We start from the raw sequence: 57671 nt of genomic DNA on the forward strand, positions 1-57671 counted from the left end.
GCGTTTTGCTTACTTTTGCGCTGTTCAAAAGTGAGCCGCTGTAAGAGCGGAACCCATATAAGCCGTGACCCAAACAATGGATATGTACTCAATACCCAATCAAAGCGTCATCGCCGCCAACCAGCCGAAAGCCAACAGCGGAATGTTGTAGTGCAAAAACGTCGGCACCACCGTATCCCAGATATGGTGATGCTGGCCGTCAATGTTCAAACCGGAGGTCGGGCCCAGAGTGGAGTCCGACGCCGGCGACCCCGCATCGCCCAACGCGCCGGCCGTGCCGACGATGCACACAATGGCCAGCGGGCTGAAACCCAGCTGCACGCAAAGCGGCACAAAAATCGCGGCAAGGATCGGCACCGTGGAAAACGACGACCCAATGCCCATGGTCACCAGCAACCCCACCAGCAACATCAGCAAGGCGCCGACGCCACGGCTGTGGCCGATGAACGCCGCCGAGGTTTCCACCAGCGAGCGCACGTCGCCCGTGGCCTTGAGCACTTCGGCGAAGCCTGAGGAGGCGATCATGATGAAGCCGATCATGGCCATCATCTTCATGCCTTCGGTGAACAGGTCGTCGGTCTCGCGCCAGCGCACGATGCCCGACACCGAGAAGATCAGGAAACCGGCCAGGGCGCCAATGATCATCGAGTCCAGCCACAGCTGAATGATGAACGCCGAGGCAATCGCCAGGCCGGCCACCAGCAGGGTCAGCGGGTTGTACTGCACGGCCACTTGCTCGACCCGCTCGATTTTCTCCAGGTCATACACGCGTTTCTTGCGATAGCTGACGAACACCGCCACCAGCAGGCCGACCACCATGCCCAACGCCGGCAACCCCATGGCATGAGTGACGTTGACCTGGCTGATGTCCACCCCGCTCTTGGCCACGTTGGCCAGCAGGATCTGGTTGAGGAAGATATTGCCGAAGCCCACCGGCAGGAACATGTACGGGGTGATCAGGCCGAAGGTCATCACACAGGCAACGAGGCGGCGGTCCAGTTGCAGCTTGGTCAGCACGTACAGCAGCGGCGGCACCAGCAACGGGATAAACGCGATATGGATCGGCAGGATGTTCTGCGAGGCGATCGCCACCACCCAGAGCAGGCCGATCAACAGCCATTTGACGTGACTGCCACCCGTAGCTTCCTGGCGGTCCACCAGCATCAGCGCCTTGTCGGCCAGGGCGTGGGCCAGGCCGGATTTGGCAATGGCCACGGCGAACGCACCGAGCAAGGCGTAGGACAATGCCACAGTGGCGCCGCCGCCCAACCCGCCGTTGAAGGCCTTGAGCGTGGCCTCGATGCCCAAGCCGCCAGTGAGGCCGCCCACCAGGGCGCCGACGATGATGGCGATGACCACATGCACGCGGGACAAGCTGAGCACCAGCATGGTGCCGACCGCGGCAATGACTGCGTTAATCATGGTTACCTCAAGCAGAAACATAAAAAACAGGCAGGCCCGCGCCCAGGCGGCCATCGGGTGGCTGCCAGCGTGCAGGCTTGAAGGAGGTCTTATTAGAGGGCGCGCACTTTGCAGCAGGCGCGGCCACATGTCAAAAAACGGCGCCGCTTTTGGGTTTCAATTGAACGTTTAAATAATAAAGAACCGAAAAACGCGGCCGATACAGAGGCTCTCTGTGTTTTCAGGTTAAGGATGCGCCTCGATGTCTCTCAGACAGCTTTCCATTCAATGGAAAATCACCCTGCTCGCCGGCCTGTGCCTGCTGGGGATCGTGACCCTGCTGGTGGGTTTGTCGTTGTATCGCATGGAGCAGAGTTCGGAGCAGGTCAAGGCGTCCAGCATGCAGATGCTCGATCAAGCCGCCCAGGCGCGCATCGAAGCCCAGGGTGAAGCCCAGGCACTGGGCATTCGCCGTCAGTTCATGGACGCTTACCAATACGGCCACGGGTTTTCCCGCCAAGTGCTGTTTTTGCGTGAACAGGCCGAAAAACGCTTCCTGGATGCGTTCGACACCCGCGAAGACCTGACCCGCCAGGTCAAGTCGGCCCTGCAGGCCAACCCCGACTTGCTCGGCTTGTCCCTGGTGTTCGAAGCCAACGCCCTGGATGGCAAGGACGAGCTGTTCGCCAACCAGGCAGAGCTGGGCAGTAACGACAAGGGCCGCTTCGCTCTGTACTGGTCGCAGCCCACGCCCGGCAAACTGGAGTCGATGGCGCTGCCGGAAAGCGACATGGCCGACACCCGCGTCGGCCCCAGCGGTGAAAAGGCCAACGCCTGGTTCACCTGCCCGCGCACCACGCTCAAGCCCTGTGTGATCGAGCCGTACTTTTATGTGATCAACGGGCAGAACGTGCTGATGACCAGCATCGTGTTCCCGCTGATGGTCAACGGCAAAGTCATCGCTTCGCTGTCGGTGGACATCAACCTGAACAGCCTGCAGGCCGTGAGCCAACAGGCGAGCCAGAAGCTGTATGACGGCCAGACTCAAGTCAGCATCCTGAGCCCCACTGGCGTGCTCGCCGGCTACAGCCCGGACGCGAGCAAGCTCAGCCAGCGCCTGGACACGGTCGACACCGCCAGCGGTGCGCAATTGATCAGCGCCCTGGCCAGCAGCAACCAGATCCGCAGTCTGCGCACCGACCATCAGCTCAAAGTGCTGGCGCCGTTCGCGCCGATCCCGGACGGCAAGGCATGGGGGGTGTTGCTGGATGTGCCGGAGAAAGTGCTGGTGGCCCCGGCCGAGGCGCTGAAAAACCAACTGGATGCCGACAATGCCAAGGGTACCCTGCTCGAGCTGAGCCTGGGCCTGTTCGCCGCCGTGCTTGGCCTGATCCTGGTGTGGCTGATGGCCCGCAGCGTGACCCGGCCGATCCTCGGCGTGGCCAGCATGCTCGAAGACATCGCCAGCGGCGAAGGCGACCTCACCCGCCGCCTGGCCTACGACAAAAAGGACGAACTGGGGCAGTTGGCCGGCTGGTTCAACCGTTTCCTCGACAAGCTGCAACCGATCATTGCCGAGGTGAAGCGTTCGGTGCAGGACGCCCGTGGCACCGCTGACCAATCGGCGGCCATTGCCACTGAAACCAGTGCTGGCATGGAGCAGCAATATCGCCAGGTCGATCAAGTGGCCACCGCCTCCCACGAAATGAGCGCCACCGCCCAGGACGTCGCCCGCAGCGCCGCCCAGGCAGCTCAGGCCGCGCGCGATGCCGACCAGTCGACCCGTGAAGGCCTGACGGTGATCGACCGCACCACCACCAACATTGGCAACCTGGCCGCCGACATGAGCACGGCCATGGCCCAGGTCGAAGGCCTGGCCGCCAATAGCGAAAAGATCGGTTCGGTGCTGGAAGTGATTCGCGGCATCGCCGAGCAGACCAACTTGCTGGCCCTCAACGCAGCGATCGAAGCGGCCCGTGCCGGTGAAGCCGGACGCGGCTTTGCCGTGGTGGCCGATGAGGTGCGCAACCTGGCGCGCCGCACCCAGGAGTCGGTGGAAGAAACCCGCCTGGTGATCGAGCAACTGCAAAGTGGCACCGAAGACGTGGTGGGCGCCATGGGCAACAGCTATCGCCAGGCCCAGGGCAGCGTCGAGCAGGTCGGCCAGGCCGTGACCGCCCTGCGCCAGATCGGCGATGCGGTGACGGTGATCAGCGACATGAACCTGCAGATCGCCAGCGCCGCTGAAGAGCAGAGCGCGGTGGCCGAGGAGATCAACAGCAACGTGGCGACGATCCGGGATGTGACCGAGTCGTTGTCGGAGCAGGCCAATGAATCGGCGCGGGTGAGCCAGGCGCTGAACAGCCTGGCGAATCAGCAGCAAGGGCTGATGGATCAATTCCGGGTGTAACGGATGGCCCTCGAATGGGGTGGCGATCCAATGTGGGAGCGGGCTTGCCCGCGATGCAGGCAACCCGGTGTGTCAGTCACACCTCTGTGATGCCATCGCAGGCAAGCCAGCTCCCACATTGTTAATCGGTGGCGTGTCAATTTTGTCGTTTGGGGAGTTCGATCAGGGCCTTCAAGCCGCCCAGTTCGCTTTCTTGCAGTTGGAGCACCCCGCCCCACACGTCGACGATATCGCGCACGATCCCCAACCCCAAACCGTGGCCGTCGATCTGCTCGTCCAGTCGCGCACCTCGGCTGAACACCTGGTCGCGCTGGGTTTCGGGAATGCCTGGGCCATCGTCTTCAACGGCCACTAAGTAGTGCTGCGGCGTTTCGCTGATCGTCAGGCGCACGTCCGCATCTGCCCATTTGCAGGCGTTGTCCAGCAGGTTACCCAGCAGTTCCAGCAGATCCTCACGGTCCCAGGGCAGTTGCAGCCCAGGGGGCACGTGGTAGCTCAGGTCCAGGTGCTCGCCGTGGATCATGGTCAACGTGGCCAGCAAACCGGGCAGTTCTTTTTCGCAGTCGAACAACGCGCCTGGCAGGGTTTCACCGGCCAGGCGTGCGCGGTTGAGTTCGCGGTTGAGGCGCTGTTGCACCTGTTCCAGTTGATCGCGCAACAGTTTGCTCAGTTCGGGGTGGTCTTTGAGGGCCTCGCTTGAGGCTGCACTCAACAACACAGCCAATGGGGTTTTCAAGGCGTGGCCCAAGTTGCCCAGGGCATTGCGCGAGCGCTTGAGGCTGTCTTCGGTGTGGGCCAACAGGTGGTTGATCTGTGCCACCAACGGCTCCAGCTCCAGCGGCACCTGGGTGTCGAGTTGCGAGCGCTGGCCTTGTTGCAATTGGGCGATCTGTTCGCGCGCGGTTTCCAGCGGGCGCAACGCACGGCGCACGGTAACCCGCTGCAAGACCAGCACCAGCAACAGCGCGGCCAGGCCGAGGATCAGACCGACCCGACGCATCAGGCGGAAGCTCTCCCGCACGGGCGTGTAGTCCTGCGCCACGCTGATCGAGATCAACTGGCCATAGCGCTTATAGTCCGCGCGCAGCACCAGCAGTTGCTGGCCTTCCGGCCCCAATTGCAGGTTGCCTTTGAGCCCGGTCTCGGGCAGGCGGGGCAGTTCCTGGTCCCATAGCGAACGGGAGCGCCAGTGGGTATCGGAAAAATCAATGCGAAAGTAATGCCCGGAAAACGGCCGTTGGTAGGCCGGCGACAAGCGCTGCTCATCCAACTGCACACCGCCTGCCCCACGTACCAGCGCCACCAGCAGGTTCTCGGCGTCGTTGCGCAACCCCGCTTCCAGGTAGCGCTGCAATCCGGCTTCGAACAACCACAGGCTGGTTTGCGCCAGCACCACGCCGACGACCACCATCACACTGATCAACCCCAGGCTGAGGCGCCGTTGAATCGACCTCATGCGGGGCTGGCGCCAAACAGATAACCCTGGCCACGCCGGGTTTCGATCACGCTACGGCCCAGCTTGCGGCGCAGGTGGTTGACGTGGACTTCCAGCACGTTGGAATCGCGTTCGGTCTCGCCGTCATACAAGTGCTCGGCCAAATGGCTTTTCGACAAGATTTGTTCGGGATGCAGCATGAAATAGCGCAGCAGGCGAAATTCAGCGGCGGTCAGCTGGATCTCCTCGCCATCACGCAACACGCATTGACGACCCTCATCCAGGTGCAACCCGGCCGCCTGCAAGGTGGGCTGGTTGGCCCGGCCATGGGAGCGGCGCAACAGCGCCTGGATACGCAGGTAGAGTTCCTCGGGGTGAAATGGCTTGCTCAGGTAATCGTCAGCGCCGGCCTTGAGCCCTTCGATGCGTTCGGCCCAGGAGTCCCGGGCGGTAAGAATCAACACCGGCGTGGCCAAGGCGGCGGTGCGCCATTGCGCCAGCACCTCAAGCCCTGGCAGGCCGGGCAAGCCGAGGTCGAGGATGATCAGGTCGTAGGGTTCACTGCGGCCTTGATAGACCGCGTCGCGACCATCGGCCAGCCAGTCGACGGCATAGCCCTGGCGCTGCAGGCCGGCCAGCAGTTCATCGGCCAGAGGCACGTTGTCTTCCACCAGGAGCAGGCGCATCAGTCGTCTTCCTTATCTTTGAGCAGCTCGCCGGTGCTGGCATTCAGCTCGATTTCACGCACCACGCCGTCGGCGGTCAACAGTTCGATTTCATAGATATAGCGCACCGGCCGGTCGTCGTGTTCTTCCAGCTCGGCGTCCAGCAACTTGGACCCAGGGTAGCGCTCGAACGCCGGCCCCAACAAATCTTCCAGGGGCGCGATGACCCCCTTTTGGCGCAGGCGCAACGCTTCGTCCTGCCCGAGGTCATGGGCCGCCAGGCCTGAGCTGATCAGCAGTAACACCAGCGCCACTCGACCGCCCGTGCGTCGATATACCTTCATTACCCATCCTGTTGTTCCTTGACGTCGCCACGTTAGCCGTCGCAACTTAACTGAAACTGAATTGCCACCATGGCAATTGCCGATAGTCCATTTCCCCAACTGTTGTGCGAGATTTCTTATACTGATCCGCTCGCTTCAATTGAGACTGGTATGACTGCCATCCACATCAAGTTTCCCGCATTGACCCTCAAGGCCGGCAAACGCGCCTTTACGCGCATTCGTGAGCAAGGCCTCAAACCGGCCGATGTCGGCATCCTACCCGGTGCGGCCGGCGGCCCCAAGGCCTTGGGTATCCAGGGCCTGGACCTGGCGCTGTTCGGCGACTGGCTGCCACGCATGCCGCGCGAGCGCGCGTTGATCGGCGCGTCCATCGGCTCCTGGCGGTTTGCCAGCGCCTGCTTGCCCGACCCGGTGCAAGGCCTGCTCGACCTCGGCCGCCTGTACAACGAACAAAGCTTCGCCAAAGGCGTGACCATGGCCGAAGTCAGCCGCAGTTGCCAGCGCATGCTCGACGACTTGCTCGCCGGCCGTGATGCGCGGGTGCTGGACAACCCCGACTATCGCCTGAACATCATGGTGGTCAAAAGCCACGGGCTGCTCGCCGATGACCACCGTGGCCGCCTCGGGTTGGGCCTGTCGTCGGTGATCGCCGACAACCTGCGGGGCCGCGCGCGGCTGTCACGGCATTTCGAACGGCTGATCATCCACGACCCGCGCCAGGCTCCACCGGTGCATCCGCTGCAGGATTTCCCGTCGCGCTTCCTCGACCTGGAATTGGGTAACCTGCGCCAGGCGCTGCTGGCCTCGGGCTCGATCCCCATGGTGATGCAAGGCGTGCGCGACCTGCCGGGCGCGGGCGCAGGCACCTACCGCGACGGCGGCCTGCTGGACTACCACCTCGACCTGCCCTACCACGGCGACGACATCGTGCTGTACCCGCACTTTACCGACCGGGTCATCCCCGGCTGGTTCGACAAAGGCCTGCCGTGGCGGCGCAGCAATCAACAGGGTTTGCAGGATGTGTTGCTACTCGCTCCGTCCAAGGATTACCTGGCCCGCCTGCCCCACGGCAAACTGCCGGACCGCAGCGACTTCAAGCGTTTCATGGGCGATGACCCGAGCCGTAACAAGTACTGGCAAACCGCGATGAGCGAGAGCCGGCGGCTGGGGGATGAGTTCCTGGAATTGGCGGACAACAACCAATTAGGCGAGCGACTCCAGCCCCTGTAGGAGCCCGGCTTGCCGGCGATGGGCGTTCACGCGGGCCACCAGAATAAACGCGGTGCCCGTTAGATTTTCGCCGGCAAGCCGGCGCCTACGGAGGGACGGTATGCGCGGTGTGGGATCAAGCTGTTAAACTCGCCGCCTGCCAGATACCTGACCGAGCTGAAAATACTGTGGAAATCTTCAAAGAGTTTACCTTCGAGTCCGCCCACCGCCTGCCCCACGTACCGGAAGGCCACAAATGCGGGCGCCTGCATGGGCATTCGTTCAAGGTGGCGATCCACCTGAGCGGCGACCTGGATCCCCATACCGGCTGGATTCGCGACTTCTCGGAGATCAAGGCGATTTTCAAGCCGCTCTACGAACGCCTCGACCACAACTACCTCAACGACATTCCCGGCCTGGAAAACCCGACCAGCGAAGTGCTGGCCAAGTGGATCTGGAATGAGCTCAAGCCCCTGCTGCCGGAACTCAGTGCGATCCGCATCCACGAGACCTGCACCAGTGGTTGCATCTATCGCGGCGAGTAAGCCACCGGCTGCTGAAAAACCACCTGCGGGTGGTTTTTTTATGCCCGGCTCCCGTACAGTCATGGCTTCCTGCCCACTCGGAGCACGCTGTCATGATGCGCCCTGCCAACGCCCATGATGTGGCCGCCATCGAAGCCATCGTTGAGGCCGCCTACTCGCCTTACATCACGCGTATCGGCCGCCAACCCGGTCCGATGCTGGAAAACTATCAGGCGCTTGTCGCGGCGGGTGGCGTACACGTGCTGGACAATGCCGGGCAGATACAGGGCTTCATTATCCTGCTGGATGCTCCCGACGCGCTGTTGCTGGACAACTTGGCCGTCGCCCCGCAAGCCCAGGGCCTGGGGTTGGGGCGCCAACTCATGGACTTTGCCGAACAACAGGCGCGCGACGCGGGCTACACGGCCATCCAGCTCTACACCAACGTGGCAATGACTGAAAACATTGCGCTGTACACCCGTCGAGGTTATGTCGAGACCCATCGGGCCGAAGCACACGGCCTGCACCGGGTGTACATGCGCAAACCCCTTTAGGAGCGTCCATGGAAAACACCTGGCTGGCCCAGGCCAAACGCTTGCAGGCGTTGGCCTCCACGGGGCTGCATTTTTGCACTGACGATTTTGAGCGCGAGCGCCTGGAGGAAATCGCCGAGATTGCCCACAGCATGCTGGCGCAATTGGGCAACGTGCCGCTGGAGCGCATCACCGGGTTGGTGCCGGACTTTGCCAAGCGCTATTCCACGCCGATGATCGACGTGCGGGGCGCGGTGATCGAGGGCGACCGAATCCTGCTGGTGCGCGAATTGACCGATGGCTGCTGGGCACTGCCGGGCGGCTATGCCGATATCGGCCTGTCGGCCGCGGAAAACATCGTCAAGGAGATCCGCGAAGAGGCCGGGCTGACCGTCACGGCGCAGGCGCTGTACAGCGTCACCCACAAGGCCAAGGGCATGTATCGCCCGGATGTGCGGGATTTCTACAAGCTGTACTTTTTGTGTGAACGTGTCGATCAACTGGCCCCCATGGCCGGGTTTGAAACCACCGAAGTGGGCTTTTTCAGCCTGGATGACCTGCCGCCGCTTTCCCGTGGACGCACCATCGAAAGCGACCTGGAAGCCGCGTTCGCCTTTCATCGCGGCGAGACCACCCAGACACTGTTCGACTGACCCAGACTGAACGCCTGATTGCTTTTTGCCCAAGAGGAACTTGCCCATGCACATCATCAACGCCCGCCTGCGCAACCGTGAAGGCCTGCATGATCTGCACCTGGAACATGGCCGGATCGCCAGCATCACCGCGCAAACCACGGCGCCCATGCTGGCGAGTGACGACCTTGACGCCGCCGGCAACCTGGTGATCCCGCCCTTCGTCGAACCCCACATCCACCTCGATGCCACCCTCACGGCCGGCGAGCCGCGCTGGAACATGAGCGGCACGCTGTTCGAAGGCATCGAGTGCTGGGGCGAGCGCAAAGCCACCATCACCGGGGCAGACACCAAGGCCCGCGCCAAGAAGACCATCGAGGCCCTGGCGGCCCACGGTATCCAGCATGTGCGCACCCACGTCGACGTCACCGACCCAGACCTCACCGCGCTCAAGGCGATGCTGGAAGTGCGCGAAGAAAGCACGCACTTGATCGACCTGCAAATCGTCGCGTTCCCCCAGGAGGGCATCGAGTCCTACCGCAATGGCCGCGAACTGATGGAAGAAGCCATTCGCCTGGGCGCCGATGTGGTCGGCGGCATTCCGCATTTCGAATACACCCGCGACCAGGGCGTAAGCTCGGTCAAGTTTCTGATGGACCTGGCCGAACGCACCGGTTGCCTGGTGGACGTGCACTGCGACGAAACCGACGACCCGCACTCGCGCTTTCTCGAAGTGCTCGCCGAAGAGGCCCGCAACCGTGGCATGGGCGCGCGCGTCACCGCCAGCCATACGACCGCCATGGGCTCCTACGACAATGCCTACTGCGCCAAGCTGTTCCGCCTCTTGGGGCATTCAGGCATCAGTTTTGTCTCCTGCCCCACCGAAAGCATCCACCTGCAGGGCCGCTTCGACAGTTTCCCGAAACGCCGGGGTGTCACCCGCGTCAACGAACTGCTGGAAGCGGGCATGAACGTCTGCTTCGGCCAGGACTCCATCGTCGACCCGTGGTACCCGCTGGGCAACGGCAACATCCTGCGCGTGCTTGAAGCCGGTTTGCACATCTGCCACATGCTCGGTTATCGCAACCTGCAAAGCGCGCTGGACCTGGTCACCGACAACAGCGCAAAGGCCATGGCCTTGGGCGACCGCTACGGCCTAGAGCCGGGGCGCCCGGCGAACCTGCTGATCCTCTCGGCAGACAGCGACTACGAGGTGATTCGCAGCCAGGGCCTGGCGCTGTATTCGATCCGCCATGGCAAAGTGCTGATGAAACGGCAGCCGGCGCAGGTGACGTTTTTATAACGCGCCTGGATGCTGTTTCAGGTGTGTGGCCGTGCCGTGCCAAACAGGCTGACGCTCAGCAAGGTGTTGCCCTGTGTCAGCAAGCGCACAGGCGCCGTACCGCCCGGCATCACCACCGCGACTTCGCCACCGGCCACCCAGCCTGCTCGCCATGCCGCGCAGGCCACGGCGCTGGCGCTGGTTCCCGAAGATGCCGTGGGCCCCTCCCCGCGTTCGAATACCCGCGCCAGTACCTGATTGCCCTGCCCGCGGGCGGCCCACTGCAAATTGACACCCGCGACACACGGGACACCACCGCCCACCGGTGGCGCGAATGCAATGGCTTTCAAGGGTTCGAACAGCGCAGGTTGATGCATGCGGGCATTATCCGGCAGCAGCGCAGGGTCTTCGACCAACGTGACGCAATGCGGGTTGCCCACACGCACGAACTGGCTGCACGACCATTGCGGCTCAAGCGCCGTCAGTGAGGCCACCTGGCTGAATTCACGGTTCGCTGCTTTCACGCTGTCCACGTCACGGGCGCCAACCGCCTGCGGCCCGAACTCGGGCAAACCCAGTGCCAGCCAGAACCCCGCCACGTCCTCGTAGAAAGCAGGCTCCACCCGGGTGATGACCGGCGATTGCGCATCAGATTTGTCGTGATGCACCCGCAACTCGCCCCCCTGGCTCAGCAAGCCTTGGTCGGTCAGGGCCTGGGCGAAGATGGTCAGGCCATTGCCGCTGCGCTCGGCGAGTGAGCCATCGGTGTTGACGATCAGCACATCGAACGGTGCCTCGGCCTGGAACGGCCCGATCAATAGCCCGTCGCATCGATGGGCCTTGGCATCCGCAGGGCGTGGCAAGGAGCCCCAGCCACACTCGGCGGCGATGGCTGAAGACGCCCAAGCCTTACGGGTATTCGCAGCCTCGGCGGCGCTGTCAGGAAGATTGATGCCCTGGCGTCGTAATAGGGCCGGGCTGACCACGCCATAGATATTGCCGCGGGCATCGTAGAATTGGGTCATAGCGTGATTCACCCCAGCAGTCGCAGGCTGTCCAAGAAAAAAGAGCCACGCGATTGTGTGGGAAACCACCTGCCGAGTTCAATTCAGAGGTGATCTGGAGGGTAGCAACTCGCGTAAAAGCTCTGGGGTTCATCAGCCCTCACGAGGATTACACACCTTCCAGACCACATCTGACAAAGCCTGTGTGGCCGGCAGGCCGCCTCAGGTTCCATGTTTGTAAAAATAAAATTCAAGACCGCCGCGCCAATCCGCTTTCCCATGGAACCCGGCTCGCTCGATGCGGCCTGATGTGCAAGGATGTCGCGCCGGACATCGTTCTTTGAACGCAAAACCAAGGATTCTTCATGACTGCCATCCCCACCCCAGCGCCCGTGGTTCCCGGGCGGCTGGAACAAATGTCGACCCGCATCGCTTTCTTTATCGCAGGTTTCGGTATCGCCGCGTGGGCGCCGCTGGTGCCTTATGCCAAGGCTCGCGCGCAACTCAATGAGGGCACCCTGGGCCTGTTGTTGCTGTGCCTGGGCGTGGGGTCGATTATCGCCATGCCCGTGGCGGGCGCCCTGGCGTCGCGCTTTGGCTGCCGGCGCGTGTTGACCGCTGGGACGATCCTGATCTGCGTGGCGCTGCCGATGCTGGCGACCGTCAGTTCGATTCCCTTACTGATAGCCGCGCTGTTCCTGTTTGGCGCAGGCCTGGGCACCGTGGATTCCACGGTCAACCTGCAAGCGGTGATCGTTGAACGCGCCAGCGGCAAGACCATGATGTCGGGCTTCCATGGGTTGTTCAGCCTGGGCGGCATCGTCGGTGCAGCCGGCGTGGCCGGGCTGTTGGGTCTGGGCCTTTCGCCGTTGCAGGCAACCCTCGTGGTGATCGCCGTGATGGCCGCAGCCTTGCTCAAGGCCGGGCCGCACCTGCTGCCCTATGGCAGTGAAAGTTCAGGGCCCGCCTTTGCGATCCCCCATGGTGTCGTGCTGTTTATCGGCTGCCTGTGTTTTATCGTGTTTCTGGCTGAAGGTGCGGTGCTTGACTGGAGCGCGGTGTTCCTCAGCGCCGAGCGCGGCCTTGACGAAGCCTACGCCGGCCTGGGCTATGCCGCTTTCGCCTTGACCATGACGGCCGGTCGCCTGACCGGTGACGCCATTGTGCGCAGGTTGGGTGCCACCCGCGTGATCATGATCGGCGGCGCACTCGCCACTGCCGGCATGCTATTGGCCACGCTGTCCCCCGCCTGGCAAACCGCGTTGCTGGGGTATGCACTGGTGGGCGCCGGTTGCTCCAACATCGTGCCGGTGCTGTACACCGCGGTGGGCAAACAAAAGGTCATGCCGGAACATATCGCGGTGCCGGCCATCACCACCCTGGGGTATGCCGGCATTCTGGCCGGCCCCGCCGTGATCGGTTTTATCGCCCATGGCAGCAGCCTGAGCACGGCCTTCGTACTGATCGCCACACTGCTGGCGGCGGTGGCTATCAGTGGCAAGATCCTCAAGGTCTAGCCCCGTCACTTCGTTTTGTGAGCCTCATCCTGCTCCAGCCAGCGATCGAGGCTCTTGTTGCTCAGCCAGCCTTCCTGGTAAGGCGGGCCGAACAGCCGGGCGCCATTGGCGCGCTCCAGCGAACGCAACAGGCCCGGGCGTTCGATGATGTTCTTTGCGGTATAGACACACAGCTCGCTGTATTTCGGCCGGGGCATGCCAGTCGACGGTTCCAGCACGGCCTCGCCTTGTGGATCGACGTCGTAAGGGTCTTGCATCACTGCCTTGAGCGTGACGATTTCGACGAACTGGTGGGGCTCGAAAAAATAGGTGCGATCCTTGGTCTTGTCTCTCAACTGCTCGAACAACCCTTGAAACGCCTGGACCACCTGGGCATTCCCTTGGGCATGGAAGGGATCCTGGCTGTACACGCTTGGAGAGCTGTTACCTTGCAACGCGGTAGCGGCCCGAAGGCTGTCGCGGGTGATATCGCCCTCGCTGCTCAAGATTGCATCGCTCAACCGTGGGCGCTGGAGAATCTCCCTGGCGACCTGGATCACCCGGTCCAACGCATCGTTGTCACCCAGGCTCAGGGCGGCAACCTGCTGCAGCGAAGACCGGGTCAAGCGCCCGTCTTTCAGAAACGGATGCAACATGTCATAGCCTTTTTCCAACGTGGCGGCCAATTGCTTGTCCGTCGAGAGGGCTCCAGGTTGCGAACAGTTCGCCCGCGCGACCGCAGGGTTCTGCAGCGCACGCAGGTGTCGAGTCGACAAGGCTGTGCGCAACAGCGCTGGCTTGCGAGGTGCGCTATCCCCGGCAAGGTCTTGAACCCAGGTGGCCCCGGCTGCGTCGTTCCAACTGCCAACTGGGGCCGTGGGGGGAGGCTCGGCAGGTCTTGGCACCGAACCGCCCAGGACGGCTGGCCAAACGTGAGGCAGTGAACCCTCGATAGTCATGCGGTTTCTCCAACTTTTCTCTTATGCGTACTGACCCGATGAGCGCCATCGAAATGGCTGGGATCAGGAAATCGGTCCCGTGGGTCGAGCTGCAATGTATGTGGTTGGCTAAACCCGACAGTTCCGGATAACGCACGAATAGCAATTTCAATATGTAAAAAATCGGGCCGTGGGGTTAACCCCACCGGTGTCCACGCCACCAGGCCGCCAAGCCACTGATCAGCGTTGCCAACGCAAAACCTGCGGGTTTCGGCGGTTTGCTGCGAGACGTGCAAGGTTGCCCGGTGGGCAGCATGCCCCGGGAGAAGTCATCGGCGACCGGGGCCTGGAATTTGCGCTGCCCGACAAAGGCTTTCATTCGACGGGCCTGGGCAGCATGTTCACTGGGCAGCGCCAGGGGCGCCGGCAGGGTGGCATCTCCCTTGGCCGTGGGCGTGTCGGCTGCACCGACCCCGCACGAAGGCTCACGACAGATCCTCTGCGAGGATTGAAACGAGGTAGCAGTCATCGGTTGGGCCTGACTCTGAGTCTGAAAGACAGCCGGCATGATCAAGCCGGTGGATGTGACCTCTGTGGCATTTCGTCATAAACCGTTCCAAGGCCAAAAGACACGCAAAAAAAATCGCAGCCCCGAGGGCTGCGATTGTTCACGTCGACGGCAGGTCAGAACCCGACGCTGGCCTGCACGAAGAACGTGCGTGGCTGGCCCAGGTACAACCCGGCGTTGTTGTCGCTGGAACGGGTGTAGTGCTGCTGGTCGAAGACGTTTTTCACGCCGACGCCCAGTTTCAGGTTCGACAGTTGCGCACCGAAGTCGTAACCGCTGCGCACGTTGACCGAGACATAACCCGGGATATCGCCGTACTGGCCATCGGCGGTGCCCTGGGTGATGTAGGTGGTGCCGGTGCCTGGCGCACGTTGGGCGGACTGGGCAAACACATCCAGGTTGTGGGTCCAGTGGTTCACGTCATAACGCAGGCCCAGGGTTGCCACTTCACGGGAGTACAACGGCAGGTCGCGGCCCTTGAACGGTACGTCGCCCTCGGAGGTGGCCTTGGTGTAGGTGAAACCGGCGCTGGCGGTCAGGCCGTCCAGGCGCGGGTCCAGGTTCGACAGGTCATAGTGGGCCGAGGTCTCGATCCCCTGGTGCTTGGTGGCGCCCAGGTTGGTCCAACCCACGTCATTGCTGACGTATTGCAACTCATCCGAGAAGTCGATGTAGAACAGCGTCACTTCGCCGCCCCAGACGCTGTCGTTATAGCGCGTGCCGATCTCGTAGGTCTTGGCCTTCTCCGGGTTCAGCCCGTTGGCAGTCTGGTCGCCGTTGCCGCCCTGCCCCAGCTGGAAGTACTGCAGGCTGCCAAACGAGGTTTCATAGTTGGCAAACAGTTTCCAGGCATCGGAGACGTGGTACATCACGCTCAGGGCCGGCAGCGGTTCGTTGTTGTGAACCTCGCGGCGTTTTTCCTGGGTGCGGGTGCCGTTCAGGGCTACCACCGGGCGGTCATGCCATTCGGTGCGGATGTCTTCGAAGCGAATACCCGGGGTGATGGTCCACTTGCCGATATCGACTTTGTTATCGATATAGAACGCGTTGGCTTCGGTGCCACCGGTACGGTCCTGGTAGATGTGGCCATCGCTCTGGCCGCCCGGCGTCGGCACATTGTTGACCAGGTTCAGACTGCTGGCCTGCTCGTGCATGCCCTCCTTGAGGTAGCGATAGCCCAGGCTGACTTCCTGGGTGCTCGGGCCCACGTCGAACACATGGGACACACGCGGCTCGATGCCAAAGGTGTAGTAGGTGCGTGGGTAGGAGCCGATGGTTTTCAGGTCGCGGTTGGCGATGTTGCTGCCACGGAAGCTGTCGGAGTAGTAGGTCAGCACTTCGGCCTGGGTACGGTCGTCGATCTGACGGATGTATTTGAAGGACATGTCTTTGCGGCGGCCACTGAAGTTGTCCCAGTCACGCACCGATTGGTACGGGTTGGCGTCGAACTGCTTCTGGGTCAGGCCGCCGGGCATGTCGGCGCTGGCGTCGTAGTAGTGGAAGTTGAGCGAGAAATCGTCTTGATCGGTCGGCGCCCAGTGGGTCTTGAAGATCACGTCGTCGATGTCGTTGGAGTTGTTGCTGCTGCGATAACCGTTGCCCTTCACACCGGAGTAGAGCAACGCTGCACCAATACCGTTATCGGCCGTGCCGCCAACGAAGGCATTTTCGATGTGCTTCCAGCCGCCGTGGGCCGAAGTTTCCAGGGTGGTGCCGACGTCGCCGGAGAATTTCTCGGGAATCGCACGGGTCACGAAGTTGATCACGCCACCGACGTTTTGCGGCCCATAACGCACGGAGCCGGCGCCACGCACCACGTCGATGCTGTCCAGGTTGCCGGCAGAGATCGGCGCCATCGACAGTTGCGGCTGGCCATAGGGGGCGAACGCGGCCGGCACGCCGTCAATCAGCACGGTGGAACGTGGCGACAGGCGCGACGTCAGGCCACGCACACCGACGTTGAGGGAAATGTCGCTGCCGCCGGTGCCGTTGGACTCTTGCACCTGCACACCCGGTACACGACGCAACACGTCGCCGACGTTCATCGCGCCCTGCTCCACCATCGCCTCGCGACGGATCACGGTACGGGCGCCCGGGTGGTTCTGCACCACTTCGGCGTTGGCATCACCCAGCCAGTCGCCGACCACCTTGATGTCGGTCACGCCCAGCTCCAGGGGCGAGCCGGCTTCACCGGTGCCGCTGCTCAACGGGCGCAGGGTCACGGAGCCCGCATCGATCTGGTAGTCCAGACCGCTGCCTTGCAGCAATTGGCGCAAGGCTTGTTCAGGCGAGAGGTTGCCGTCGACCGCAGGCGCTTGCTTGCCGGCGACCATGTCGGGGCTGAAGAACACTTGCAGGGACGTCTGCTGGCCCAGTTGGCTCAGCGCTGCGCCCAGGGGTTGGGCGCGGATGTGAATCCCGTCATCGGCATAGGCTTCGGGCAACGCGGCACTGACGGCCAATGCAAGGGCCAGGGGCGCCCAGCGGGAGACTTTATTGTTTTTCACGGCGAGTTTTTTCACGTCGAACCTAGTCCTGTGATCCCAAGAGTGTGCGGCTGTTAATGCAAACCAGTTGCAGTTGCAGGAGAAGACGAAGAACTCGGAAAAAACCTGAATGTCAGCGTGAAATAATTTCCTGGCTGCCATCCGGCAAGGTGCGCAAGGCCACCGGCAGGATGTGCGGCAGGGCTTTGAGCAAGGCGTCGGTGTCGCTGGACTTGAACACGCTGGTCAAACGCAGGTTACTCACCGCGGCCGTGCTGACCCGCAATGGCTGCTCGCGATAGCGCGACACTTCCCGTGCCACCTCACCGAGGCTGGCGTTGTTGAACACCAGCTTGCCCGTACGCCAGGCGGTCAGCTCATCGGCATTTACGGCGTACGCTGCGGCGACTTGCCCTTGTGCATCGATATGCGTGCCCCGGCCTGCCGTCAGCGTCACGCTCTGGTCCGCAGAACGCCCCTGTACCTTGACCGTGCCGGCCTCCACCACCACGCGGGTCTGGTCGTCATCCCGGCGCACGTCAAACCGCGTGCCGGTGACCGTCACCTGCCCTGCCCCGGCCGCCACGACGAAGGGGCGGCTGGTGTCATGTTCAACGCTGAACATCGCTTCGCCCTGTTTGAGCTCCACACCGCGCCGGCCTTTTTCATAGTGCACGGCGACCACGCTGCGGCTGTTGAGGTCCATCACTGAGCCGTCGGGCAACGCCACCTGGCGGTGCTCGCCCAGGCGCGTGCTGAATTCGGCGCTGTAGGGTTTGGGATGATCCAGGCCGCTGAACAGGCCCAGCCCCAGGGCGACGGCCACCACGCTCGCGGCCACCGCATAACGCAGGATGGCTCGCCTTTTGGGGCGCTCGACCGGCGCATCGCACAGGGCCTGCAACCGGGCCTTGGGCAGCAAATCGGTGGCGCTCCACAGCCCTTGCAGCACATCGAATTCATATTGATGCGCAGGCTGCTCCGCGCGCCAGGCATCAAACCGTTGGCGCTCTTCACCGCTCAACGGGCCGTCTTGCAGGCGTACAAACCATTGCGCGGCTTCGTCGCGGGCACGGCTATCCATCATGGAAGGTCCTGTTTCAGGGCGAGCTGGGTTCATGGGGCGATCGCGTCCAGGCGGTCACGCAGATGCCGCAGGGTGCGGATCATATACTTTTCCACCATGTTCTTGGACAGGCCCAGGCGCACCGCGATTTCCTGCTGGGTGAGGCCCTCGATTTTCTGCCAGATGAAGATCTTGCGGCAGTTGAGCGGCAACTCGGCCAAGGCCCGCTCGATGGAATCCGCCAACTGGATCGCGTGCATGAAATGCTCCGGGTCGCCGCTGTGGGGCGAACTCTGCTCTAGGGCTTCCAGCGCCAGCGTCTCGCGACGGTCTTCGCGGCGGTAGGCGTCAACGGCGATATTGCGCGCCGTCTGATGCAGATAGGCACGCGGTTGCTCAACCTCGGTCGAACGCGACTCGAGCACCCGCACAAAGGTGTCGTGGGCCAGGTCTTCGGCCTGCTGACGGTTTCTCAGGCGGCGCGTCCAGGTTCCGATCAACTCTTCGTAATGCTCGAAAAAGCCTGTTCTGCGGGGCGGCTGAGGAATCATCGCGGGTGCACTGGGAAGGCGGGGGTGTGAATAGTAATGCTTCCTATTAAGTGGAGCAATTGCTACCCGTCGTGTCCCTTCTTTTATTCAATACTCCGGCACATCCACGCGCCCCTCTGCTACTTCAACCATTTCCGGCGACAGTGGCTTTTCCCTGAGCAGCCAGGCCAACACCAACGCAAGCCCCATTAAAATGATTGCGCCATGAAAAACGCTGTGAAATGCCGCGAGCCTCGCTTCGGCAGTTGCAGCGTGTGCCATGCGGGACGTGAGTACGGCACCCGATATGGCTGCGCCGGTAGCCCCGCCGAGGGTTTTGAAGAAATTCAGCGCACCCGTGGCGACACCCAGATCGCGGTGGGCAACCGCGTTCTGACCCGCTACCACTACAACCTGAATGAAGAACCCAAGGCCGATGCCCAGCACCACGAGAAAAAGCACGATGAGCCATAGCGGCGTATCCACCTGCAATTGCCCCAGCAGATAAAGCCCTGCCCCGCCAAGCAGCGCGCCCAGGATGGGAAACACCCTGTAGCGACCGGTTCGAGAAATAACCGCACCCGTCAGCATCGTTGCGCCGATCAGGCCCAACAAAAGCGCAATGATGCTGCTTCCCGCGCCCAGCGCCGAGAGCCCGAACACGGTTTGCAACATGAGGGGTACGAAGAGCATGCCGACAAACAGTGTTGCCGTAGACAGGAAGAACAACGCCGCTGACACCGAAAAAATATCATTGGCAAACAGCCTCAGCGGCGTGATGGGCTCCGCCGCCGAGCGCTCGACCTGCATGTAGGTCCATAGCGCAATCACACTGACAGCCGCCAACCCCAATGACGGCCATGAACCCCAGCCAAACGCATGCCCCCCTTGCACCATCAGCAGCAGAAATGAACCGGTAAAAAGCGTCGCGAGCAGTGCGCCGCCGACATCCAACTGGTGCGCAATGGGACGAACCGGCAACTGCAAGCGAACGGCGATCCAATAGAAGGCTAACCCGCCCACCGGAACATTGATCAGAAATATCCAGGGCCAACTCCATTGATCCACAATGAGCCCACCCAGCAGCGGCCCGACGATAATCGCCAACGCCGGGACAACCCCGAGCAGGGCCTGATACCGCGCGCGCTCGCGTGCCGGTACCAGATCGCCGACAACCGCCATGACCAAGGAACTGAGCCCCCCGGCTCCGATCCCTTGGAACGCACGAAAGCCGATCAACCACAGCAGGGTGGGGGCAAGCGCGCACAACACCGACCCCAAAACAAATAAGGCGATTGCAACCTGGAGTACTTTTTTACGACCCTTCATATCGCCCAGTTTGCCGAAGATCAGCGTACTGACCGCGCTTGTCAGCAAGAAGGCTGTGGCAACCCATGACACGTTGCTGCTGTCATGCAGGTCCTCCCCCATGCGGGCCAGCGCGGTGGCAATAATAGTTTGGTCGAGTGTCGTAATGAACAAGACCAGCATCAGCGGCCAGAGCATCGCTGAAAGGGCGCCGGCCTGTTCAGGCTGTACAGCGTCGGCGTATCGCAGCTCATTATTGGGCATTGCCGTATTCCCGAAGGTAGGTCATTCAGACTTGCCCCATGCCGCCATCGACGGCCAGGACACTGCCCGTCATGTAGGACGAATCGGAGCAAGCAAGGAACAATGCGGCGCGGGCAATTTCTTCTGCCGCGCCCCAGCGTTTCAACGGCACCGCAGCACAGACATAGGCGTCTACGTCAGGCTGCTCGTACGCCTCTTGCGTCAGCGGCGTCTTGACTGCGCCCGGGCTCAGCACGTTAAACCGCACCTGCCGGTGAGCCAGCGCCTCATCGTTGGCGAAAGTACGCGCCAGGCTGCGTACAGCGGCTTTGGACGCCGCATATAAGGGGTCACCCCAACGCCCCAGATCGGCCGCCGCCGAGCCTGTCAGGATCACCGACGCCCCTACTCCCAGTAACGGCAAGGCTCGCTGGACTGTGAAAAAAGCGCCTTTGAAATTGAGGCCGATCATGGCGTCGAATGCCGCTTCGTCGACCTCTCTCAACGGTGGGCTGTGTGAAGTCCCGGCATTGACCACCAACACGTCGATACGCCCGTGGCGCACAGCCACCACCTTCATCACACGATCAATATCTTCCAGTTTGCTGACGTCGGCCGCGACTCCCGAGGCCTGCGGCCCTATGAGCGTGACCGCCTCGTGCAGCTTTTTGGCGTCACGCCCAACAATCACCACTTCAGCGCCGTGCTCATGCATCAACTGCGCGGCGGCCAAGCCTATTCCGCTGGAGCCTCCCGTTATCAGAACGACCTTGCCCGATAGTTTAAGCACTGTTTCAGCCATGGATTCATCCCTCGCCGCATCTTGTCATCAGGTGATGACTTAAATACTCCGCGATGGATTTGCCTATGTCAACACTTGATGACAAGATATTGCCACGCCAGCCGCCAACGGTCCTTTGCCTCGATATGCCTACCCCAAAATCCGCGATGCCCTCGCGCAATGCTGCGCAAACCCGCCAACGCATTCTCGACGCCGCGCGGCGCTGCTTTTCATCCAAGAGCTATGAAAACGTTGGCATACGTGAGATTGCGGGAGCGTCCGGAGTAGACGCTGCACTGGTGAGCCGCTACTTCGGCGGCAAGGAGCAGTTGTTCGCACACGTCATTGAAGGGGCGTTCAACGTTGAAGACCACCTCCCTGAAAACCTGGAGGACATAGGCGCCTTTCTCGTCGGGCAGGTACTCAATGACGAACCACAGGCAGACGACGACGGTTTCAACCCATTGCGATTGCTGATACTGGCAGCCGCCAGTCCCGAGACGGCGTCAGTCGTATCCGAACGCTTCAAACTCGAATTCGTACACCCGCTGGCGCTGAGGCTGGGCGGAAAAAATGCGGATGCTCGCGCGGCGTTGATCGCGGCCTATGTCATCGGAATCGCCACGATGCGGCATTTGTTGGACTCGCCCGACCTCAAGCTATCGGCACAAGACGAGTCTATGAGTTTGTTGGTCGACGCCATCCAGTCTTGCGTGATTCAACCGGGTTAAGCGACTCAGCACGGCATCTGTGCCGACGCCTGCTCGAACCGTTCACGCAAAAAATCCAACAGTGCTCGCACCCGCGGCGCAAGGTATCGGCTGCGCGGGTAAAGCGCGTGCACCGGCGCTTCAGCTGTTTGCCACTCGGGCATCAGCCATATCAGGCGCCCGGCGGCGAGGTCCGCCGCCACGTCCCAGACCGACTTCAACACAATGCCATGGCCATCCACTGCCCATTGCCGAGCGAGAGCACCGTCGTTGGTTTCCCGGGCTGCCTCCAGCGGTACCTTGAACAGCACCTCCTGCGCGCCACGGTGCAAGCGCCATTCATTCGACCAGCCTGACTGCCCCGCGACGATATGATCGAAATCGGCCAATTGTCGCGGATGGTCCGGCGTGCCCTTGCGCGCCAGGTAACCGGGCGCCGCGCACAGCACGCGGCGATTGTCAGCCAGCGACCGGGCGATGAGCGAGCTGTCCGGGGGCACGCCGAACCGGATCACCAGGTCGACGTCGTCGGCGATCAGGTGCGAGAGCGAATCGGACAACTGCAACGCGGGCACCACCTGCGGGTACCGGGCCGTGAATTCGTCCAGCCATGGGTTGAGGACATGACGGCCAAAGTCCGACGTGGCCGAAATACGGATCTTGCCGCGAATCTCGTTTTTTTCTGCCGACAGCGCCGCACGGGCATCGTCCAGCGCCTGCAGGGCTTGGCGGCAATGCTCCAAGTAGAGCCGCCCCGCATCGGTGAGGCGCAATTGACGCGTGGTGCGCTCGAACAAGCGGGTGGCCAACGAGGACTCAAGCTTGTGCAATCGCGCGCTGGCGGCCGCCGGCGACAGGCCCAATTTGCGGCCTGCCAGCGAGAGACCACCCAATTGCGCCGCTTCGACAAACAAACGAATGTCACCCAAGTTGTCCATGATTATTCCGATTTTTTTGAATATCCATCAAACAGTAGCTCAATTATCAACTGAGATCCCCTGTCGCAGACTGACGCCATGTAATCACCTCACCATCAGGAGATCTTCATCATGACGACACTGTCGACGCTGTTCAGTCCGATCACCTTCGCGGGAATCAACGCGCGTCATCGCGTGGTCATGGCCCCCATGACCCGTGCACGCAGCAGCCAACCCGGCGATATCCCCAATGCCCTGAACGCGCAGTACTACGCGCAACGAGCCTCGGCGGCCTTGATCGTCACCGAAGCCACGCAGATTTCACCTCAAGGCAAGGGCTATTCATTCACCCCCGGTATCCACAGCGAAGCGCAGGTACGAGGCTGGCAGGGCGTGACCGAAGCGGTGCACGCCGAGGGTGGACGCATCTTCCTGCAACTGTGGCATGTGGGGCGGTTGTCCCATCCCGATTTCCACAACGGCGAGATGCCAGTGGCGCCTTCCGCCGAACCTTTTGAAGGGCAAATCTGGAAAGTCGACCCCACCACCGGGCAGGGCGCCATGGTCGATTGCCCGACGCCTCGTGCACTGACCCACGCCGAAATCCAGCACATCGTCGAGGACTTCCGCCAAGCTGCGCGCCGGGCGATGCGTGCGGGCTTCGATGGCGTCGAGATTCACGGGGCCAACGGCTATCTGATCGACCAGTTCCTGCGCACCACCTCCAACACGCGTACCGATGAGTACGGTGGCTCGCGTGCCAACCGCCTGCGTTTTTTGCAGGAAGTGGTCGACGCAGTCAGCGAGGAAATCGGTGCCGAGCGCACCGCGATTCGCCTGGCACCGTTTCTGACCGCGCGCGGCATGGCGTGCCCGGATATTCTACCGACCATTCTTGAGGCGGCTGAGTATCTGCAAGGCAAAGGCATCGGCTACCTGCACCTGGTAGAGGCCGACTGGGATGACGCGCCGGTGTTTACCGAAGTATTCCGCCAGGCTATACGTGCCCGCTTCAGCAACCCGATCATCGTCGCCGGCAACTACGATCTCGCGCGCGCCGAATGGGTCATCAGCCACGGCTATGCCGACCTCGTGGCGTTCGGCCGGCCTTTTGTGGCCAACCCGGACCTGCCACTGCGCCTGGCCCAGGACCTGCCCCTCGCCCCGCTCGACCACGCCACGCTGTTTGGCGGCAGCGCCAAGGGTTACAGCGACTATCCAACACTCACCGCGGGAGAAGCCTGATGCGCACGCTAATGGCCGCCGCAGTGCTGGCCGCTGCTGTCATGAGCCCGCTCGTCACGGCTGCCGAACCGCCACTGCTAAAACCCAAAGTCCTTATTACCGAGCCAGGCGCCAAGCCCGCGCACATCCAGGCGCAGACCCTCGCAGCACGCCGCTACGCAACCTTCTGGTCATCCGGCGACCCGGCACATGCGCGCGAAGCGTTGGCCACCGATTTTATGGACCGGGCCTTGCCGCCAGGCCGCCCTCAAGGCCTCGCAGGCCCACTGGCAGCGTCGAAGGCTTTTCACGGCGCGGTACCTGACTTGCAGTGCGAGGTGCAGCAAATGATTGTCAGCGGTGATCGGGTCGTTTCACACCTGCGCTTTACCGGGCATTTCACCGGCACGTTCAACGGCGTGCAGGGCCAGGGGCAGACGGTGAATTTCATTGCGACCGATATCTATCGCATTGCCAACGGCAAGATCGCCGAGAACTGGCACCTGGAAGATAACCTGACGTTCTTGCAGCAGATCGGGGCAATCAAGCCTTGAAACCCTAGGTAAAAACCGACCGAATGGACAAACACTGTTGCCACAACAAGTATGAATCGGTCTTCATCCAACCCCGGTGAACTTCCACGGCGCCGCACCAGTCAGCTGAAAGGACTCTCATAAAACGGTGGGTGGGCGATGCAGATTTCGTTGCAGCAACAAGTGGCCCTGGTCACCGGCGCCAGTTCCGGCATCGGCGCAGGCGCGGCCAAGGCCCTGGCCGAAGCCGGTGCGGCGGTGGTGCTCAATTACAACTCTCAGGCGGCGCCGGCAGAAGCCCTGGCAGCGCAGATCAACGCCAGCGGCGGGCGTGCAATCGCCATCGGCGGCGACGTGTCCAAAGAGGCCGACGTCGAACGCCTGTTCGCTCAAACCCTCGATGCCTTCGGCCATTTGGATATTCTGGTGGCCAATTCCGGCCTGCAGAAAGACGCCAATCTGGTCGACATGACGCTCGACGACTGGAACACCGTGATCGGCGTCAACCTCACCGGCCAGTTCCTGTGTGCCCGCGCCGCCGTGCGTATCTTCAATCGCCAGGGTGTGCGTGACGGTGTGTCGCGGGCGGCTGGCAAGATCATTCACATGAGTTCGGTGCACCAGGTGATCCCCTGGGCCGGGCATGTGAATTACGCGGCGTCCAAAGGCGGCGTGGAAATGTTGATGCGCACCCTCGCCCAGGAAGTCAGCGAACAACGTATCCGCATCAACGGCATTGCGCCCGGGGCGATCCGTACCCCAATCAACCGTGCCGCCACCGAAGGCGCCGCCGAAAAAGAACTGCTCAAGCTGATCCCCTACGGTCGTGTGGGCGATGTCGAAGACGTCGCCAACGCGGTGGTCTGGCTGGCCAGCGATGCTTCTGATTATGTGGTGGGCAGCACCCTGTTCATCGATGGCGGCATGAGCCTGTATCCGGAGTTCCGTGGCAATGGTTGATTTCAACAACGAACCTCAGAGTGCCATCGATGCCCACGGCATCATCGGCGACATGCGCAGTGCCGCGCTGGTCAACGACAAGGGCAGCATCGATTTTTTCTGCTGGCCGGAGTTCGACAGCCCGTCGATCTTCTGTTCGCTGCTGGACACGCCCCAGGCCGGTGCCTTCCAACTCACCCCCGACCTGCCCAACGCCCGCCGCGAGCAGATCTACCTGCCCGATACCAACGTGCTGCAAACCCGTTGGCTCAGCGATGCAGCCGTGGTGGAAATCACCGACTTGCTGGTGATCAGTGAGGACATCGACGACCTGCCGCTGCTGGTTCGGCGGGTGCGGGTGGTCAGCGGCAAGGCGACGATCCACCTGCGCTGCGCCGTACGCCATAACTATGCGCGCACGTCCACCCGGGCCAGCGCCGTGGACGCCAAGGTGCTGTTCAGCGCCGACGGCCAACCCGGCCTCCTCCTCGCCAGCAGCCAGCCGCTGCAGATCCACGACGGTGCAGCCGTCGCCACCTTCACCTTGGCTCAGGACGAAGGCGCCGAATTTGTGCTCGGCGGTGAAGACGACGAACGCGTCGACAGCCGCTGCACCGACCTCGCCCTGGCGCACACCTTGAAGTTCTGGCGCGGCTGGATCGCCCAATCCAACTACCGTGGGCGTTGGCGTGAAATGGTCAACCGCTCGGCCCTGGCGCTCAAGCTGCTGACCTCGCGCAAGCACGGCGCGATCATCGCCGCCGCCACGTTCGGCCTGCCCGAGACGCCCGGCGGCGAGCGCAATTGGGACTACCGCTACACCTGGATCCGCGACGCCTCATTCACGGTGTATGCGTTCATGCGCCTGGGCTTTGTCGAAGAAGCCAACGCCTATATGCGCTGGCTCAAGGGCCGGGTCAGCGACTGCTGCGGCCAGCCGACCAAAATCAACATCCTCTACGGCATCGACGGTCGCCAGGAGCTACCCGAAGCCACGCTTTCGCACCTGAGTGGCCACGGCGGCGCCCAGCCGGTGCGCATCGGCAATGAGGCGTTCGACCAGATCCAACTCGATATCTACGGCGAGCTGATGGACGCGGTGTACCTGGTCAACAAGTACGGCGAAGCCATCTCCCACCAGGGCTGGAAACACACGGTGGAAGTCGCCGACCAGGTCTGCGAGATCTGGAACACACAGGACGTGGGCATCTGGGAAATGCGCGGCGAACAGCATCACTTCCTGCACTCGCGGCTGATGTGCTGGGTGGCGCTGGACCGTGCGATCCGCCTGGCGTCCAAACGCTCGCTGCCCGCCCCTTTCGCCCGCTGGGATGAAACGCGCCAAGCCATCTATGCCGACATTTGGAGCAATTTCTGGAATGAAGAACGCGGCCACTTCGTGCAGCACATCGGCAGCACGGCGCTCGACGGTTCGATGTTGCTGATGCCGTTGGTGCGCTTTGTCGCAGCCACCGACCCGCGTTGGTTGAGCACACTGGAAGCGATCCAGAAAAGCCTGGTGCGCGACGGCATGGTCTACCGCTACCGCAACGACGACAGCCAGATCGACGGCCTGCAAGGCACCGAAGGCGCGTTTGCCGCCTGCTCGTTCTGGTACGTCGAATGCCTGGCCCGCGCCGGGCAAGTAGAAAAGGCTCACCTGGAGTTCGAGCAGTTGCTGCGCTACGCCAACCCCTTGGGCTTGTACGCCGAAGAGTTCGACAGCCAGGCCCGGCACCTGGGCAACACGCCCCAGGCCTTGAGCCATTTGGCATTGATCAGCGCGGCGACCTTTCTGGACCGCAAACTCAGCGGGGAGAAGACCACCTGGCAACCCTGAGGCGGCCTGTGCACAATGGGCAGCCCCTCGGGCCGCCCTAAGGAGCTGCAATGCGCCAGGTACTGCTGATCATCGACGTGCAACCGTCCTTCAATCCGCCCGCGTGGCTAATCGACGGCATCAACGCCCTGCTCGGCCACTTGCCGTCGGTGGCCACCGTGGAACGTCACGACGAAAGCATCACCCCCTTCGCCCGCCAACTGGGCTGGCAGCCCGCACCGGACGACCACAGCCTGATTGAGGCGGATCGCATCTTCATCAAGCACGGCTATGCACCCACGCCCGAGACGATCGCCTACCTCAAAAGCCTGGCGCCTGAACGTGTGTTGGTGTGTGGCATCCAGACCGACACCTGTGTGCTGGCGGCGGGTTTTGCGTTGTTTGATGCCGGGTTGCAGCCGACGTTGATCAGTGATTTGACGGTGGGGTCGTCGCTGGATCGGTCGGGAAAATTGGGGGTGGATTTGTGGCGGCATCACTTCAAACACGTATTGGAAAGCGCCGACCTCAGCCTAGACAAGTAACCCCCCTGCCTTAAACCGCACCACGCGCCGTCATTGGTTTGGGCTAAAGTCTGTACACCTTCGGCTACTGCGTTCGAGCCCACCATGAGTCCAACTGCTTCGCGGCTTTATGTCCGCACCCCGATGCTCAATGTGGGGTATGAGACCCACGGCCCCGCCAATGGCGAGCCGGTGATCCTGTTGCATGGCTTCCCCTATGACCCGCGCGGGTATGACGAGATCGCGCCGGTGCTGGCCGAGCGTGGCTACCGGGTGCTGGTGCCGTATTTGCGCGGGTATGGCCCGACGCGGTTTGTCAGTGAGCAGGTCATGCGCTCCGGGCAACAGGCGGCGCTGGCCACGGACTTGCTGGATTTCATGGATGCACTGTCGATCCCCCAGGCCACCCTTGTCGGCTTTGACTGGGGTGGGCGTGCGGCGTGCATCGTCGCGGCGCTGTGGCCGCAGCGGGTGCGCGCGCTGGTGACCGGGGATGGCTACAACATTCAGGACATCGCCAAATCACTCAAGCCCAGGGCGCCGGAGACGGAGCATCGGCTGTGGTACCAGTACTACTTTCATACCCAGCGTGGCGTGGACGGCTTGACCGCCAACCGCCGCGAGTTGTGTGAGCTGTTGTGGCGCTTGTGGTCGCCGACCTGGGCCGAGGGCCCGGGGTTGTATGCCAAGACGGCGCCGTCGTTCGATAACCCGGATTTTGTCGAGGTGGTGATTCATTCGTACCGCCACCGTTTCATGTACGCCCCGGGCGACCCGGCCTTGGAGCCCATTGAACAAGCCCTGGCGCTGAAACCGCCGATTACGGTGCCGAGCATTTCCTTGTGCGGCGCCGACGATGGCGTGGGCCCGGCGCCGGTGGAAGATGACGACGTGGACCACTTCACCAGCTTTTATCGCCGCCAGGTGCTGCCGGGCGTTGGCCACAATGTGTTCCAGGAAGCGCCACAGATCACCCTTGAAGCGCTGCAGGCATTACGCGCCTACGACACGGGAGAAAAACGTTCGCGGTAAGCCTGGGGCGTCACCGACAAGGCCCGCAGAAAGCTGCGGCGCAGGGTTTCTTCACAGCCGAAACCGCACTGCACGGCGATGCGTTTGATCGAGGCGCTGCTGTCCGCCAATTGCTGGCGTGCAGTTTCCACGCGGATCAGCTCGACGGCCCGTGCCGGGGTCTGGCCGGTCTCGGCGCGGTAGTGGCGCACAAAGCTGCGCTCACTCATGCCCGCCTGGGCGGCCAGGGTGGCGATGTTGAGGTCGAGGGTGAGGTTTTCCGCCATCCAGGCGTGCAGCTGGGCAAAACGGCTGTCGCCCTTTTGCAGGGACAGCGCCACGCTGAACTGCGATTGGCCCCCCGGACGCTTGAGAAACACCACTAGGTGCCGCGCCACTTCCAGGGCGATGGCGCGTCCCATGTCCTCTTCCACCAGGGCCAGGCACAGGTCGATGCCTGCGGTAACACCGGCTGACGTCCAGATGGCGCCTTGCCGGATAAAGATCGGGTTGGACTCCACCGTCAGCAACGGAAACTTGCGCGCCAGTTCTTCGCAGCGCGTCCAGTGGGTGGCCACGCGGCAGCCGTCGAGCAAACCACTGGCCGCCAGCAGGAACGCACCGGTACACACCGACGCCATGCGCCGGGTATGCCGGGCCTTTTCGCGTACCCAGTCGACCAGCGCCGGGTCTTCGGCAGCGCCGTACACGCCCCAGCCACCGGCGATCACCAGGGTGTCACAAGGCTGGTCGACGGCGGGTAGCGGCTCGGCCACCAGGGCAAGGCCAGCCGAGGTTTTCACCGGTTCCGACTGAGCGGCGATCACCGACACCGCATAGGGCAACGGCAAGCCGCGCTGGCGGGCCAGGTCGTTCGTGGAGGCGAACACTTGCAGGGGCCCGGTTACGTCGAGCACCTGGGCATTGTCGAAAGCGAGTACGTGGATGAGTCGCGGCATGATTGGCGTGATTTGTGGGTTCAATGGCGTATTCGCCAAAGCCTAGGCCTCTACAGTAAAGCCGTCCACCCCTTTATCGGAGCTTCATTCATGACCCTGCAGATCGGCTTTCTGTTGTTTCCCGGTATTCAGCAACTCGACCTCACCGGCCCGTATGACGTGCTCGGCTCATTGCCCGACGTAAAGCTGCATCTGGTGTGGAAGGACCTGGCGCCGGTCACGTCCAGCACCGGGTTGGTGTTCACCCCGACAATGACCTATGCCGAGTGCCCGAACCTGGATGTGATCTGCGTGCCGGGGGGGTCCGGCGTGGGTGCGTTGATGGAAGACCCGCACACCCTGGACTTCCTCAAGGCCCAGGCACAGACCGCGCGCTACGTGACCTCAGTGTGCACCGGTTCGCTGGTGCTGGGCGCGGCGGGTCTGCTGCGCGGTCGCAAAGCCACCACTCATTGGGCTTACCACGACCTGCTCGCCCCGCTCGGCGCGATCCCGGTGCAGGCGCGTGTGGTACGTGACGGCAACCTGTTGACCGGTGGCGGCATCACCGCCGGAATCGATTTTGCCCTGACCCTGGCGGCCGAGCTGTACAGCGAAGCGGCCGCGCAACTGGTGCAATTGCAGATTGAATACGCACCGGCGCCGCCGTTCGATTCGGGCAGCCCGGAGACCGCGCCCAAGCATGTGCTGGAAGAAGCACGCAAACGCACCGCCGAATCGCGCAAGACCCGTGGTGAAATCGTCGCACGGGCCGCCGCGCGTCTGGGCTGACAACACCTGTAGGAGCCGGCTTGCCGGCGATGGCGTAACGTCAGCGAGCCTCTCTGAAACTGATATACCGCGATCGCCGGCAAGCCGGCTCCTACAGGGGTGTCGCGGCGGCCAGATTTTGTGCTGTCAGGTTGGGCGGGACATCAACGCCAATCGCGCCGCGAGCACCATCAGCACGGTCGCCAGCCCCCATTTCTGCAGCCAGGCGCTTTGGGACCGGCTGGAAAAGAACCGGCTCAACGCGCCCCCGAACATGCCCAGCACGCTGTGAAACACCGTGGCAATCAACGTCAACACGCCACCGAGCATCATCAATTGCAGGGCAATGGGCCCCGCCTGCGGTTGCACGAACTGCGGCAGGAACACCACAAAAAACAACAACGCCTTCGGGTTGAGCAGGCTGTTGAGCGTGGCGTGCATAAACACCCGCCCAAGTGGCACACGGTTAACCGGGTCCGTGCCCAGCGCAGGGCTTTTCTGCAAGGTCTTGAACACCAGCCACAGCAAGTAGACCACTCCCGCATACCGGATCAGATCAAAGGACGGCGGCCAACTTGCCACCAGCGCCGTCACGCCCGTGGCGGTCAACGCCGTCAGCAGCAGGTCGGCCACGCTGATGCCCAGGGCCGCGGCCATGCCACCGCGCCAGCCGTGGGAAACACCGTGGCTGATCACAAAGGCCATGTTCGGCCCCGGCGATAACAGCAACAACAAGACAGCACCGGAAAACACCGCCAGGGTCGCCAGGTCGATCATGCTCAAGCCCTCCACCGGGAAACCCCGGAGATTAATCCGCACACGTGGGGCAAACAAAAAATTGTGCTGGATACATTGTTCGTCGCTGATTGCTCATTGCCATAAGTCACGCTTAGAATGCGAAACATTATCAATTAAGCCTGTTGTGCCAGGACCTCCATGTCGAGCGACCACCCTCTGGATCATGCCGCCATCGGCCAGCTCTACCATACCCACCACACCTGGCTGCGCGGATGGTTGAGTCGTCGCACCGGCTGCCGTGAACACGCCGCCGACCTGGCCCAGGAAACCTTCGTGCGCCTGCTTAACGCACGCAAACAACAGACGTTGCAGCAGCCGCGCGCCTACCTGAGCAGCATCGCGCGCAGCCTGATGATCGATCAGTATCGTCGTCGCGAGCTGGAACGTGCCTACCTCGAGAGCCTCGCCCACTTCCCGGAAGTCGAGGTGCCCTCGGAAGAAACCCGGTTGCTGATCCTCGACAGCCTGGAGCGCATCGACCGCCTGCTCGACCAGCTCAAGCCACGGGTGCGCGAAGCGTTTTTGCTGGCGCAACTGGACGGCCTGACCTGCGCGCAAATCTCCCTGCGCCTGGGCGTGTCCAGGGCGACGGTGGAACGTGACTTGTCCAAGGCACTGCACGCTTGCTATCGGTTGCGCTATGCCGAATGCTGACCCGCGCCTGGTAGACCAGGCTATCCAGTGGATGATCACGCTGCGCTTCAACATTGCCGATGACGCCAGCACCGCCGCATTCGAACAATGGCTGCAAACCAGCGTCGAACACCAGCGGGTGTGGCAACGCGTGGCGACAATGAATGATGATTTCAGCCGTCTGCCCGCGCAGCTTGGTCGGCACACCCTCGATGGCGCACGCCAACGCATCAGCCGCCGCGAGGGCCTGAAGCTGCTGGGCCTGTTTACCGGTGCGACGGGGCTGGCGTGGTTCGGTCGCGACTACACGCCCCTGCCCGCCCTGATGGCCGACCATCGCACCGCAACCGGCGAGCAACGCTGGGTAGCATTAAGTGATGGCAGCAATATCCTGCTCAACAGCGCCACGGCCATCGACACGACGTTCAACGCGCAACGGCGACAGGTACACCTGCGCCAGGGCGAGGTGCTGGTACACACCGGCACCGATAGCCGACCGTTCTGGGTCCAGACACGCGACGGATACCTGCGCGCCCTCAGCAGTCGCTTCCTGGTGCGCGAGGAATCCAAAGGCACCCTGCTCGCCGTGCAACAGGGCGAGGTGGCGGTGTACGCCCACAGCAACAGCCCCCATGCCCGCCAACTACTCAAACCAGGCGAACACATCCTGTTCAACCCGAACGGCCTCTACGCCCCCCTCGCCAACGGCCTGGACCCTTGGGCCTGGAGCGATGGCGTGATCAGCGCACACAACATGCGCCTGGACGACTTCCTCACCGAACTGGCCCGCTACCGCAACGGCTTGGTGCGCTGTAGTGAGGCGGTCGCCGGGTTGCGGGTGTCGGGCACCTACCAACTGGCGGACACCGACCAAGTGCTGACACTGGTGGCGCAATCGCTGCCGGTGAGCCTCAACTATCGCAGCCGTTTCTGGGTCACCGTTACACCCCGGGTTTAATGTCCAAAAAATAAATGAGGTGAATTCGCATTGCCGTTCGACCTGTAAGGAAAGGCCGATTAACAGGCCGGTTCCATCCCCTTCTTTCAGGAGCACCCCGCGGTCATGCAAGCGTTCCCCTCCCCACGTTCCCCTCTCAAGCGCGCCGTGCAGGCCGCCTTGCTCGGCGCCTGCCTGGGCGCCTGCGCCCTGCCCCCGACCGTAATGGCCCAGGCCTCGGCCACGGATAACCAGGCGCGCGATTGGCACATTGCCCCCGGCCCCTTGGCCAGCGCCCTTGACCAGTTTGCCCGCCAGGCCGGCATCAGCCTGTCGTATGACGCCACCAGCGTTGCTGGTAAAACCAGCCAGGGCCTCGACGGCAGCTTCGACCGCGAACAGGCCTTGGGCCAACTGCTGCGCGGCCAGGGGTTGCAAGCCCAGCGCCAAGGCAGCACCACCTGGCTGTTGTTGCCGCAACTGGCCGAATCCGGCGCCTTGAACCTGGGGGCCACCACCGTGACCGGCGACCGCTTGGGCGCCCTTACTGACGGCACCGGTTCCTACACCACGGGCGCCGTCACCATCGGCAAAGGCGAACACAGCCTGCGGGAAACACCGCAGTCGGTGAGTGTGATGACCCGCCAGTTGATGGACGACCAAAACGTCACCACCATCGACGACGTGATGGAGCGCACCCCGGGTATCACCACTTATGAATCGCCCATGGGAGGGAAATATTTCTACTCCCGCGGTTTCAAGATGCTCGGCCAATACCAGTACGACGGCGTGCCACTGGACATCGGCAAGGACTACGTCCAAGCCGACAGTTTCACCGCCAACATGGCCATCTATGACCGGGTCGAAGTGCTCAAGGGCGCAGCCGGCATGCTCAAGGGTGCAGGCACCGCCAGTGGCGCGGTGAACTTCGTGCGCAAGCGCCCCCAGGCAAAACCCACCACCAGCCTGTCCCTGTCGGCTGGCACCTGGGACAACTATCGCGCCGACGTCGACACCGGTGGCCCGCTCAATGAAAGCGGTACCGTGCGCGGCCGCGCGGCGGTGAGCCAACAGAATCGCGGCTCTTATATGGACATCCACAAGCGCCAGGACCAGGCCTTCTACGGCGCCCTGGACATGGACCTCACCCCCGACACTACCCTGGGCCTGGGCGCCAGCTATGAAGATGTCGACGCCACACCCTGCTGGGGCGGCCTGCCCCGCTACAGCGACGGCAAGAGCGCCCACCTGAGCCGCTCCACCTGCCTGGGCCAGGCCTGGAACGACTGGCAAAGCCGGCGCGCCACGTTCTTCGCCGACCTCACCCATCACTTCAACGATGACTGGAAAATCAAAGTCGCTGCGGTGCACAGCCGCAACCTGCAAGACACCAAGTATGCCGCCAGCGAAGGCACGATCGCCTACGGCAACCCGGTCCCTACCGCCAACTCGTATGCGGCATTGATGGATTACGACCACCGGGATTTCGGCCTCGATGCCTATGTGGATGGCAAGTTCGAAGCCTTTGGCCTCGAGCACGAGTTGATCATCGGCGCCAACGGCAGCCGAGGCACCCAGGACGATGTGTACGCGATCCAGAACCTGCCCACCCGCCAGAGCATCTACCAGCCCGATCACCACTTCCCGGAACCGGCCAACGACACGTTCTGGCCCAACATGTACCGCGGCGGCACGGTTAAGGAAACCGCCACCCAATACGGTACCTACGCCACCTTGCGCCTGCGCCTGGCCGAACCGCTGATGGTGATCCTCGGCAGCCGCGTGAGCTGGTACGAGAACCGGCGCCAGTCCAATAACCTGGCCTGGGGCGAGTGGGCCGTGCAGGATGCGCGCACCCGGGAAACCGGTGAGGTCACCCCGTTCGGAGCGGTGATCTACGACCTCAACGAACACCTTTCGGTGTACGCCAGCTACGCGGATATCTTCCAGCCGCAAAGCTCCTATGCCACGGTCGATGGCGCGGCGCTCAAGCCGAAGATCGGTGACAACTATGAGCTGGGCATCAAGGGCGAATGGTTCGATGGGCGTCTCAACAGCTCCCTGGCGCTGTTCCGTGCCGTCGAGAAAAACGGCGCCGAAACCGACTACACCACCCAATGCGGCAGTTCGGCCGACGGCTTTTGCTACACCGATAAAGGCAAAGTACGTGCGCAGGGCGTCGAGGCCGAGGTCAGTGGCGAATTGCTCGATCGCCTGCAGGTTTCCGGTGGCTACACCTACACCCAGACCAAATCGCTGAAGACCATCGACAGCGCCGTGGAAGGCGGTGTGTCCAACAGCTACGTGCCACGGCACATGCTGCGGATGTGGGGCGACTATCAGCTTGATGGCGCCCTGTCGAAATGGAGTGTCGGCACCGGGGTCAATGCCCAGAGCAGCAATTACCGCTTGCAGGGCATCAAGCTCGAACAGCCCGGCTACGCCATATGGAGTGCACGATTGGCCTACCGTGTGGACGACACTTGGACCTTGGCGTTGAATGGCAACAATCTGTTCGATAAAAATTATTACCAAACCGTGGGCACCGCTTCCTGGGGCAACTTCTACGGTGAACCGCGTAATTTCACCGTGAGTTTAAAAGGCAACTTCTGATCCCGCGAAAGCCCCAGTGGCAGGGCACTTAGTGCGCCCTGCCACCCCTTCTTTGTCCCCCTTTCCTACGTCTATTCGAAAAAGGTTTTCCGGTTAAACAGGAAAATTCTCACATTTGTTCCTACACTCAAAATCACACCCCATCACCGAGTGTCCGGACAAGGAAAGTCAATAAAATGCCGCAAAAAAGATTAATTAATGCGTCTAGCACGCCACCTCCGCACCATCGTCAATTCGTTGACTGAGCAATAAAAAGGAACACTCCTTAAGTCACTACCCCGCAGGTTTCCTCCGTCCAGGATGGAGTAGTTGCGTTTTACCCAGAGTAGCCGTAGTTCGACTCGCGCTCTAAAGCAGTTCGCTGCCTTATTGAACAAACAGCCGAACAGAGAGCCTGGAGTGCAATGAGGGATGTTTTATGCGAGAAAAGTCGTCAGTCGATAGCCTGTTTTTGACGCGCGCCGGTTTTGTTGAGTTCTTTGTTGTTTTTGTCAAATTGATCCATGGCCTGACGGCCATCTTGCCACCGCTGGTCCTGGTGTATTTCCTCGACCCGATGGACCCCGAAATGCGCCCTCATTTCCTCGGTCTGCTGCTGTTTTTCGCGGTCATGACCATCATTATGTTCCAGGCCATGGGCATCTATTCCGAAGAGCTGTTCAGCAATCGCCTGCGCCTGCGCACCAAAGTGGTGGCCTGGACGGCGGCGTTTTGCATCCTGCTGTTCATGTACCAGATCCTGCAGATGTTCCCGCAACTCAACCCCCATAACCTGGCCGCCTGGTACTTCGCCAGCCTGGGTTTGCTCTGCGTTGAACGCCTGGTGATGCTGCGCCTGTACCGCAACCTGATGCGCAAGGGCAAATACCTGCAACGCACGGTGATCCTGGGTTTCACCGACACCGCCGTGCACGTCGCCGACCACCTGCAACGCAACGGCGATATCCGCTCCGGCCTGATCGGCTTTATCGATGACCGCACCGAACGCATTCCCAAGGAGCTGAGCAACCTGCCGTTGCTGGGCAACACCCGCGACCTGGAAAAGCTGATCCGCTCCGAAGAGGTCAACCAGGTGATGATCTGCCTGCCCTGGGCCGCCGAACAGCGCATCCATGGGCTGGTCAACCGCCTGCGGCAGATGTCGGTCAACGTGATGCTGGTACCCGACATGGCCGCCCTGCGCTACGGCCACAGCCGTATCACCGACGTGGGCGGCATCCTGATGTTCAACACCTCGCAGTTGCCGCTGCGGGGTTGGTCGCCGTTTATCAAGCGTTGTGAAGACTTGCTGCTGGCCAGCCTGGCACTGGTGGCGCTGTCCCCGGTGATGCTGGCGACGGCGATCGCGATCAAGCTCGACTCCAAAGGCCCGGTGCTGTTCCGCCAGAACCGTTATGGCTACAACGACAACGAGATCCGCGTGTTCAAATTCCGCTCGATGTTCACCGACCAGAGCGACTTCACCGCCGAGCAGCAGACCACCCGCCAAGACCCGCGCATCACCCGCGTGGGCCGCATCATCCGCAAGACCAGCATCGACGAGCTGCCGCAGCTGTTCAACGTGCTGCTGGGCAACATGTCCATGGTCGGCCCGCGCCCCCATGCCACGGCGACCAAGGCCGCCGGCATTCCGTTTGAAGTGGCGGTGAGCGAGTACAGCTCGCGGCATCGGGTTAAGCCGGGCATCACCGGCTGGGCGCAGATCAACGGCTACCGGGGCGAGACCGATACCCTGTTCAAGATCCAGAAACGTGTCGAGTACGACCTGGAGTACATCTCCAAGTGGTCGGTGTGGTTTGACTTGTACATCGTCTTCATGACGGTCCCCGCCGTCCTGTCCACCAAGGAGGTCTATTGATGAATACCCTCAACGGATTGATTCCCTGCATTATTTCCGGTGGTTCGGGGACTCGGCTGTGGCCGGTGTCCCGGCAGAACATGCCCAAGCCGTTCATGCGCATGCGCGACGGCCAGAGCCTGCTGCAAAAGACTTTCCAGCGCGCCGCCAAGTTGCCCGGCGTGGAAAGCGTGCTCACGGTGACCAACCGCGACCTGCTGTTTCGCACCCTGGATGACTACCGTGGGGTGAACAAGGCCCACCTGCCCCTGGACCTGTTGCTGGAGCCGTTCGGCCGCAACACCGCGGCGGCCATCGCGGTCGCGGCGTTGCACGTGCAGGAGCATTTCGGCGACCAGGCCCAGCTGCTGGTGATGCCCGCCGACCACCTGATCCTCAATGAAGTGGCGTTCGCCCACGCCGTGACCCAGGCCCGCGACCTCGCCGAGGCTGGCTACCTGGTGACCTTCGGCATCCAGCCTGACCACCCGGAAACCGGATTTGGCTACATCGAAAAAGGCGAAGCGCTGGGCACCGGCAACCGGGTCAAGCGCTTTGTCGAAAAGCCCGACCTGGCCACCGCCCAAGCTTACCTCGACGGCGGCAAGCACCTGTGGAACGCCGGCATGTTCTGCTTCAAGGCCAGTACGCTGGTGGATGAACTGGCCACCCATGCGCCGGACGTGCTCAGTGCCGCAAGAGCCGCGCTGGAACACAGTCAGAGCCTGCAGAGCAAGACCTCGCGCCAGCGTGAGCTGGAGGCCGAAGCCTTTGGCAGCGCACCGGACGTCTCCATCGACGTGGCACTGATGGAAAAATCCAAACAAGTGGCGGTAGTGCCGTGCGACATCGGCTGGAGCGACATTGGTTCCTGGGAAGCCCTGCGCCAGCTCACCCCGAGCGACGCCCATGGCAACCAGGTCAATGGCGAGGCGATTTTGCATGATGTGCACAACTGCTACATCGACTCGCCCAAGCGCGTACTCGGCGCCGTCGGTGTGCGTGACCTGATCATCGTCGACACCCCTGACGCCCTGCTCATCGCCGATGCCAACCGCAGCCAGGATGTGCGTTACATCGTGGCCGAGCTCAAGCGCCAGAACCACCCGGCGTTCAGCCTGCACCGCACCGTCACCCGGCCGTGGGGCACCTACACCGTGCTGGAGGAAAGCAGCCGCTTCAAGATCAAGCGCATCGTGGTCAAGCCTCAGGCGTCGTTGTCGCTGCAGATGCACCATCACCGCAGCGAACACTGGGTGGTGGTCAGCGGCGCGGCGCAGATCACCAACGGCGAGCGCGAATTTTTGATCAACGCCAACGAGTCCACCTACATCCCCGCTGGGCACAAACACCGTCTGACCAACCCGGGCATCATCGACCTGGTGATGATCGAGGTGCAGAGCGGCGAATACCTGGGTGAAGACGACATTGTGCGCTTCGACGACATCTACGGGCGCGCGCCCCTCGACGTGAAAAAATAATATGCGCACCTCGTTGATCATCCCGACCCGCAACGCGTCCAGCCACCTGGCGCGACTGCTGCCTGCGCTGCACATGCAGCGCCTGCAACCGGACGAGATGCTGGTGGTCGACAGCGCCTCCAGCGATGACACCGTGGCGCGCTTTCGCGAGTTTGGCGCGCGGGTCGAAGTGATCGACGCCCGTGATTTCAACCATGGCGGCACGCGGCGCTGGGCCAGCGAGCAGGTCGATGGCGAGGCCTTGATCGTGATGACCCAGGATGCGATCCCGGCCGACCCCGACACCTTCGCCAACCTGCTCGACGAACTGCAGCAAGACCCGCTCAACGGCGTGGCCTACGGCCGTCAGCTGCCGCACCCGGGTGCCGGGGTGCTGGGCGCGCAATCGCGGCACTTCAACTACCCGGACCAGAGCCGCAGCAAAAGCCTGGAAGATGCGCCGGAACTGGGGATCAAGACCTGCTTCAGCTCTGACTCGTTTTCGGTGTACCGGCGCAGCGCCTTGCAGTCGGTGGGTGGTTTTCCTGTCGATGTGATCGGCAGCGAAGACGCCTACGTGGCCGCACGCATGCTGCTCGAAGGCTACAAGGTGCGCTACGCCGCTTCGGCGCGGGTGTACCACTCCCACGATTACCGACTCATGGATGAGTTTCACCGCTACTTCGACATTGGCGTTTTCTACGGTCGCGAGCCATGGATCCGCCAGGCCTTTGGCGACGCGGGCGGTGAAGGTAAACGCTATGTACTGGCTGAGCTCGCGGCGTTACGCGCAGCCGGTGCATTGCACCGCGTACCCGAAGTACTGGTGCGCAGCGCGTTCAAGTTGCTCGGCTACCGGCTGGGCCACCTGGAACGCCGGCTCCCCCTCGCCCTCAAGCGGCGCATCAGCATGTTCCCCGGTTATTGGAGGTGAGCATCATGACCAACAGGAAGTCCCAATTGATGAAACGAACCCTGCTCGTCCTGGCCATGATTGCCTTGGCCGCCTGCAATACCCCTGCGCGCATCGTCCGGCCGGATGGCCAGGCCGTCGAGGACGGCAAGCGCGCCCTTGAACAGTTGGCACAACTGCCCCAGGCCGTGGAACGCATCCGCGTCGGCGACCAGCTGCGCATCGTGCGTGATGCCGGGGAGATGCCGACGCTGTCGGCATTCAACGTCAGCACCATCTACGAGCTGACGCTGTACACGGTGCAAACCGACGGCAAGATCAACTACCCGTTCCTGGGGCCGATCCAGGTGGCCGGGCGCCAGCCTTCGGAGCTGGCGGCGGAGCTGAGCAACAAGCTCGCCCCGGTCTACCGCGAACCGCGGGTGACGGTGAACATCAACCAGGCACCGGGTAACTCGGTGATCGTCGGCGGCGCGGTGAACAACCCGACGGCGGTGCAGATCGGCACGGCCAACACCCTGGAGCAGGCCATCATTGGCGCCGGTGGGGTGAACCCTGCGGGCGATGCCAGCATGGTCGCCTTGCTGCGCGAGGATGCCCAGGGCGCCTACCACGCCTATTTCCTGGACTTCAGCCAGTACCTCAGGCCCGGCCCCAACGGGCGCAAACCAGTACGCCTGCAACGGGGCGACGTGGTGTTCGTGCCTAAATCCAATGTGGGCGAACGCATCCAGGGAGTGGATACCTACTTGAACCAACTGATCCCATTCACCAAGTCCATCGGGGTCGGCTACAACTACACCCGAACCAGCGGCGGCAATAACTAAAGGAGCGACATCCCATGATCGAGATCCGTTCTTTTCGTGATCTTCTGCGCTTGTTCTTCATCTTCCGGCACGAGTTCAAACTGGCGGCGATTGCCGCGCTGGTGATCATCTTGCTGGGGGCGTTCCTGCTGCCGGCCAAGTACGAATCCACTGCGCGCCTGCTGGTCAAGCCAGGCCGTGACTCGACCTTGCCGATCGAGATCAGCAACCGCCAGGCGCTGGTCATGCCCAGCACCCAGCGTGACCCGATTGTCGACGAAGAGCGCCTGCTGACTGGGCGCCCGATCGTGCGCGCAGTGGCCGAGCACTACCTGGAAATCATCGAAAACGCCCCACCACCTGAGGGCTTCTGGAAGCGCACCAAGTACTACGTCAAGGCCGGTATCGGTGGCGTGTTCGATGGCTTGCGCGTGGTGCTGGAAACCGTCGGCATCGTCGAGAAGACTACGCCCGTGGAACGCCTGGCCGCCAGCCTTGAGAAGAACTTCGAGGTCAGCCACGCCGCAGGCTCCACGGTGATGGACATCAGCTTCAAGTGGGGCGACCCGGAAATCGCCCAGGCCGTGGTCAAGAACTGGGTCGAAACCTACATCGCCGAACGCACCGAGGCCTTGGGCCGCAAGAGCCTGTACGCGTTCTATGAAGGCCAGGTGAACACCAGCGCCAACGAGATCAAGAGCTACAAGCAGCAGATCCTCACGCACCTCAATGAGATCGGCGCGGCGAGCATCACCGACCGCCTGGAAGACCTGTCCGAGCGCATCAACGTGCTGCGCGGCGAAACCTTCAACACCACACGATTGATCGCCTCCTCCGACAGCGCCATCGCCAGCACCCGCGAGCAGCTCAAGGGCCAGCCCAAGGAAGTGACCACGGTTCGCCAGATCGCCCTCAACCCGCAACAGCAGGACTTGCGTCGCCTGCTCAACCAGAAGTTGCTGGAAAAGGCCGACATGATGCGCACCTACACGGATAACGCGCCGCCGGTCAAAGCCCTGGATGCGTCGATCCAGGCCATGCGGGTGCAGGTTGCCAGTGAAAGCAACACCGTGCAGAGCTCGGAAAACCGTGCGCCGAACACCCTGGAAATCCACTTGCAGCGCGTGCTGCTGGATGAAACCAGCAACAACCTGGCGCTGCGCACCCAGTTGGTTCAACAACAGAAACAGCTGGTTAACCTGGAATCGCAACGCAAGGAGGCGCTGGAGATTGAACCGGAACTGGCCCGCCTCTCGCGCGAGCTGAACACCACCGAGCGCAACTACGCGCTGTACGTGGACAACCTGGAAAAATCGCGCATCGACCGTGAGCTGGACAACAGCCAGATCAGCAACATCGCCGTGATCGAAGAAGCCACCCTGAACCCGGGCCGCATCTTCCCGAAAACCCTGGTGATGCTGGTGTTGGCGATCCCGTTTGCCATCGTCGTCGGGCTGCTGGTGATCTACCTGTGCTACCTGCTGGACCAGCGTATTCACGACGGTGGCCTGGTGGAACGCAAGTTCGGCCTGCCGCTGTGGACCACCCTGCCGGAACTGGACACCAGCACCGCGCAGAGTACCAACGCGTTCAACGCCAGCATCTACCGGCTGTACAGCCTGCTGCAGCCTGATCGCATTGCCGACCATGGCCTGACTCTCGGGCTGACCTCGGCACGCCACGGCGAAGGCGTGACCTTCGTGGTCGAGCAACTGCGCCTGTTGCTGCAAGAGAACGGCATCAATGTGCGTGTTGGCGGCTCGGCGCCGGCCGAACCGGGTGAGGTGGTGCTGCTGGATGCTTCAGCGTTACTGGACAACCGCGAAGCGTTTATCAACCTGCGCCGCGCCGACCTGATCGGCCTGGTGGTGGAAGCCCAGAAGAGCACGGTGCCGGTGGTGGAACATGCGCTGTCGATCCTCAACACCGCGTTCGGCAAGGTGGACGGCATCATCATCAACCGTCGCAAATTCGAAGTACCGGCCAAGGTACTTCGGACCATCGCCAAGTACCGGGGGGCGTTCTGATGCGCATCGCCCTGCTCGCCCCTCTGCCGCCGGAAAAAAACGGGATCGCCGATTACGCGAACCATTTCAAGGCGGCCCTGGAGCAAGTGGGCGTGACGGTGGCGACACCGTTGACGGGCGTCGAAGGCAGCACCGAGGCGATCAAGCGCGCCATCGACGGGTTCGACTGGCAGAGCGTGGACCTGGTCCACGCCGAGCTAGGCGGCGGGCGGCTCGGCGAGTTCCTGGCGCTGCGCGAACTGCGCAAGGCCTACCCTAGCCTGCCGTTGACGGCCACGGTGCATGACCCGGAGCGCATGGTGTGGCGGCGCGAACACCTGCCCTTCCCGCTGAACCTGCTGGAACGTCTGCCCAGCCCGCTGCCCCAGGCAGCGGTGGTGCTGGCCGACCCGCTGACGTTGCGCGAAGAGCGCCTGGTCGCCAAAGGCCTCACGCGGCTGATCACCCTCACTCGCCTGGGCGCCGATTGCCTGAGCGAACGCATGCAACTGCCAGCTGGCAAGGTGGCGGTGATCAACCACGCCAACCTGGCCATTCCTCCGGCACCGCTGCCCTCGCTGGACACCTTGCACCTGCTGTATTTTGGTTTTATCTACCGTGGCAAAGGCATTGAAGACCTGTTGCAGGCATTGGCCGACGTCTTCAAGAGCGCCCCCGAATTGCGTGACCGTGTGCGCCTGACCCTGGCCGGGGGCACCGCCCCTGAAATGGCGTTTGGCGCGGGCGGCAACTACCTGGAGCAGCTGAACAGCCAGATCGCCGAATTGGGCCTGACGGGTGTGATCGACTGGCGTTTGAACCTGCCGGCCGATGAGATTGCCCAGACGATCCAGGCGCACCATGTGATGGTGCTGCCGTACCGTGAATCGAAAAAGCTCGGCCTGCTGGGCCGCCAGCGTGGCACCAGTGGCGCGTTGTCCTGGGCCACCGCCTGCGGGCGCGGCGCGATCACCTCCAACGCCCGCGCGTTTGCCGAAGAGGTGGCAAGCGGCAACGGTGCGATCTTCCCCGAGGGCGATGTGGCGGCATTGAGCGAGCAGTTGTTGCGCCTGGCACGCACGCCGTTGCTGGCTCGGGACTGGGCGGAACGCGCCGGGGAAATCGGCCGCGAACGCCTGTGGCCCCTGACCGCGCAAAAGTTCAAGCAGCTGTTCGAGCAAGCGATTGCGGGAGTTCCCTATGGCGCGTAAACGCACCTACCTGGCCACCCTTGCCGTCATCGCCGCCCTGGGCCTGACCGCCTTCCTGTGGGGGCGCCAGGCCGACGCCGAGAACCATGTGCTCAAGGGCAGCAAGGTGGTGGTATGGAAAGACTTCCTGGGGGTGAACGCGCAGTTCCTGTGGTTCAGCCCCACGCTCTACCAGAAGCAGATCGACCGTCTCAAGGCGCTGGGCCTGGAGTGGGTGCGCCTGGACCTGCATTGGGATCAGCTGGAACCTGCGCAGGGCCAGTACCAGATCGCCACGCTGGACCAACTGGTGGGCAACCTGCAAACCAACCAGCTCAAGTCGGTGTTCTACCTGGTGGGCTCGGCGCCCTTCGCCACCACCGCGCCGGTGGGTGCGCCCTATCAGGACCAGTACCCGCCCAAGGATCCGAACCTGTTTGCCAACCGGATGGCGTTGCTGTCCCAGCGCTACCCCAGCGTGAATGCCTGGCAGGTATGGAACGAGCCCAACCTCCTCGGCTTCTGGCGCCCGGTGGCCGACCCGGCCGGTTACGCCGCGCTGCTGACCGCCACCGCAGCCGCCTTGCGCGCCGTGGACGCAAACAAACCGGTGGTGGCGGCCGGCATGGCGTTTTTCAGCGAGATGCCCAACGGCCAGACGATGCTCAGCGCCCTCGGCGCGCTCGGTGTGGCGAGCCTGAATACCATCATCTCGTATCACCCCTACACCCAACTGCCCGAAGGCAACGACCCGTCCAACCTGGACTTCATCAGCAAGACCACCACACTCAACCAGGCGTTGCGCAATGGCGGCGTGCAAACCCTGTGGAGCACTGAATGGGGCTGGTCGACCTACCCGGGGCCCAAGGACGCCCAGGACCTGATCACCCAGCAGGGCCAGGCCGACTACATCGTACGGCGCGTGGCGCTGATGAGTGCGATGGATTACGACAAGATCTTCCTGTTCACCCTCAGCGACCTCGACCAGCGCGCCAGCGTGCGTGATCAGTATTACGGCTTGCTGGATATCGACGCGAACCCCAAGCCGGCCTACACCGCGCTGAAGAACTTCCTCGATGTGAGTGGCCCGCAACTCACCCCCGGCGACCCACCCACCGCCGACAGCTTGCCCGACGGCCTGTTCAGCATTGGCTGGACCCGCGCCGATGGGCACAAGCTGTGGTTCTTCTGGTCGGCCGAAGGCGGCAGCGCGCACTTGCCCAACCTGACCAGCGCCACCCTCTACGACCCGTTGCGCGGCACGCAAACCCCGGTGAGTGGCACCAACGGCCTGACTGTACCAGTCAAGTCGAACCTGCAAATTCTGTTATGGGATTGAAGCCCGTCATGCGCATTTTATGGATCCTGCCCTACTCGCCCTGGCCCGCCACCAGCGGTGGCAAGACGCGCCAGTTCCACCTGCTGCGCAGCCTGGCCGCCCGTGGGCATCGGATCACCTTGCTGCTGCATGACAAACATCCGGTGTCGCTCACCGACCGCCAGGTGCTGGAAGCGTTTCTCGAACAACTGATCATCCTGCCGCGCCGCCCACTGCGCAGCTTCAAGACCCTGGTGGCCGGGTTGTTTGCGCCCTACCCGCTGCTGGCCAGCGTGAACGGTTTGTCGGGCCCCTTGCAGGACACCTTCAACCAGTTGCTCAACGAGCATTGGGACGTGGTGCAGATCGAACACAGCTACACCTTCCAGCCTTATGAAGACACGCTGCTGCGCAAATCCCAGCCATTCGTGCTGACCGAACACAACGTGGAGTCGGCCCTCGGCGCCGCCACCTATGACCGTTTGCCAGGCTGGGCGTTGCCGTTCATTCGCTACGATCAATGGCGCTATACCCGCTGGGAACGCCGGGTGATGCGTCAGGCGGCGCAGGTGGTGGCAGTGACAGACACCGACGCCCAGGTGCTGGAAAAGATCGCCGGCAAGCCGGTGCCGGTGGTGGTCAATGGCGTGGATTGCGACCACTTCGCCGCAGCCCGTCCCGACTCGTCGACGCGCCGCGTGTTGTTCCTGGGCAACTATGAATATGCGCCTAACGTGGACGCCATCGAATGGGCCCTGGACGAGATCCTGCCCAAGGTCTGGGAGCGCTGCCCGGAGGCGCGCATGAGCGTGTGTGGTTTCGGCATGCCGGGCAGCTGGCGCGAACGCTGGAAGGACCCGCGCATTGAGTGGCAAGGTTTTGTACCGAACCTACTGAACCTGCAATCGAGCTGCTCGGTGTTCCTGGCCCCGTTGCGCCATGGCGGCGGTTCCAAATTGAAAGTGCTGGAAGCCCTGGCCGCCGGCCTGCCGCTGGCGAGTACCGACCAAGGCGTGTCCGGCCTGGACCTGGTCGAAGGCCTGGACTACCTCGGCGGCCAGAGCGCCACCAGCCTCGCGGATTCGGTAGTGCGCCTGCTGCAATTTCCCGACGCCGCCGCGCCCATGGGCGAAGCCGGGCGCGCCTATGTGCGCCGGGCCCATGACTGGAGTGTGGCGGCCAGCCAGCTGGAACAGGTGTACGCCAGCCTGTCGCCGCTCGAGCAAAAGGAGCCCGCATGCGTGTAGGCCTGGATTACCGCACCGTCGGCACGTCGCCGCAATCGGGGATCAGCCGACAGGTGTACGCCCTGGAGGATGCCCTGCGTGCGCTGCCAGAGATCGAGCTGGCGCGGTTCACCGTGGCGCCCCTGGGCGATGAAACCCGTTTGCAGGCCCATTGCCCGGCCTGGGGCTGCGCGAAGACCGCCATGCACCAACCGCACAATCGCCTGCGTTTCGAGGCAGGCTTTCTGCCGCGTGCGTTGCGCGAGCAGCACATCGACTTGTACATCAGCACCTTCAACATGGGCCTGCCGTTGCCGCCCAAGCCCAAAGGCTTGCGCACGGTGGTGCTGTTGCATGACCTGTTCCAGATCACCTTGAACAACTACCACGCCAACCGCTTGAAGGCGTTGATCTACAAGACCAGCGATCGCCTGTCGATTGCCTACGCGGTGCACAGCGCCGACCGGGTATGGACGCCCTCGCAGTACAGCGCCGATGAAACCGCGCGGCTGTTTCCCAAGGCGGCCGGCAAGATTCGTGTGCTGCCCAATCAGGTCGATGGTTTTGTCGAATTGGCGGCCGACCTCAGCGCGCGCCAACTGCCCGAACGCTATTGGTTGCTGGTGGGCACCCGTGAATTGCGCAAGAACGTACCGTTCCTGGTGGACGCCTGGCAGCAGGCGCGTCGCCAATCGCCGGCCGTACCGGAGTTGGTGCTGGTGGGCAGCCTCGACCATTTGCCTGAAGCCCAGCGTAGCCTGTCAGGCATTCGCGCCTTGAGCGGTGTGTCGGACGCCGAGCTGCACGCGCTCTACCGCCAGGCCTCACGCCTGTGGCAGCCCTCCTACGCCGAAGGTTTTGGCTTGCCGGTGATCGAAGCCCTCAGTGTCGGCACGCCGGTGGCGGTGGCCAGTGGCACGTCACTGGATGAAATCACCCCACCGTCGGCACCGCGCTTTTCGCCCACCGACGGCCCGGCCCTGGTGCAACTGATGGTGGATGTGTGCGAGAGGCCTGATGAAGAGTCGCCCGAGCAACGACGCCAATGGGCCGAACGTTTCAACCGCCAGGCGTACCGTCGGCGCCTGGCCGAACTGATCGAGGAATTGAAGTGAGACTATCTCTGGCAAGCCTCGTCGCGATCCTGTTCGGCCTGCTGTTTGGCGGCCTCGCCCTGGCGCTGTCACCGGCCAAGGCGTTCCTGGCGGTGATCGGCCTGGCGGCAGCGATGACCATCCTGCGCTTTCCGTTGTGGGGTCTGTTGTTGTTTGCCGGGGTGGCCACGTTCATGCCGTATTCCACCGTTAACCTGGGCATTCGCAGTACGGTCAGCGAGGCGATCCTGGCCCTGACCTGGGGCGCGGTGCTGTGGCACAACTTCCTGGCGCGCCTGCCCGACACGCCGAGCCTCACTCGCCGTCCCACCGACCAGATGCTGCTGTGGCTGATGCTGTTCAGTGTGTTCCCGTTCATCGTCGGCCAAGTAACCATCCACGCCGACACCAGCGGCGTGGCCAACTGGCTGCGTTGGCTGCTGAGCCTGTCGGCGGTATTCCTCTGCGCGAAGTTGCTGACGGAGCACAAACAGCGCGAATCGTTGGTGATCGCCCTGTTGCTGGGTTCCCTGGCGATGCTGGTGCTGTCGATCGCCGTGTTCGTGCGCACGCGCTCAGGGGCGGGCATTGCGCCGATCCTGGCGGTGTTCAACTACGGCAACTTCGACATGCTCAAATTCGGCCTTGAAGCGATGTCATCGCGCATGGGCTCGCCGTGGATGCACCCGAACGCCATCGGCGGGATCATGGCGTTGCTGCTGCCGCTGGCGTTCTGCTTCGGCATGACCGAACAGGGCTGGAAGCGCGCGCTGGGCCTGGGCGTGGCGTGCCTCGGTGCCGCCGCCTTGCTGTTGGCCAGTAGCCGTGGCGCGATGGTCAGCCTGGCCTTGGTGCTGATGTGGATGGCCACGCGACGTGTGCCTTACACCGGGCGTTTGTTGATGATCGGCGCGGCGCTGACTGTGGCGCTGGTGATGGCGTACCCGCCGTTACAGGACCGGCTGGCGACGATTTTCTCCTCGAGCAACGCCAGTACCGAAGTGCGTTTTGACGAGTACCGCATGTTCCCCGAAGCCATGGCGGCGTATCCGTTCGGGATTGGCTTCAAGGTCGACCCTCCGGTGCCCGGCACGCACTTTTTGGGGATCTCCAACCTCTGGCTGAACTTCATCTACAAGACCGGCATCGCCGGCATGCTGTTTTTTGTCGCGGTGACCGTGCGTTGGTGGCGTGAAGCGCGCCCTGAAAAAGGCCCGATCCGCCTGACCAAGGACAATGCGCTGTGGCTGGGCAGTACCGCAGGGATTCTGTCGGCGCTGGTCAGTGGGTTGTTCGACCACTACTTCAGTTTTGCCGTGGTGATGGTGGCGCTGTTCTGGCTGATGGTGGGCATCAATGTGCTGGAAGCTCGCCGGTTGTTTCCGGCACGCCTGCCGCAGGTCAAGAGCGTGGTGCCGGGCAAATCACTCCTAGACGGCGCGCGGCCTTAACCATGCTCGGCTCTGCCGTCTGGCTGACCCTGGCGACCCTGCTGGGCCTGTGCCTGGGGTTCGCCCGTGAATGGCTGCTGGTGGCGGCCTGGGGCGCGGGGGAGCGCAGCGATGCATTCCTGATCGCGCTGTTCTTGCCCGAAGCGTTACGTATGTCATTGGCCGGTGGTGTGCTCAGTGCCGCCGCGTTGCCGTTGTACCTGGAGCGCAAGGACGGCGAACGCCTGGATTGGCTGGCGGTGCTGTTCCCGGCGTTGATGCTGATTGCCCTGGTCACAGGCCTGCTGCTGACGGTGTTGGCGCCCTGGCTGGTGCAGTTACTCGGCCCCGGCTTGGCGGCCAACGCCACGGCCCTGGCCAGTAGCAACCTGCAGATCGTGGCCTGGTGCGTGCCGGGGTTGATGCTGCATGCGCTGTTCAGTATTCCGTTGCAGGCCAGCGAACGCTTTGTGCTGGCGGGGTTGGGCTCGTTGCTCTTCAACCTGCCGCCGGTGACCTACCTCGCCCTGGCCGGCACCGCCACGCAACCGCACTCCCTGGCCTTGGCGTGCCTGGCCGGCAGCGTGTTGATGCCCTTGGCACTGCTGCCGTCGATCTGGCGCCAGGGCTGGCGGCCGTGGCGCTGGCAGATGTCCTTTACACCGCTGCGGGAGTTGGGCCAACGCATCGGCCCATTGCTGTTGAGCAACGGCGCCAGCCAGGGCTTGGCGTTGATCGAGCGGCTAGTGGCGTCGTTGCTCGGTGAAGGTGCGGTGACCTGGGTCAACCTGGCGCGCAAGCTGATGAACCTGCCGCTGATTGCGCTGATGAGCCTCAACCAAGTGCTGTTGGGCATGATGAGCCGGCGTCAGGGCGATGAGCGCCTGGCCCTGCTCAAGCGCGGCCTGGAAACCGCCAGCGTGCTGACCCTGCCGGCCGGGGTGGGCCTGGTGGCCGCTGCGCCGAGCCTGGTGGCATTGCTGCTGCCCAAGCAATCGGTGGATTCGCCGTTGCCGTTGCTGCTGGCCTGGTTTGCCGTGCCGCTGGTGTTCGGCGCCTGGAATGCGTTGCTGGCGCGTTATGCCTATGCGGCCGGCGACACGCGCCAGCCATTGCGTTGCGAGCTGCTCGGCAGTTTGGTCAACGTGGTATTGCTGGGCGCCCTGCCTTTCGTGTTCGGCCTGGCGGGCATTCCGTTGGCGGCGCTGGCGGGGGTGATCTGCACGGCGTTGCTGCTGATGCAGCGTCAATCGCTGCTCGGCGCCCTGCCCTGGGCGCGGCAATGGGGACTCAGTGCGCTGGCGATGGGGTTGGCGGCGCTGGCGTTGTTTCGGATTGAAAGCGTGTGGTTGCAATTGGGGCTGAGCACCCTGGCGGGTGCGGTGGTGTTGCTTGGGATGGGGCTGTGGTTGAAGCCGTGGCGCAAGGCGTGAGGCGCGCGACAGGGGTTTATAGAGAGGGAGAGGTCACGTGAAGCATCGTTGGATTCAAATGGACATTGCCAAGGGCATCGGCATCTTGATGATCGTGTACGGTCACAGTTGGTTCGTGGCGAACTCGCTGGAGTTGCAGTACCCGATTATTGCCTCGTTCATCTTGCCGCTGTTTTTTTTCCTGTCCGGTGTGTTCTTCAAGCCCGAGCAGCCGTTTGTGGAGATGGCGGTGCGCAAGGCCGACGGTCTGCTCAAACCGTTTTTCTTCACCATGCTGGTGTATGTGATCGTACGCGACGTACTGCGCGGCCAACCCCTGCTGCCGGATATCGGCGGCGTTCTGTATGCCTCGGTGGACACCATTCCCTGGCAGGCACTGTGGTTTCTGCCGCACTTCTGGGTCGCGATCCTGTTCAGTTGGGTGATGCTGCGCCTGATCCAACGCCTGAAGTTGTCACTGCCGGTGAGCTGCCTGCTGATGGTGCCACAGCTGTTGATCGGCATCTGGGTACTGCCGTGGTTCTGGCAAGTACCGGTGAGCGTCGGCGGCCAGACCTGGGTGGTGCCCGGCTTGCCCTTCGGGCTTGAAATCACCCTGATCAGCAGCACCTACTTCATCTGCGGCTACCTGCTGCGCGACTGGCTGCGTCGGCACGAAGGATCGTGGCTGGCGCTGGTGATTTCGGTGGCGTTGTTCGCCGCCGTGTTCCTTGGCAGCCACGCCACCATGGACCTGGCGCAACGACGCTATGACCACTGGCTGTGGACCAGCCTGCTGGCGGTGCTCGGCGTGTACGCGTGCTGGTCACTGGCGCGGGTGCTGATGGTGTCGACCCTCATCACACGGGCGATGACTTACATTGGCCAGAACACCTTGATCCTGCTGATCTTCCACGGTGAGATCCAGCACAAGACGGTTGACCTGCTGGAGCGGCTGGGGCTGCACGCGTTTGTCGCGGCGTGCGTGGGTTTTGTGGTAGCGGTGGTGGTGCCGTTGTTGATCGGGGAAGTGATCAAGCGGGTGGCGTTCTTGAGGTTCTTCTACTTTCCGTTTCCGGTGCGTAAACCGGCCGGGAATAAGGCGACAAGTTAAGGAACACTGGAGACCCAATGTGGGAGCCGGGCTTGCCCGCGATGGCGGTGGTTCAGCTAAGTCTTTGGTAGCTGACACGACGTCATCGCGGGCAAGCCCGGCTCCCACAGGGTGTTATGTGTTTCAGTCGTCGAGTTGTTGGGGGGCTGGTTTGCTGCCGGCTTTTTCCGGCTTGGCCGGTTTGGCAGGCTTGGCCCCTTTGGCGGGAGGCGTCGCAGCAGGCTCGGGCTCGGCCGGTGCGGCCAGGTCTTTTTCAGCCTGGGGCATCTGGTCGATGGCGCTGAAGAATTCCTTCAGGTCGAGGGTGTCCGGTGGCACAGTCTTCTCGACTTTCTTCTCGCCGTCCTTGCCCACCAGAATCACCTTGGTACCGCTACCGGCACCCAGCTTGAGGGCGCGGATCAGGGCGTTGGTTTCCGGTGGCGTGAGCTTCTTGCTGTCCTTGGGGTCCTTGGCGAACTTCTCGCCTTCGGCACCGATGCTGCCGAATGACACGGTGTAGAACACCATGTTGCGTTCTTCGAAGGACTGCTTGGTGGCGGGCTCGTTCAATTGCTTCTTGAGGGTGGCCAGGGTCGGGTTGCCGGAGTCCAGCTCCACCACCACCAGCGGGCGTGATTTGCCCAAATCCTGCTTGAGCGGGTTGATATCATCAGCGGCCAACAGCGGCCCCGTAAAAGCCATCAAGGTAGCCAGGGTCAGCGACCGGATGAGCATGCGCACCTCCTTCCAATTCCATGCAGGGTTCTTGAGTTTCATGTCTGCGACAGTCAAATTCAAGGATGATTCCTACACCACTTTAAGAAAGCGTAGGTCAGGACGCCCGCTACGCAAGGGGTTGGACCGGGTCTGCGGTGATTGTTTCCACTGATTACGGAAACATCATGAGACCTTCCACTCCGGCCAATGCCGCGCAAACACGGGAGCCACGACAGGGTCGGCGTCCACCTGCGCCAGGGTTTGTGCAAAGCCCGGGGCGAGGCCGTTCAACGCCTCCCGTGATTCGTCCCAACGCGACACCGCCGCCGCCATCAGGCCCAGCGCATTCGGCTCTCCGCCTGGAGAAAACAACTGCTCGGCAAACTGGTCGGCGAACACCACCCAGGCCTGGTGCAGGTAGCGCCGGGTGCCGGTGACCAGTTGCGCCTGCACCGTTTCATTGACATTGCCCAGCCAGCGTTGCGGGTAGTCGATGATGCCGATGGCCGAGTAGCAATTGGCGGCGATGTACACCAGGCCGCGGATAACCTGGGCACGGTTGCCGCCCAGCAGGTCGGCGGCGGGAAACTCCAGGCCGAGGTGGATGAGGATCGCGGCACTTTCCGTCAGCACCTGGCCATCCGGCGTGACCAGGGTGGGCACTTGCTTGAGTGGGTTGATGCGCGCCAGTTCATCACTGCCCTCGCCCTCTGCCCACGAGGCCGCGTCGACCCGCCGCCACGGCACCGCGCAGCGCTGCAGGGCGATTTCGATCATGCAGGAGCCGGATTCGTCGATGCCATAGAGCGTGTACATGGGCCTTTCCTCCTAGCGTTGCAGTTTGGCCTGCAAACCGGCCTTCACCTGCGGCCATTCCGAGTCGATGATGCTGAAGCGCACCGAGTTGCGCTTGCGCCCGTCGGGCATGATGCGTTCGTGGCGCACGATGCCTTCCTGCACGGCGCCCAGGCGCAGGATCGCGGCGCGGGATTTTTCGTTGAGTTCATCGGTGGTGAATTGCACGCGCACGCAGTCGAGCACTTCGAAGGCGTAGGTCAGCAACAGCAGTTTGGCTTCGGTGTTGACCGCGCTTTTTTGCGTGGATTGCGCCAGCCAAGTGTGGCCGATTTCCAGCTTGCGGTTGACCCGGTCGACTTTCCAGAACCGCGTGCTGCCCACTACCTGGCCGCTGTCACGGCGCACGATGGTGAACGGAATGACGGTGCCGGCATCACGCCCAGCCAGGGCGGTGTCGATGTACTTATCGACGGTGTCCGGCCCCGGGACGTTGGTGACCTTGAGGTTCCACAGTTCGCCATCGGCGGCGGCGTCGAGCAAGGCGGCCTTGTGGTCGCGGAGCAGGGGCTGGAGTTCGACCGTGGTGCCGGTCAGGGTGATCTGGGTCATGGAGGCGCTGCCGTCTGAGGGTCGTCAGAGACAGAGAGTGCAGGCTGGCGCCCGCACGAATCAAGCGTTTTAAAACAGGCCCATCTGCCCACCCACCAAGGTGCTGAAATCGTCGTCCACGAACGGCAGGATCGCGTCGGCCACCGGTTGCAATTGCCGCGTGACGTAGTGGTCGTAGTCGATGGGCGCCTGGCGCACTTCCAGCGGTTCGGGGCCATTGACGCTGATCACGTAGCTGATCCAGCCACCGCGCTGGTACTGCCGCGGACGCCCCAGACGGTCGTTGTAGTCATCCGCCAGGCGTGCGGCACGCACATGGGGCGGCACATTGCGCTCGTAGTCGTCGAGTTTGCGGCGCAGGCGCTTGCGGTAGATCAGCAGGTCGTCCAACTCGCCGCTCAGGGTGCGCCGCACGTAGTCGCGCACGTAGTCCTGATGGGGCTGGCGATGGAAGATGCGCTGATAAAGCTCCTGCTGGAACTGTCGCGCCAGGGGCGACCAGTCGCTGCGCACGGTCTCCAGGCCTTTGTAGACCATTTCTTCGCTGCCATCGCCGCGCACCACCAGGCCGGCGTAGCGCTTTTTGCTGCCCTCCTCCGCGCCACGGATGGTCGGCATAAGGAAGCGGCTGAAGTGGGTTTCGTACTGCAATTCCAAGGCGCTTTGCAGGCCGAACTCAGTGCGCAAGTGCTCGCACCACCAGTTGTTGACGTGCTGCACCAGCGCCTGGCCGATGCGGCTGGCGTCGTCCTGGGAATGGGCACTGCCCAGCCACACAAACGTCGAGTCGGTGTCGCCGTAGATCACCTCATATCCCTGGGCTTCAACCAGCGCGCGGGTCTGGCGCATGATCTGGTGGCCGCGCATCGTGATCGAGGACGCAAGCCGAGTATCGAAGAAGCGACAGCCGCTGGAGCCCAGCACACCGTAGAAGGCGTTCATGATGATTTTGAGGGCCTGGGACAACGGCGCGTTGTGTTCGCGCTTGGCCACTTCGCGCCCTTCGGAAACCCGCGCGACGATGGACGGCAGACAGTGCCGGGTGCGGGAGAAACGCGCACCGCGAAAGCCTTCCACCGACTCGCTGTCGTCGGGGTGCTTGAGGCCTTCGACCAGGCCCACCGGGTCGATGAGAAAGCTGCGGATGATCGACGGGTAGAGGCTTTTGTAGTCGAGCACCAGCACTGATTCGTAGAGGCCGGGGCGCGAGTCCATGACAAACCCACCGGGGCTGGCCTGAGGCGGTTTGTCGCCCAGGTTTGGCGCGACGAAGCCCTGGCGGTGCATCAGCGGCATGTACAGGTGGGTGAACGCGGCGACGGAACCGCCGCTGCGGTCGGCCGGCAAGCCGGTGACGCTGGCCCGTTCGAGCAGGAACTTGAGCAGTTCGGTCTTCTCGAAAATCCGCGTGACCAGCTCGCAGTCCTTGAGGTTGTAGCGTGCCAGCGCGGGCTTGTCCTCGGCGAACATGCGGTTGATTTCGTCCATGCGCTGGTACGGCGTGGAGATGTCCTTGCCCTCGCCGAGCAAGGTTTGCGCGACGTTTTCCAGGCTGAAGGATTCAAAACTCCAGGTGGCCGAACGCAGGGCTTCGATGCCGTCGATGATCAGCCGCCCTGCCGCCGCCGCAAAGAAATGCGTGCGGCTACCGTGCTCGCGCCAGGCCATGGGCTCGTCGCCCCGGCCGAGCATCAACGGCACCTTGAGGCGCTGGGCATGTTCGTGGAGCACCCGCAGGTCAAACTGCACCAGGTTCCAGCCGATGATTGCATCGGGGTCATGCTGGGCCAGCCATTGGTTAAGGCGTTCGAGCAACTGGGCACGGGTGTCGCAGTAATCGAGCTTGAAGTCGACCGCGTCGACCTTGTTCGGCGGGCCGAGCATGTACACCTGGCGCTCGCCGCAGCCTTCGAGGGCGATGGAATAGAGGTCGCCCTGGGCGGTGGTCTCGATGTCCAGGGACACCAGCTTGAGCGGCGGACGGTAGTCGGGGGCGGGCTTCATCTGCGCCTCGGACAGCGCACCGTTGGCGTCAGGGGTGCCGCCGAACCACACCGGGGCGGTGATGAAGCGCTCCATCATGTAGCGCTCGGGCGGGCGCACGTCGCCTTCATAGACATCGACACCGGCTGCGCGCAGGCGCTTTTCCACGTCCATGGCCTGGCGGTGCTGGCGGGTGTAGAGGCCCAACACCGGGCGATGATGAAAGTCCTGCAACTGCAGCGGGCGCAGCTCGATGTCGCGCTCGCCCTTGAGCAACCAGTCCAGCGGCTTGCGGTGGGCCTCGGGGATAAACATCACCGACGTCTGCATGGGGAGTCGGATAAACCTCGGGCCGGCGTCGGTGGCCAGCCAGAAGCTGACCTCCGTGCCCATCGGGGTATCGCGCCAATGCCGGGTCAGGACAAAACCCTGCTGTAAATCCACCGTACCGCACCTCTGGAATCGCTTTCAGGGCGTGATTCTACTCGGCATCTGCACAAACGCGGCACGTTAACGCGCACGCAGACTGCAATCCGACAAATTTGTTGCAAAACATTAATAACAATCACTATCATTTGCACCGGAGTCGTATCGCGCAGCGAGGACGCGCAACGTTGTTGCCCTATTCCTCACAGTGACGGTTCGCCGTCAGGATCGACCATGCCCACCCGTACCCGACTTTCTGTGCCGTTTCGCCCCACCCTGCTCGCCCTTTGCTGCTCCCTGAGCCTTGGCGCTCACGCTGCCGCCCCCGTCACCCCGCAGGATGCGAACAACAGTCAGGACGGCAACACCCTGGAATTGGGCGCCACCCAGATCAATGCCGATGCGCCAACGGCTAGCGCCCTGCCCCCGGTCTACGCCGGTGGCCAAGTGGCACGCGGTGGCCAGTTGGGTGTGCTGGGCAACCAGGACATCATGGACGTGCCGTTCAGCCTGTCTTCCTACACCGAAAAACTGATTCGCGACCAGCAGGCGCAAACCGTCGGCGATGTGTTGCTCAATGACTCCTCGGTGCGCCAGGCGTCGGGGTATGCCAACCAATCGCAAGCCTTTGTGATTCGTGGCCTGCCGCTCAATGGCGACGATATCTCGTTCAACGGCCTGTACGGCATCGTGCCGCGCCAGCTCATGTCCACCGACGCGCTGGAACGGGTTGAAGTATTCAAGGGCCCCAATGCCTTTATCAATGGCGTAACCCCAGGCGGTTCAGGCATTGGTGGCGGTGTGAACCTGCAACCCAAGCGCGCCGACGACGTGCCGCTGCGCCGCTTCAGCACCGACATCAGCAACGACGGCCGGGTGGGCGAACACCTGGACATCGGCCAGCGCTTCGGCGAAGACAACCGTTTCGGCGCGCGGGTGAACCTTTCCCAGCGCGAAGGCGATACCGGCGTGGACGACGAAAGCCAGCGCTCGAAGCTGTTCTCGGTCGGCCTGGACTACCGTGGTGATGCCCTGCGCTTGTCGGGAGACTTCGTGTACCAGAAACAGCAAGTCAACGGCGGGCGCAACTCGGTGTTCCTCGGCAAGACACTGACCCACATTCCTGACGCGCCTTCGGCCGACACCAACTACGCGCCAAGCTGGGCGACCACCAGCCTGGAGGACACCTTCGGCATGCTGCGTGGCGAGTACGACCTCAACGATAACTGGACCGCCTACATCGCAGGCGGCGCCAAGCACACCAACGAGATCGGGCGTTACTCCTCGACCACCGTGAACGACACGCTGGGCAACGCCACCGTGACCGGCTCGCGCATCGCCCACCAGGAAGACAACACCAGCCTGATGGCAGGCCTCAACGGCAAGTTCCAGACCGGCGCCGTCAGCCACAAGCTGAACGTCGGTTTGACCGGGATCTGGACCCAGTCTCGCAATGCCTACGACTTCGACTTCACCGAGCACGCCAGCAATATCTACAACCCGGTCGACGTGGCGCAGCCGGTCAAGGGCAGCTTCACGGGCGGCGACATGAACGACCCGGGCATTACCGCCAAGACCTTCGCCCGCAGTGCCGCAGTATCGGACACCTTTGGTTTCCTGGATGACCGCGTGCTGTTCACCGCCGGCCTGCGTCGCCAGGAACTGGTGGTACAGGGATATGCCTACGGTACCGGCGAACGCACGGCCAACTACAACAAGGGCATCACCACGCCGGTGTACGGCCTGGTGTTCAAGCCGTGGGACCATGTGTCGTTCTATGCCAACCACATCGAAGGCCTGGCGTCCGGGCCGACCGCGCCGACGACCTTTGCCGGCGCCAACGTGACCAACAAGAACCAGACCTTTGCACCCGCCCGCTCGAAACAGACCGAGGCCGGTGTGAAGGTGGACATGGGCAGCTACGGCGCAACGCTGGGCGTGTACCGCATCGAACAACCGACCCAGGGTTACTCCGAGCTGAACGGGGATGGCACCGCAACGTTTGTGTTCCAGGGTGAGCAGGTCAACAAGGGCGTCGAGTTGAACGTCTTCGGCGAGCCCGTTGCCGGCCTGCGCCTGCTGGGCGGTGCGACGATCATCCACACCGAAGTCAGCGGTACCGCGGGCG

The 57671-nt window shown here is 62.7% G+C and carries 48 protein-coding genes and 2 pseudogenes (1 of these 50 running past the window's edge); 32 read left to right on the forward strand and 18 right to left on the reverse strand.

The genetic code is table 11. From position 1 onward, the window contains the following. Nucleotides 1-99: 99 nt before the first annotated feature. On the reverse strand, nt 100-1419 hold the full coding sequence (locus HX792_RS29250) for a Na+/H+ antiporter NhaC family protein (RefSeq protein ID WP_176999362.1): 1320 nt from the start codon (nt 1417-1419) through the stop codon (nt 100-102). Nucleotides 1420-1882: 463 nt separating this feature from the next. Between HX792_RS29250 and HX792_RS30710 the strand changes: the two are divergent. Further along, nucleotides 1883-2953: pseudogene (locus HX792_RS30710) on the forward strand (HAMP domain-containing protein); the annotation flags it as partial. Between the two features lie 348 nt (nt 2954-3301). Next, a pseudogene (locus HX792_RS30715) lies at nt 3302-3811 on the forward strand (methyl-accepting chemotaxis protein); the annotation flags it as partial. Nucleotides 3812-3947: 136 nt separating this feature from the next. Here the strand turns inward: HX792_RS30715 and HX792_RS29260 are convergent. Genes HX792_RS29260 through HX792_RS29270 form a run of 3 tightly spaced genes read right to left on the reverse strand, consistent with a single transcriptional unit; the run spans nt 3948 to nt 6255 of the window. Beyond that, nucleotides 3948-5267, reverse strand: coding sequence for a sensor histidine kinase (locus HX792_RS29260; RefSeq protein ID WP_176999309.1), 1320 nt, complete (start codon nt 5265-5267; stop codon nt 3948-3950). Continuing rightward, a complete protein-coding gene (locus tag HX792_RS29265; RefSeq protein WP_176999310.1) occupies nt 5264-5932 on the reverse strand; it encodes a response regulator transcription factor in 669 nt (222 codons plus the stop codon). The genes HX792_RS29260 and HX792_RS29265 overlap by 4 nt, the downstream gene beginning before the upstream one ends. Continuing rightward, complete coding sequence (locus HX792_RS29270; protein WP_176999311.1) at nt 5932-6255, reverse strand: PepSY domain-containing protein; 324 nt, start codon at nt 6253-6255, stop codon at nt 5932-5934. Before HX792_RS29270 ends, HX792_RS29265 begins: the two co-directional genes overlap by 1 nt. 150 nt (nt 6256-6405) lie before the next feature. On the opposite strand from HX792_RS29270, the gene HX792_RS29275 reads away from it, so the two are divergent. From HX792_RS29275 to codA, 5 genes are all read left to right on the forward strand, one after another. Further along, the gene (locus HX792_RS29275) at nt 6406-7485 is read left to right on the forward strand and encodes a patatin-like phospholipase family protein (RefSeq protein ID WP_176999312.1); all 1080 of its coding nucleotides are present in this window, start codon (nt 6406-6408) and stop codon (nt 7483-7485) included. 167 nt (nt 7486-7652) lie between these two features. After that, nucleotides 7653-8009, forward strand: coding sequence for a 6-carboxytetrahydropterin synthase QueD (queD, locus tag HX792_RS29280; protein ID WP_003190259.1), 357 nt, complete (start codon nt 7653-7655; stop codon nt 8007-8009). Nucleotides 8010-8101: 92 nt separating this feature from the next. Continuing rightward, nucleotides 8102-8542: an N-acetyltransferase gene (locus HX792_RS29285; RefSeq protein WP_176999313.1), complete on the forward strand. Its 441-nt coding sequence runs from the start codon at nt 8102-8104 to the stop codon at nt 8540-8542. Nucleotides 8543-8550: 8 nt separating this feature from the next. After that, nucleotides 8551-9174: an NUDIX hydrolase gene (locus HX792_RS29290; RefSeq protein ID WP_176999314.1), complete on the forward strand. Its 624-nt coding sequence runs from the start codon at nt 8551-8553 to the stop codon at nt 9172-9174. Nucleotides 9175-9220: 46 nt separating this feature from the next. Next, the gene (gene codA / locus HX792_RS29295) at nt 9221-10456 is read left to right on the forward strand and encodes a cytosine deaminase (RefSeq protein ID WP_176999315.1); all 1236 of its coding nucleotides are present in this window, start codon (nt 9221-9223) and stop codon (nt 10454-10456) included. A 17-nt stretch (nt 10457-10473) separates the two neighbouring features. Here codA and HX792_RS29300 read toward each other — a convergent pair whose 3' ends face one another. After that, on the reverse strand, nt 10474-11460 hold the full coding sequence (locus tag HX792_RS29300; RefSeq protein ID WP_176999316.1) for a diaminopimelate epimerase: 987 nt from the start codon (nt 11458-11460) through the stop codon (nt 10474-10476). Nucleotides 11461-11804: 344 nt separating this feature from the next. Between HX792_RS29300 and HX792_RS29305 the strand changes: the two genes are divergently transcribed. Further along, on the forward strand, nt 11805-12956 hold the full coding sequence (locus HX792_RS29305) for an MFS transporter (RefSeq protein WP_176999317.1): 1152 nt from the start codon (nt 11805-11807) through the stop codon (nt 12954-12956). Between the two features lie 5 nt (nt 12957-12961). On the opposite strand, the gene HX792_RS29310 is transcribed toward HX792_RS29305, so the two are convergent. The 6 genes from HX792_RS29310 to HX792_RS29335 all read right to left on the reverse strand — a co-directional run bounded on the left by HX792_RS29310 (nt 12962) and on the right by HX792_RS29335 (nt 20876). Further along, nucleotides 12962-13591 (reverse strand): type III secretion effector protein, encoded by a 630-nt coding sequence (locus tag HX792_RS29310; RefSeq protein WP_256349917.1) that lies wholly within the window; start codon nt 13589-13591, stop codon nt 12962-12964. A 966-nt stretch (nt 13592-14557) separates the two neighbouring features. Continuing rightward, nucleotides 14558-16963, reverse strand: a complete 2406-nt coding sequence (locus tag HX792_RS29315; protein WP_176999318.1) for a TonB-dependent receptor — start codon at nt 16961-16963, stop codon at nt 14558-14560. Nucleotides 16964-17060: 97 nt separating this feature from the next. Beyond that, entirely contained in the window at nt 17061-18014 is a 954-nt protein-coding gene (locus HX792_RS29320) for a FecR family protein (RefSeq protein WP_176999319.1), read from the reverse strand. A gap of 29 nt (nt 18015-18043) precedes the next feature. Beyond that, nucleotides 18044-18544, reverse strand: coding sequence for a sigma-70 family RNA polymerase sigma factor (locus tag HX792_RS29325; protein ID WP_176999320.1), 501 nt, complete (start codon nt 18542-18544; stop codon nt 18044-18046). A gap of 87 nt (nt 18545-18631) precedes the next feature. Then, nucleotides 18632-20095: an MDR family MFS transporter gene (locus HX792_RS29330; protein WP_176999321.1), complete on the reverse strand. Its 1464-nt coding sequence runs from the start codon at nt 20093-20095 to the stop codon at nt 18632-18634. A 25-nt stretch (nt 20096-20120) separates the two neighbouring features. Then, entirely contained in the window at nt 20121-20876 is a 756-nt protein-coding gene (locus HX792_RS29335; protein WP_176999322.1) for an SDR family NAD(P)-dependent oxidoreductase, read from the reverse strand. Between the two features lie 65 nt (nt 20877-20941). Between HX792_RS29335 and HX792_RS29340 the strand changes: the two genes are divergently transcribed. Then, complete coding sequence (locus HX792_RS29340) at nt 20942-21586, forward strand: TetR/AcrR family transcriptional regulator (protein WP_176999323.1); 645 nt, start codon at nt 20942-20944, stop codon at nt 21584-21586. Between the two features lie 5 nt (nt 21587-21591). On the opposite strand, the gene HX792_RS29345 is transcribed toward HX792_RS29340, so the two are convergent. Beyond that, nucleotides 21592-22503: a LysR family transcriptional regulator gene (locus HX792_RS29345; RefSeq protein ID WP_176999324.1), complete on the reverse strand. Its 912-nt coding sequence runs from the start codon at nt 22501-22503 to the stop codon at nt 21592-21594. Nucleotides 22504-22614: 111 nt separating this feature from the next. On the opposite strand from HX792_RS29345, the gene HX792_RS29350 reads away from it, so the two are divergent. The 6 genes from HX792_RS29350 (at nt 22615) to HX792_RS29375 (ending at nt 28553) form a co-directional block, all read left to right on the forward strand. Continuing rightward, nucleotides 22615-23727, forward strand: coding sequence for an alkene reductase (locus tag HX792_RS29350; protein ID WP_176999325.1), 1113 nt, complete (start codon nt 22615-22617; stop codon nt 23725-23727). Further along, the gene (locus tag HX792_RS29355) at nt 23727-24260 is read left to right on the forward strand and encodes an ester cyclase (RefSeq protein WP_176999326.1); all 534 of its coding nucleotides are present in this window, start codon (nt 23727-23729) and stop codon (nt 24258-24260) included. The genes HX792_RS29350 and HX792_RS29355 overlap by 1 nt, the downstream gene beginning before the upstream one ends. A gap of 138 nt (nt 24261-24398) precedes the next feature. After that, nucleotides 24399-25199, forward strand: a complete 801-nt coding sequence (locus HX792_RS29360) for a glucose 1-dehydrogenase (protein ID WP_176999327.1) — start codon at nt 24399-24401, stop codon at nt 25197-25199. Beyond that, complete coding sequence (locus HX792_RS29365) at nt 25192-27018, forward strand: glycoside hydrolase family 15 protein (RefSeq protein WP_176999328.1); 1827 nt, start codon at nt 25192-25194, stop codon at nt 27016-27018. The genes HX792_RS29360 and HX792_RS29365 overlap by 8 nt, the downstream gene beginning before the upstream one ends. A 50-nt stretch (nt 27019-27068) precedes the next feature. Next, nucleotides 27069-27542, forward strand: coding sequence for an isochorismatase family protein (locus HX792_RS29370; protein WP_176999329.1), 474 nt, complete (start codon nt 27069-27071; stop codon nt 27540-27542). Nucleotides 27543-27626: 84 nt separating this feature from the next. Beyond that, entirely contained in the window at nt 27627-28553 is a 927-nt protein-coding gene (locus HX792_RS29375; RefSeq protein ID WP_176999330.1) for an alpha/beta fold hydrolase, read from the forward strand. Here the strand turns inward: HX792_RS29375 and HX792_RS29380 are convergent. Then, the gene (locus tag HX792_RS29380) at nt 28523-29491 is read right to left on the reverse strand and encodes a GlxA family transcriptional regulator (protein WP_176999331.1); all 969 of its coding nucleotides are present in this window, start codon (nt 29489-29491) and stop codon (nt 28523-28525) included. The two genes, HX792_RS29375 and HX792_RS29380, sit on opposite strands and share 31 nt — an antisense overlap. Nucleotides 29492-29581: 90 nt before the next feature. Here HX792_RS29380 and inhA point away from each other — a divergent pair, with 90 nt between their 5' ends. Then, on the forward strand, nt 29582-30262 hold the full coding sequence (inhA, locus tag HX792_RS29385) for an isonitrile hydratase (RefSeq protein ID WP_176999332.1): 681 nt from the start codon (nt 29582-29584) through the stop codon (nt 30260-30262). A 126-nt stretch (nt 30263-30388) separates the two neighbouring features. Here the strand turns inward: inhA and HX792_RS29390 are convergent, their stop codons facing one another. Then, nucleotides 30389-31018 (reverse strand): LysE family translocator, encoded by a 630-nt coding sequence (locus HX792_RS29390; protein ID WP_176999333.1) that lies wholly within the window; start codon nt 31016-31018, stop codon nt 30389-30391. A 159-nt stretch (nt 31019-31177) separates the two neighbouring features. Between HX792_RS29390 and HX792_RS29395 the strand changes: the two genes are divergently transcribed. The 15 genes from HX792_RS29395 (at nt 31178) to HX792_RS29465 (ending at nt 51028) form a co-directional block, all read left to right on the forward strand. Continuing rightward, the gene (locus HX792_RS29395; RefSeq protein ID WP_176999334.1) at nt 31178-31693 is read left to right on the forward strand and encodes a sigma-70 family RNA polymerase sigma factor; all 516 of its coding nucleotides are present in this window, start codon (nt 31178-31180) and stop codon (nt 31691-31693) included. After that, nucleotides 31680-32630: a FecR domain-containing protein gene (locus HX792_RS29400; RefSeq protein WP_176999335.1), complete on the forward strand. Its 951-nt coding sequence runs from the start codon at nt 31680-31682 to the stop codon at nt 32628-32630. The genes HX792_RS29395 and HX792_RS29400 overlap by 14 nt, the downstream gene beginning before the upstream one ends. Nucleotides 32631-32735: 105 nt before the next feature. Then, complete coding sequence (locus HX792_RS29405) at nt 32736-35222, forward strand: TonB-dependent receptor (RefSeq protein WP_176999336.1); 2487 nt, start codon at nt 32736-32738, stop codon at nt 35220-35222. Nucleotides 35223-35640: 418 nt separating this feature from the next. After that, nucleotides 35641-37080: an undecaprenyl-phosphate glucose phosphotransferase gene (locus HX792_RS29410; RefSeq protein WP_176999337.1), complete on the forward strand. Its 1440-nt coding sequence runs from the start codon at nt 35641-35643 to the stop codon at nt 37078-37080. Next, the gene (locus tag HX792_RS29415) at nt 37080-38540 is read left to right on the forward strand and encodes a mannose-1-phosphate guanylyltransferase/mannose-6-phosphate isomerase (protein WP_176999338.1); all 1461 of its coding nucleotides are present in this window, start codon (nt 37080-37082) and stop codon (nt 38538-38540) included. Before HX792_RS29410 ends, HX792_RS29415 begins: the two co-directional genes overlap by 1 nt. 1 nt (nt 38541) lies before the next feature. Continuing rightward, complete coding sequence (locus tag HX792_RS29420; protein ID WP_176999339.1) at nt 38542-39453, forward strand: glycosyltransferase family 2 protein; 912 nt, start codon at nt 38542-38544, stop codon at nt 39451-39453. Nucleotides 39454-39482: 29 nt separating this feature from the next. After that, the gene (locus tag HX792_RS29425) at nt 39483-40259 is read left to right on the forward strand and encodes a polysaccharide biosynthesis/export family protein (protein WP_176999340.1); all 777 of its coding nucleotides are present in this window, start codon (nt 39483-39485) and stop codon (nt 40257-40259) included. Nucleotides 40260-40273: 14 nt separating this feature from the next. Continuing rightward, the gene (locus HX792_RS29430) at nt 40274-42265 is read left to right on the forward strand and encodes an exopolysaccharide transport family protein (RefSeq protein ID WP_176999341.1); all 1992 of its coding nucleotides are present in this window, start codon (nt 40274-40276) and stop codon (nt 42263-42265) included. Next, on the forward strand, nt 42265-43455 hold the full coding sequence (locus HX792_RS29435; protein ID WP_176999342.1) for a glycosyltransferase: 1191 nt from the start codon (nt 42265-42267) through the stop codon (nt 43453-43455). Before HX792_RS29430 ends, HX792_RS29435 begins: the two co-directional genes overlap by 1 nt. Continuing rightward, entirely contained in the window at nt 43445-44773 is a 1329-nt protein-coding gene (locus tag HX792_RS29440) for a cellulase family glycosylhydrolase (RefSeq protein WP_176999343.1), read from the forward strand. The genes HX792_RS29435 and HX792_RS29440 overlap by 11 nt, the downstream gene beginning before the upstream one ends. 8 nt (nt 44774-44781) lie before the next feature. After that, nucleotides 44782-45999, forward strand: a complete 1218-nt coding sequence (locus tag HX792_RS29445; RefSeq protein ID WP_176999344.1) for a glycosyltransferase family 4 protein — start codon at nt 44782-44784, stop codon at nt 45997-45999. Next, complete coding sequence (locus HX792_RS29450; RefSeq protein ID WP_176999345.1) at nt 45990-47093, forward strand: glycosyltransferase family 1 protein; 1104 nt, start codon at nt 45990-45992, stop codon at nt 47091-47093. Before HX792_RS29445 ends, HX792_RS29450 begins: the two co-directional genes overlap by 10 nt. Then, nucleotides 47090-48523, forward strand: a complete 1434-nt coding sequence (locus HX792_RS29455) for an O-antigen ligase family protein (protein ID WP_176999346.1) — start codon at nt 47090-47092, stop codon at nt 48521-48523. Before HX792_RS29450 ends, HX792_RS29455 begins: the two co-directional genes overlap by 4 nt. A 2-nt stretch (nt 48524-48525) precedes the next feature. Then, a complete protein-coding gene (locus HX792_RS29460) occupies nt 48526-49935 on the forward strand; it encodes a lipid II flippase MurJ (protein ID WP_176999347.1) in 1410 nt (469 codons plus the stop codon). Nucleotides 49936-49972: 37 nt separating this feature from the next. Next, a complete protein-coding gene (locus HX792_RS29465; RefSeq protein WP_371319390.1) occupies nt 49973-51028 on the forward strand; it encodes an acyltransferase family protein in 1056 nt (351 codons plus the stop codon). A 123-nt stretch (nt 51029-51151) separates the two neighbouring features. On the opposite strand, the gene HX792_RS29470 is transcribed toward HX792_RS29465, so the two are convergent. The 4 genes from HX792_RS29470 to HX792_RS29485 all read right to left on the reverse strand — a co-directional run bounded on the left by HX792_RS29470 (nt 51152) and on the right by HX792_RS29485 (nt 55561). Continuing rightward, the gene (locus HX792_RS29470; protein WP_176999348.1) at nt 51152-51745 is read right to left on the reverse strand and encodes a DUF4174 domain-containing protein; all 594 of its coding nucleotides are present in this window, start codon (nt 51743-51745) and stop codon (nt 51152-51154) included. Between the two features lie 165 nt (nt 51746-51910). Beyond that, on the reverse strand, nt 51911-52543 hold the full coding sequence (locus tag HX792_RS29475) for a glutathione S-transferase N-terminal domain-containing protein (protein WP_176999349.1): 633 nt from the start codon (nt 52541-52543) through the stop codon (nt 51911-51913). A 12-nt stretch (nt 52544-52555) separates the two neighbouring features. Next, nucleotides 52556-53134, reverse strand: a complete 579-nt coding sequence (locus HX792_RS29480; protein ID WP_176999350.1) for a GNAT family N-acetyltransferase — start codon at nt 53132-53134, stop codon at nt 52556-52558. A gap of 69 nt (nt 53135-53203) precedes the next feature. Beyond that, nucleotides 53204-55561, reverse strand: a complete 2358-nt coding sequence (locus tag HX792_RS29485) for a DNA polymerase II (protein ID WP_176999351.1) — start codon at nt 55559-55561, stop codon at nt 53204-53206. A gap of 216 nt (nt 55562-55777) precedes the next feature. Here HX792_RS29485 and HX792_RS29490 point away from each other — a divergent pair, with 216 nt between their 5' ends. Then, nucleotides 55778-57671, forward strand: the 5' portion of a protein-coding gene (locus HX792_RS29490) for a TonB-dependent siderophore receptor (protein WP_176999352.1). It continues 338 nt past the right edge of the window; only the first 1894 of its 2232 coding nucleotides appear in the window; its start codon is at nt 55778-55780; its stop codon lies beyond the right edge, outside the window.

The sequence above is a fragment of the Pseudomonas sp. B6002 genome (genome assembly GCF_013385985.1).
Lineage (GTDB): Bacteria > Pseudomonadota > Gammaproteobacteria > Pseudomonadales > Pseudomonadaceae > Aquipseudomonas.

What these genes read in the sequence shown, in the direction of transcription:
- HX792_RS29305 (WP_176999317.1), top strand. Translation starts at nt 11,805, where the DNA reads ATGACTGCCATCCCCACCCCAGCGCCCGTGGTTCCCGGGCGGCTGGAA.
- HX792_RS29370 (WP_176999329.1), top strand. Translation starts at nt 27,069, where the DNA reads ATGCGCCAGGTACTGCTGATCATCGACGTGCAACCGTCCTTCAATCCG.
- HX792_RS29290 (WP_176999314.1), top strand. Translation starts at nt 8,551, where the DNA reads ATGGAAAACACCTGGCTGGCCCAGGCCAAACGCTTGCAGGCGTTGGCC.
- HX792_RS29285 (WP_176999313.1), top strand. Translation starts at nt 8,102, where the DNA reads ATGATGCGCCCTGCCAACGCCCATGATGTGGCCGCCATCGAAGCCATC.
- HX792_RS29405 (WP_176999336.1), top strand. Translation starts at nt 32,736, where the DNA reads ATGCAAGCGTTCCCCTCCCCACGTTCCCCTCTCAAGCGCGCCGTGCAG.
- HX792_RS29325 (WP_176999320.1), bottom strand. Translation starts at nt 18,544, where the DNA reads ATGATTCCTCAGCCGCCCCGCAGAACAGGCTTTTTCGAGCATTACGAA.
- HX792_RS29470 (WP_176999348.1), bottom strand. Translation starts at nt 51,745, where the DNA reads ATGCTCATCCGGTCGCTGACCCTGGCTACCTTGATGGCTTTTACGGGG.
- HX792_RS29450 (WP_176999345.1), top strand. Translation starts at nt 45,990, where the DNA reads ATGCGTGTAGGCCTGGATTACCGCACCGTCGGCACGTCGCCGCAATCG.
- HX792_RS29440 (WP_176999343.1), top strand. Translation starts at nt 43,445, where the DNA reads ATGGCGCGTAAACGCACCTACCTGGCCACCCTTGCCGTCATCGCCGCC.
- HX792_RS29415 (WP_176999338.1), top strand. Translation starts at nt 37,080, where the DNA reads ATGAATACCCTCAACGGATTGATTCCCTGCATTATTTCCGGTGGTTCG.
- HX792_RS29400 (WP_176999335.1), top strand. Translation starts at nt 31,680, where the DNA reads ATGCCGAATGCTGACCCGCGCCTGGTAGACCAGGCTATCCAGTGGATG.
- HX792_RS29445 (WP_176999344.1), top strand. Translation starts at nt 44,782, where the DNA reads ATGCGCATTTTATGGATCCTGCCCTACTCGCCCTGGCCCGCCACCAGC.
- HX792_RS29420 (WP_176999339.1), top strand. Translation starts at nt 38,542, where the DNA reads ATGCGCACCTCGTTGATCATCCCGACCCGCAACGCGTCCAGCCACCTG.
- HX792_RS29395 (WP_176999334.1), top strand. Translation starts at nt 31,178, where the DNA reads ATGTCGAGCGACCACCCTCTGGATCATGCCGCCATCGGCCAGCTCTAC.
- HX792_RS29410 (WP_176999337.1), top strand. Translation starts at nt 35,641, where the DNA reads ATGCGAGAAAAGTCGTCAGTCGATAGCCTGTTTTTGACGCGCGCCGGT.
- HX792_RS29365 (WP_176999328.1), top strand. Translation starts at nt 25,192, where the DNA reads ATGGTTGATTTCAACAACGAACCTCAGAGTGCCATCGATGCCCACGGC.
- HX792_RS29355 (WP_176999326.1), top strand. Translation starts at nt 23,727, where the DNA reads ATGCGCACGCTAATGGCCGCCGCAGTGCTGGCCGCTGCTGTCATGAGC.
- HX792_RS29435 (WP_176999342.1), top strand. Translation starts at nt 42,265, where the DNA reads ATGCGCATCGCCCTGCTCGCCCCTCTGCCGCCGGAAAAAAACGGGATC.
- HX792_RS29320 (WP_176999319.1), bottom strand. Translation starts at nt 18,014, where the DNA reads ATGATGGATAGCCGTGCCCGCGACGAAGCCGCGCAATGGTTTGTACGC.
- HX792_RS29375 (WP_176999330.1), top strand. Translation starts at nt 27,627, where the DNA reads ATGAGTCCAACTGCTTCGCGGCTTTATGTCCGCACCCCGATGCTCAAT.
- HX792_RS29380 (WP_176999331.1), bottom strand. Translation starts at nt 29,491, where the DNA reads ATGCCGCGACTCATCCACGTACTCGCTTTCGACAATGCCCAGGTGCTC.
- HX792_RS29390 (WP_176999333.1), bottom strand. Translation starts at nt 31,018, where the DNA reads ATGATCGACCTGGCGACCCTGGCGGTGTTTTCCGGTGCTGTCTTGTTG.
- codA (WP_176999315.1), top strand. Translation starts at nt 9,221, where the DNA reads ATGCACATCATCAACGCCCGCCTGCGCAACCGTGAAGGCCTGCATGAT.
- HX792_RS29350 (WP_176999325.1), top strand. Translation starts at nt 22,615, where the DNA reads ATGACGACACTGTCGACGCTGTTCAGTCCGATCACCTTCGCGGGAATC.
- inhA (WP_176999332.1), top strand. Translation starts at nt 29,582, where the DNA reads ATGACCCTGCAGATCGGCTTTCTGTTGTTTCCCGGTATTCAGCAACTC.
- HX792_RS29475 (WP_176999349.1), bottom strand. Translation starts at nt 52,543, where the DNA reads ATGTACACGCTCTATGGCATCGACGAATCCGGCTCCTGCATGATCGAA.
- HX792_RS29335 (WP_176999322.1), bottom strand. Translation starts at nt 20,876, where the DNA reads ATGGCTGAAACAGTGCTTAAACTATCGGGCAAGGTCGTTCTGATAACG.
- HX792_RS29430 (WP_176999341.1), top strand. Translation starts at nt 40,274, where the DNA reads ATGATCGAGATCCGTTCTTTTCGTGATCTTCTGCGCTTGTTCTTCATC.
- HX792_RS29265 (WP_176999310.1), bottom strand. Translation starts at nt 5,932, where the DNA reads ATGCGCCTGCTCCTGGTGGAAGACAACGTGCCTCTGGCCGATGAACTG.
- HX792_RS29425 (WP_176999340.1), top strand. Translation starts at nt 39,483, where the DNA reads ATGAAACGAACCCTGCTCGTCCTGGCCATGATTGCCTTGGCCGCCTGC.
- HX792_RS29340 (WP_176999323.1), top strand. Translation starts at nt 20,942, where the DNA reads ATGTCAACACTTGATGACAAGATATTGCCACGCCAGCCGCCAACGGTC.
- HX792_RS29300 (WP_176999316.1), bottom strand. Translation starts at nt 11,460, where the DNA reads ATGACCCAATTCTACGATGCCCGCGGCAATATCTATGGCGTGGTCAGC.
- HX792_RS29270 (WP_176999311.1), bottom strand. Translation starts at nt 6,255, where the DNA reads ATGAAGGTATATCGACGCACGGGCGGTCGAGTGGCGCTGGTGTTACTG.
- HX792_RS29480 (WP_176999350.1), bottom strand. Translation starts at nt 53,134, where the DNA reads ATGACCCAGATCACCCTGACCGGCACCACGGTCGAACTCCAGCCCCTG.
- HX792_RS29345 (WP_176999324.1), bottom strand. Translation starts at nt 22,503, where the DNA reads ATGGACAACTTGGGTGACATTCGTTTGTTTGTCGAAGCGGCGCAATTG.
- HX792_RS29310 (WP_256349917.1), bottom strand. Translation starts at nt 13,591, where the DNA reads ATGTTGCATCCGTTTCTGAAAGACGGGCGCTTGACCCGGTCTTCGCTG.
- HX792_RS29460 (WP_176999347.1), top strand. Translation starts at nt 48,526, where the DNA reads ATGCTCGGCTCTGCCGTCTGGCTGACCCTGGCGACCCTGCTGGGCCTG.
- HX792_RS29260 (WP_176999309.1), bottom strand. Translation starts at nt 5,267, where the DNA reads ATGAGGTCGATTCAACGGCGCCTCAGCCTGGGGTTGATCAGTGTGATG.
- HX792_RS29275 (WP_176999312.1), top strand. Translation starts at nt 6,406, where the DNA reads ATGACTGCCATCCACATCAAGTTTCCCGCATTGACCCTCAAGGCCGGC.
- HX792_RS29330 (WP_176999321.1), bottom strand. Translation starts at nt 20,095, where the DNA reads ATGCCCAATAATGAGCTGCGATACGCCGACGCTGTACAGCCTGAACAG.
- HX792_RS29360 (WP_176999327.1), top strand. Translation starts at nt 24,399, where the DNA reads ATGCAGATTTCGTTGCAGCAACAAGTGGCCCTGGTCACCGGCGCCAGT.